The 43,269-nt window shown below is 70.9% G+C and carries 32 protein-coding genes and 1 pseudogene; 17 read left to right on the top strand and 16 right to left on the bottom strand.

The features are described from left to right. Positions 1-134 precede the first annotated feature (134 nt). Positions 135-3,584 (bottom strand): GH92 family glycosyl hydrolase, encoded by a 3,450-nt coding sequence (locus ACWGI6_RS34395; protein ID WP_453271136.1) that lies wholly within the window; start codon positions 3,582-3,584, stop codon positions 135-137. A 435-nt stretch (positions 3,585-4,019) separates the two neighbouring features. Here ACWGI6_RS34395 and ngcE point away from each other — a divergent pair, with 435 nt between their 5' ends. From ngcE to ACWGI6_RS34440, 9 genes are all read left to right on the top strand, one after another. Next, positions 4,020-5,459, top strand: a complete 1,440-nt coding sequence (ngcE, locus tag ACWGI6_RS34400; RefSeq protein ID WP_453271137.1) for an N-acetylglucosamine/diacetylchitobiose ABC transporter substrate-binding protein — start codon at positions 4,020-4,022, stop codon at positions 5,457-5,459. 88 nt (positions 5,460-5,547) lie between these two features. Continuing rightward, entirely contained in the window at positions 5,548-6,471 is a 924-nt protein-coding gene (locus tag ACWGI6_RS34405) for a carbohydrate ABC transporter permease (protein ID WP_453271138.1), read from the top strand. Then, complete coding sequence (locus ACWGI6_RS34410; RefSeq protein ID WP_453271139.1) at positions 6,471-7,436, top strand: carbohydrate ABC transporter permease; 966 nt, start codon at positions 6,471-6,473, stop codon at positions 7,434-7,436. The genes ACWGI6_RS34405 and ACWGI6_RS34410 overlap by 1 nt, the downstream gene beginning before the upstream one ends. 317 nt (positions 7,437-7,753) lie before the next feature. Next, a complete protein-coding gene (locus ACWGI6_RS34415; RefSeq protein ID WP_453271140.1) occupies positions 7,754-8,953 on the top strand; it encodes an ROK family transcriptional regulator in 1,200 nt (399 codons plus the stop codon). 140 nt (positions 8,954-9,093) lie between these two features. Next, positions 9,094-10,188 carry a sugar ABC transporter substrate-binding protein gene (locus tag ACWGI6_RS34420; protein ID WP_393903688.1) on the top strand — a complete coding sequence of 365 codons (1,095 nt, stop codon included), beginning with the start codon at positions 9,094-9,096 and terminating at the stop codon, positions 10,186-10,188. 239 nt (positions 10,189-10,427) lie between these two features. Next, positions 10,428-11,228 carry an ATP-binding cassette domain-containing protein gene (locus ACWGI6_RS34425; protein ID WP_453271141.1) on the top strand — a complete coding sequence of 267 codons (801 nt, stop codon included), beginning with the start codon at positions 10,428-10,430 and terminating at the stop codon, positions 11,226-11,228. Next, positions 11,225-12,532, top strand: a complete 1,308-nt coding sequence (locus tag ACWGI6_RS34430; protein ID WP_393903690.1) for a sugar ABC transporter permease — start codon at positions 11,225-11,227, stop codon at positions 12,530-12,532. The genes ACWGI6_RS34425 and ACWGI6_RS34430 overlap by 4 nt, the downstream gene beginning before the upstream one ends. A 212-nt stretch (positions 12,533-12,744) precedes the next feature. Continuing rightward, positions 12,745-14,730 carry a 1-deoxy-D-xylulose-5-phosphate synthase gene (dxs, locus tag ACWGI6_RS34435; protein WP_453271142.1) on the top strand — a complete coding sequence of 662 codons (1,986 nt, stop codon included), beginning with the start codon at positions 12,745-12,747 and terminating at the stop codon, positions 14,728-14,730. Positions 14,731-14,926: 196 nt separating this feature from the next. Continuing rightward, positions 14,927-16,453, top strand: a complete 1,527-nt coding sequence (locus tag ACWGI6_RS34440) for an amino acid permease (protein ID WP_453271143.1) — start codon at positions 14,927-14,929, stop codon at positions 16,451-16,453. 97 nt (positions 16,454-16,550) lie between these two features. On the opposite strand, the gene ACWGI6_RS34445 is transcribed toward ACWGI6_RS34440, so the two are convergent. From ACWGI6_RS34445 to ACWGI6_RS34455, 3 genes are all read right to left on the bottom strand, one after another. Further along, positions 16,551-16,943, bottom strand: coding sequence for an NTP pyrophosphohydrolase (locus tag ACWGI6_RS34445; protein ID WP_453271144.1), 393 nt, complete (start codon positions 16,941-16,943; stop codon positions 16,551-16,553). A gap of 97 nt (positions 16,944-17,040) precedes the next feature. Continuing rightward, positions 17,041-19,185, bottom strand: coding sequence for a 3-hydroxyacyl-CoA dehydrogenase NAD-binding domain-containing protein (locus ACWGI6_RS34450; protein WP_453271145.1), 2,145 nt, complete (start codon positions 19,183-19,185; stop codon positions 17,041-17,043). After that, positions 19,182-20,408 carry a thiolase family protein gene (locus ACWGI6_RS34455; protein ID WP_393903695.1) on the bottom strand — a complete coding sequence of 409 codons (1,227 nt, stop codon included), beginning with the start codon at positions 20,406-20,408 and terminating at the stop codon, positions 19,182-19,184. The genes ACWGI6_RS34450 and ACWGI6_RS34455 overlap by 4 nt, the downstream gene beginning before the upstream one ends. A gap of 247 nt (positions 20,409-20,655) precedes the next feature. Between ACWGI6_RS34455 and ACWGI6_RS34460 the strand changes: the two genes are divergently transcribed. Continuing rightward, on the top strand, positions 20,656-21,342 hold the full coding sequence (locus ACWGI6_RS34460; RefSeq protein ID WP_453271146.1) for a PepSY domain-containing protein: 687 nt from the start codon (positions 20,656-20,658) through the stop codon (positions 21,340-21,342). A 381-nt stretch (positions 21,343-21,723) separates the two neighbouring features. On the opposite strand, the gene ACWGI6_RS34465 is transcribed toward ACWGI6_RS34460, so the two are convergent. The 3 genes from ACWGI6_RS34465 to ACWGI6_RS34475 all read right to left on the bottom strand — a co-directional run bounded on the left by ACWGI6_RS34465 (position 21,724) and on the right by ACWGI6_RS34475 (position 24,736). Beyond that, positions 21,724-22,998 carry an HRDC domain-containing protein gene (locus ACWGI6_RS34465; RefSeq protein ID WP_453271147.1) on the bottom strand — a complete coding sequence of 425 codons (1,275 nt, stop codon included), beginning with the start codon at positions 22,996-22,998 and terminating at the stop codon, positions 21,724-21,726. Between the two features lie 77 nt (positions 22,999-23,075). Beyond that, on the bottom strand, positions 23,076-23,738 hold the full coding sequence (locus ACWGI6_RS34470; RefSeq protein WP_018536954.1) for a response regulator transcription factor: 663 nt from the start codon (positions 23,736-23,738) through the stop codon (positions 23,076-23,078). Positions 23,739-24,079: 341 nt separating this feature from the next. After that, a complete protein-coding gene (locus tag ACWGI6_RS34475; RefSeq protein ID WP_453271148.1) occupies positions 24,080-24,736 on the bottom strand; it encodes a DUF3000 domain-containing protein in 657 nt (218 codons plus the stop codon). Positions 24,737-24,883: 147 nt separating this feature from the next. Between ACWGI6_RS34475 and hemE the strand changes: the two genes are divergently transcribed. Further along, positions 24,884-25,951 carry a uroporphyrinogen decarboxylase gene (gene hemE / locus ACWGI6_RS34480; RefSeq protein WP_453271149.1) on the top strand — a complete coding sequence of 356 codons (1,068 nt, stop codon included), beginning with the start codon at positions 24,884-24,886 and terminating at the stop codon, positions 25,949-25,951. Between the two features lie 55 nt (positions 25,952-26,006). Here hemE and ACWGI6_RS34485 read toward each other — a convergent pair whose 3' ends face one another. Then, the gene (locus ACWGI6_RS34485) at positions 26,007-27,389 is read right to left on the bottom strand and encodes an FAD-dependent oxidoreductase (RefSeq protein ID WP_453271150.1); all 1,383 of its coding nucleotides are present in this window, start codon (positions 27,387-27,389) and stop codon (positions 26,007-26,009) included. A gap of 210 nt (positions 27,390-27,599) precedes the next feature. Continuing rightward, positions 27,600-28,796, bottom strand: coding sequence for a thiolase family protein (locus ACWGI6_RS34490; RefSeq protein ID WP_453271151.1), 1,197 nt, complete (start codon positions 28,794-28,796; stop codon positions 27,600-27,602). A gap of 193 nt (positions 28,797-28,989) precedes the next feature. On the opposite strand from ACWGI6_RS34490, the gene hemG reads away from it, so the two are divergent. Both hemG and hemQ read left to right on the top strand, forming a co-directional pair. Further along, entirely contained in the window at positions 28,990-30,453 is a 1,464-nt protein-coding gene (hemG, locus tag ACWGI6_RS34495; protein ID WP_453271152.1) for a protoporphyrinogen oxidase, read from the top strand. Between the two features lie 11 nt (positions 30,454-30,464). Further along, positions 30,465-31,217, top strand: a complete 753-nt coding sequence (hemQ, locus tag ACWGI6_RS34500) for a hydrogen peroxide-dependent heme synthase (RefSeq protein WP_453271153.1) — start codon at positions 30,465-30,467, stop codon at positions 31,215-31,217. Between the two features lie 106 nt (positions 31,218-31,323). On the opposite strand, the gene ACWGI6_RS34505 is transcribed toward hemQ, so the two are convergent. The 5 genes and pseudogenes from ACWGI6_RS34505 to ACWGI6_RS34525 all read right to left on the bottom strand — a co-directional run bounded on the left by ACWGI6_RS34505 (position 31,324) and on the right by ACWGI6_RS34525 (position 37,368). Further along, positions 31,324-32,973, bottom strand: coding sequence for an alpha/beta hydrolase (locus tag ACWGI6_RS34505; protein WP_453271163.1), 1,650 nt, complete (start codon positions 32,971-32,973; stop codon positions 31,324-31,326). A 123-nt stretch (positions 32,974-33,096) separates the two neighbouring features. Then, complete coding sequence (locus ACWGI6_RS34510; protein WP_453271154.1) at positions 33,097-33,885, bottom strand: TIGR04222 domain-containing membrane protein; 789 nt, start codon at positions 33,883-33,885, stop codon at positions 33,097-33,099. A gap of 75 nt (positions 33,886-33,960) precedes the next feature. Beyond that, positions 33,961-34,944, bottom strand: coding sequence for a TIGR04222 domain-containing membrane protein (locus ACWGI6_RS34515; protein WP_453271155.1), 984 nt, complete (start codon positions 34,942-34,944; stop codon positions 33,961-33,963). Between the two features lie 5 nt (positions 34,945-34,949). Further along, a pseudogene (locus ACWGI6_RS34520) lies at positions 34,950-36,393 on the bottom strand (DUF692 domain-containing protein). Between the two features lie 222 nt (positions 36,394-36,615). Next, positions 36,616-37,368, bottom strand: coding sequence for an aminoacyl-tRNA hydrolase (locus ACWGI6_RS34525; RefSeq protein WP_453271156.1), 753 nt, complete (start codon positions 37,366-37,368; stop codon positions 36,616-36,618). Between the two features lie 231 nt (positions 37,369-37,599). Here ACWGI6_RS34525 and ACWGI6_RS34530 point away from each other — a divergent pair, with 231 nt between their 5' ends. The 3 genes from ACWGI6_RS34530 to ACWGI6_RS34540 all read left to right on the top strand — a co-directional run bounded on the left by ACWGI6_RS34530 (position 37,600) and on the right by ACWGI6_RS34540 (position 39,842). Further along, positions 37,600-38,646 (top strand): ATP-binding cassette domain-containing protein, encoded by a 1,047-nt coding sequence (locus ACWGI6_RS34530; RefSeq protein WP_453271157.1) that lies wholly within the window; start codon positions 37,600-37,602, stop codon positions 38,644-38,646. Continuing rightward, positions 38,643-39,311, top strand: coding sequence for an ABC transporter (locus tag ACWGI6_RS34535; RefSeq protein ID WP_453271158.1), 669 nt, complete (start codon positions 38,643-38,645; stop codon positions 39,309-39,311). The genes ACWGI6_RS34530 and ACWGI6_RS34535 overlap by 4 nt, the downstream gene beginning before the upstream one ends. Positions 39,312-39,584: 273 nt before the next feature. Then, a complete protein-coding gene (locus ACWGI6_RS34540) occupies positions 39,585-39,842 on the top strand; it encodes a hypothetical protein (protein ID WP_453271159.1) in 258 nt (85 codons plus the stop codon). 39 nt (positions 39,843-39,881) lie between these two features. On the opposite strand, the gene ACWGI6_RS34545 is transcribed toward ACWGI6_RS34540, so the two are convergent. Next, complete coding sequence (locus ACWGI6_RS34545; RefSeq protein ID WP_453271160.1) at positions 39,882-41,258, bottom strand: alkaline phosphatase PhoX; 1,377 nt, start codon at positions 41,256-41,258, stop codon at positions 39,882-39,884. A gap of 92 nt (positions 41,259-41,350) precedes the next feature. Beyond that, a complete protein-coding gene (locus ACWGI6_RS34550) occupies positions 41,351-41,989 on the bottom strand; it encodes a TetR/AcrR family transcriptional regulator (RefSeq protein ID WP_453271161.1) in 639 nt (212 codons plus the stop codon). Positions 41,990-42,043: 54 nt separating this feature from the next. Here ACWGI6_RS34550 and ACWGI6_RS34555 point away from each other — a divergent pair, with 54 nt between their 5' ends. Next, complete coding sequence (locus tag ACWGI6_RS34555) at positions 42,044-43,060, top strand: hypothetical protein (RefSeq protein ID WP_453271162.1); 1,017 nt, start codon at positions 42,044-42,046, stop codon at positions 43,058-43,060. Positions 43,061-43,269 lie beyond the last annotated feature (209 nt).

Raw genomic sequence — 43,269 nt, forward strand, 5'->3', positions numbered from 1 at the left:
GTCTGGTGGGCTCGGTTTTGTTTAAAAGAGACGGGCCCGGCGGTACCGGAGGGGCCGCACTCCCCCTCGGCCGAGGGGGAGTGCGGCCCGTCCGCTTTCGGTAGTTCCACGGAGACTTCACCGGTCAACGGGGTTCAGGGCGTCCCGAGTAGCTCGATCTCGGCGAGCGTGCCCTTGCCGTCGGGCACCAGCCGGTAGTGCCGATAGCTGCCGGGCCGGCTCATGGCGAAGACACGGGTCTGGCGGTCCCAGGTGAAGGACTCGCCCTTGCGGTGGTCCAGTGGCGTCCACCGCTTTCCGTCCTGGGAGCCCTCCAGCGTCCAGCCGGCCGGCGCCGTGGTGCGGTCCGACGAGGTGAGCGTGTACGACGTGACCCGGGTGGGCCGGGTGAGGTCCACCGGGGCGCCGGTCAGTTCGGCCGCGCTGTCGGAGGTGTTGTCGAAGAGCGGACCGCCGTCGGGACCGGTCACATCCCGGGGCGGGGAGGGGATCTTGTCGTCCTGGGTGATCGACGTGGGGGCGGCCTGCGCTCCGGTGCCCCAGGCGGACGGCCGGTCGCCCATGGTGAAGTCCAGGGTGCCGCCGCGGGCGAGGAGCCGGTGTGGCAGGGCGGTGGATTTCCAGGGCTTGCCGTTCACCCGGAGGCCTTGGACATAGACATTGCGCGCGTTGTTGCGCGGGGCCTTGATCGTGAGATCGCGGCCGTTTTCCAGATGGACCGTGGCCTTGGTGAAGAGAGGGGAGCCCACCGCGTATTCGCCCTGGCCCATCACCAGCGGATAGAAGCCGAGTGAGCTGAAGACGTACCACGCGGACATCTCGCCGTTGTCCTCGTCGCCCGGATATCCCTGGCCGATCTCACTGCCGAGGTAGAGCCGGGACATCGCCTCGCGGACCTTTTCCTGGGTCTTCCAGGGCTGCCCGGCCGCGTCGTACAGGTAGCCGATGTGGTGCGAGGGCTGATTGCTGTGCCCGTACATGCCCATACGGGTGTCGCGGGCCTCGGTCATTTCGTGGATCACATCGCCGTAGGAGCCGGCGAATTCCTTGGACGCGGTCTCCGGAGTGGAGAAGTAGGCATCCAGCTTCTTGGCCAGGCCGGAGCGGCCGCCGTAGAGGTTGGCCAGGCCCCGGGTGTCCTGCGGCGCGGTGAAGGCGAAGGTCCAGGCGTTGGTCTCGGTGTAGTCGTTGCCCCAGACCCGGGGGTCGAACGTGCCCGGCGGCAGCCGCCAGTTGCCCTGGGCGTCCTTGCCCTGGAAGAAGCCGACCTTGTCGTCGAAGAGCTTGACGTAGTTCTGGGCGCGGCCCAGGAAATAGGCGGATTCTTCCTTGTAGCGGGGTTTCTTGGTCTTCTCGTACAGCGCCTTGCCCATACGGGCGATGCCGAAGTCGTTGAGATAGCCCTCCAGCGCCCAGGACATGCCCTCGCGGGTGTCGGTGCTCGTGTAGCCCAGGAAGGGCGCGGTGTTCATGCCCTTACGGCCGACGCCGGGGTCCGGCGGGGCGACGGTGGCATTCTTGACGGCCGCGGTGTAGGCCGCCTCGGCGTCGAATTTCACCCCCTTGGCGTAGGCGTCGGCGAAGGCCACATCGGAACTCGTACCGGTCATCAGGTCCGCATAGCCGGGCGAGGACCAGCGGGAGATCCAGCCGCCGTCCTTGAACTGCTGGACGAAGCCGTCGACCATTTTCCCGGCCCGTTTCGGGGTGAGCAGGGAGTAGGCGGGCCAGGTGGTCCGGTAGGTGTCCCAGAAGCCGTTGTTGACGTACACCTCACCGTCGACGATCTTCGAGCCGGTATGGGTCGGGGTGTCCTGCCCGGTCTGCGGCGAGAATGGGCTGGCGTAGCGGCTGCGTGAACCGACCGTCTCGAAGCCGGAGTTGGGGTAGAGGTACAGCCGGTAGAGGTTGGAGTAGAGGGTGGTGAGCTGGTCGCGGCTCGCGCCCTGGACCTCGATCCGGCCCAGGAGGTCGTCCCACTGCGACTGCGCCCGGTCCTGGACGCCGGCGAAGGTCGCGTCGGCCGGGATCTCCCGGGTCAGATTCGCCTTCGCCTGGTCCACGCTGATCAGCGAGGTGGCGATCCGCATGGTCACGGTGCGGTCCGCCCCGGGGTTGAAGCGGAGGTAGCCGGTGACGTCCTTGCCGCCGGTGCAGGCACCGGCTCCACCGGAACGGCTGACGCCGCACCCCCCGCCGTCGAGCTTGCCGCCGCCGGTGACCGGGGCGTCGAAGACGCCGTAGACGAAGAGCCGGGTGGCGCCGACGGACAGGCCGCTCCTGACGTCCGAGAAGCCGGTGACGATCCCGCGCTCGGTGTCCAGGCTCAGCCCGCCCTTGTTGTTGACGTTGTCGAAGATCAGGCTCGCCTGGTCGCCGGGGAAGGTGAAGCGCATCAGCGCGGCGTGGTCGGTCGGGGTGATCTCCGTCTTGAGACCGTTGTCGAAGGTCACGCCGTAGTAGTGCGGCTTCGCGGTCTCGTTGGAGTGGTGGAACGGCAGCGCACGGCCGGTGCGCGAGGCATCCGGGGTGCCGGCCACGGCGGACGGCATGACCTGGAACGTCTGCCGGTCTCCCATCCACGGGCTCGGCTCATGGCTGGCGCTGAAGGCCTGGAGGGTGGGGAGGTTGTCGGCGTTGTTCTTCCGCGCGTACTCGTAGAGCCAGTCCGCGGAGCCCGCGTTGGTGACCGGGGTCCAGAAGTTGAACCCGTTGGGGACGGCCGTGGCGGGGAAGGTGTTGCCGCGCGAGAAGCTGCCGCTGGAGAGCGTGCCGCGGGTGGTGACGGCGTAGTCGGAGAGGTGCGCGAGCGGCTTCTCCGCGGCCTTGGGGCCGAGGGTGAGGTCATCGACCCAGCCGCGGAAGGCCGGTGCGGTCCGCGGCGCCTCGGGCGCGTCGTAGCCGACCAGGATCCGGTCGACGGTCTTGCCGGCGGCGACCGCGCCGATCCGCGACTCCCGGTTGTTCCACTGGTTGACGTAGAGCGTCTTGGAGGCCGCCTGGCCCTGCGGCGTCAGCGGCGCGCCGTGCTGGTCGACGGCGGCCAGATCGCTGAGGTAGGTGCCGTCGGTGAAGGCCAGATCCACGGCGGTGTGGGTCGCCGGGTAGGCCGGGTCGCTCTTCGCCATCTCGGGGAAGAGCTTGTACGAGAGCGAAGTGGCCGCGGTGACGGGGAGATCGACGTCAAAGATCTTGTTGTACGCGTAGCCACGGCCGTCGGCGGTGTGGGTGCCGGAGTAGCGCAGCGCATGGGTGCCGCTGAAGCCGGCGTGCGTCTTGGCGGTGGGGGAGTCGCCGGGGCCGGTGTCGGTCCCGGTATTCATGCCGGGTGCCGCGGGGGCGGTCTGCGGGCTGACGCCGGAGGCCCTGGGTTTTCCGTCGGGGCCGGTGTCGACGCTGTCGGTCCAGTCCGGCTGCGGTTCGCCGGGTTCGAAGGAGGAGCGGAACTCCGTTGCCCCCTGGGGCTTTCGGGGCGGCGCGGCCTGAGCCGGGCCGTGCACGGTGATGACGAGTAGAGCGGCCGCCGCGAGGGCGGCGGGGCGGGCGATCCCCCGCAGTGGACGGTGCCGGTATCTGAGCCGCACGCGAGCCCTCTCAACGAGATTGACATCGTTGTCAGTTACATGACGCCAAGATAAACAGAGATAAGTAAGGTGCGTGGGGACTTTGGTGTCAAGGGTGTTGCTGAGATCGGTGGGCCGCTCGGTCGCCGGGCGGTCCGGCAGAGTGATGTCCGGGCGAATCCCGTGCATGCCGGGGAGGTCTCAACTAGGGAAAGACTGCCGTCCAACCCTGCATTCGATCTTGCCCCTGCGGCCGGAAGTGGACTATACCTGTCGGCGTCCGACCGGCCGTACGACCACGGCCGTGGATCCGGGGGGAAGGCGGGAACGGATGACTGCCCCGCATTTCTCTAGCGCGCCCGGTGCACATCCCGTACAACTCAGCTTCATCTGACCCGCGGTGCCGGGGTGGCTCCGGTACACCGCCTGAGTCCTGAAGAAGGCGAGGACTTGAGCATGGGATCCACCTCTGAATTCAACCGTCGCGATCTGGTCAAGCGAGCCGCGGCCCTGGGGATCATCGCCGTACCGTCCATGGGAGTGCTGTCGGCGTGCGCCGGCGGCGGTGGCGAGGAAGATAACAAGGTCGAAAAAGGCAAGAAGTCGGCCAAGAATCCGCTCGCGGTCAATGAGTCGGCCGGCCTCGATGTGGTCATCTTCGACGGCGGATTCGGCGACAAGTACGCCAAGGACGCACAGGGCGAGTACGTCAAGTCCTTCCCGAAGGCCGATGGCAAGGTCAAACTCTCGTCGACCCAGAAGATCCAGTCGACGCTGCAGCCGCGCTTCAACGGCGGAAACCCCCCGGACCTCGTGGACAACTCGGGTGCGGAACAGATGGATTTCGGCACCCTGGTGGCCAAGGACCAGCTGACCGACCTCACGGCCCTCCTCGACGCCCCCTCCTTCGACGATCCGAACAAGAAGGTGCGCGACACGCTGCGCCCCGGTGTCGTCGAAATGGGCCAGTTCGGCGGCAAGGAAACCTGGATCCTCTACTACGCGTACACGGTCTACGGCGTCTGGTACTCCAAGGGCAATCTGCAGAAGCTGGACGCGGAATACCCGGAGACCTGGGACGACATGCTGGCCCTGTGCGCGAAGGCCAAGAAGAAGGGTGTCGCGGGCTGGACCTACCCGGGCAAATACCCGTACTACTTCCCCTTCAGCCTCTACCCGTTCATCGCCAAGATCGGCGGTGAAGAGGTCCTGCGGAAGATCGACAACCTGGAGCCGAACGCCTGGAAGGACCCGGCGGTCAAGGCGGCCTTCGACGCCTACTACGAGCTCTACAAGAAGGGCTATGTTCTCAAGGGCTCGCCCGGCCTGGACCACCTGCAGTCGCAGAAGGCGTGGGCCGAGGGGAAGGCGCTGTTCATCCCCAACGGTTCCTGGGTGGAGAACGAGTCGGCCAAACAGATCGCGAAGAACCCGCACTTCGATCTCGCGGTCGGCGCCCCGTCCAGCCTGTCCACCTCCGACAAGATGCCGTACGGCACCCTCTGGGCCTCCGGCGGCGAGCCGTACATCGTTCCGCGGAAGGCCCGCAACGCCGAGGGCGGTATGGAGCTGCTGCGCATCATGCTCAGCAAGAAGTCCTCGCAGAACTTCATCAAGCAGGTCTCCTCGCTCACCTCCCTCAATGGCGGCACCGAGGGGCTGACGCTCCCGCCCGGTCTGGCATCGGCGCAGGCCGCACTGCAGAAGGCCGGCCAGAACATCGTCAATCCGCGGTTGCAGGACTGGTATGTGGCGCTCGAGAAGGAGCGGATCGGTGTCGGTGCGCTCGGCGAGATGATGGCCGGCCGGATGACGCCCGACGAGGCCATCAAGAAGATCCAGAAGTACGCGGATGACACCCGCGACGACTCCAGCGTCAAGAAGTACAAGCGCTGACCGACAAGCGTGTGGGGCACCGCCCAGGGGGAGCTGAGGGCGCGTCACCGGCGGCGGCAAACGCAGGGAGAGAACGGGATCGGTAGTCATGAAACACGGTAAGTACCGTTTCATCGCGGGGTTCTTGGTCCTCCCGCTGGCGATTTACGCGATCTTCGTGATCTCGCCGTTCGTGCAGGCCATCTACTACTCCTTCACGGACTGGACCGGACTGAGTCCGGACATGAAGATGGTCGGCTTCGACAACTATGCGCGCCTCTTCACCGACGATGTCTTCTGGTCCGCCGTGGGCAACAGCGTGACGTTGTTGCTGCTCCTGCCGGTGGTGACGCTCTCGCTCGGGCTCTTCTTCGCCTTTATGCTCAACGTCGGTGGCCGCCGCCGGAAGAAGGCGGTCATCGGCGGTGTGCGGGGCTCGGGCACCTACAAAATCCTCTACTTCTTCCCGCAGGTGCTGTCGGTCCCGATCGTCGCGCTGCTGTTCCAGTTCGCCTACAACCCGGAGAGCGGTGCGCTCAACGCCTTCTTCCAGGCGATCGGGCTCGACCACGTGCAGCCGGACTGGCTGGGCGATCCGCAGATCGCGCTGTGGTGCGTCATGGCCGCGATGGTATGGGCCAATGTCGGCTTCTATGTGGTGCTCTTCTCCGCCGGTATGAGCTCCATTCCGAAGGACTTCTACGAGGCCGCGCTGCTGGACGGCGCGAACCGCTTCAACACGTTCTTCCGGATCACCCTGCCGCTGCTGTGGGACACCGTCCAGACCGGCTGGATCTATATGGGCATCCTCGCCCTGGATGTTTCGGCCTTCGCGTTCGTGCAGATCATGAGTGTCGGTCCGGGCGGTCCCGACTATTCGACCGAGGTCCTTCCGCTGTACGTGTACCAGAAGACCTTCCGCGACGGTCAGGCCGGATATGCGACGGCCATCGGCGTTTCCCTGCTGATCGTGACCCTCATCTTCTCGGCCATCGTGATGCGGCTGGGACGACGCGAGCGACTGGAGTTCTGATGAGTGCGCAGACGGATCCCGCGGACCTCCCCGGTGTGACGAAGGAGCAGGAACCGCAGCCGGGTACCTCGCGACTGCCCGGGCCGCGCGGTGGTCAGGGCGGGAAGGGCGGCGCCCGCTCCGGTGGCGGAAGGAGAGAGGGCAAGGTCCTCAACGTCTTCTCGCACGGAGTCCTGGTGATCTGGGGCCTCTTGGTCACCATGCCGCTGCTGTGGGCGGTGGTGAGCTCCTTCAAGGACGACACCGAGATCTTCGGCTCGCCCTGGGGGCTGCCCTCGGTCCTGCACTTCGACAACTGGTCACGCGCCTGGGACAAGGCGAACATGGGCCAGTACTTCCTCAACTCGCTGATCGTCGTGGGCGGTTCGCTGATCGGCACGATGCTGCTGGGGGCGATGGCGGCGTATGTGCTGGCCCGTTTCGACTTCCCGGGCAACCGCTTCGTGTACTTCCTGTTCGTGGGCGGGATGGGCTTCCCGGTCATCCTGGCGCTGGTCCCGCTGTTCTTCGTCATGAAGAACATGGCGCTGCTGGACACCTACCAGGGTCTGATCCTGGTCTATATCGCCTACTCACTGCCGTTCACGGTCTTCTTCCTCAGCGGATTCTTCAGGACGCTGCCCACCTCGGTGGCCGAGGCGGCGCTCATCGACGGCGCCTCGCACACCCGCACCTTCTTCCAGGTGATGCTGCCGATGGCCAAGCCCGGCCTGATCAGCGTCGGGATCTTCAACTTCCTCGGGCAGTGGAATCAGTACCTGCTGCCGACGGTGCTCAACGTCGGGGACCCGGACAAGAAGATGCTGACCCAGGGACTGGTGGCGCTGGCGGTGAGCCAGGGCTACAAGGGGGACTGGTCCGGTCTGTTCGCGGGGCTGACGATCGCGATGCTGCCGGTGCTCGCCGCCTACATCATCTTCCAGCGGCAGGTGGTGGCCGGTCTGACCGCCGGCGCACTGAAGTAGGGGAGTGGGCCGGGGAGCGGTACGCCGCCGACGGGTGGCGATGGATTTGCGCCGGCTTTGCGCACCGCCGGGTGCGCGCTCCGGGGCGGCTCCGCCGCGGCGGAGCCGCCCCCGCGGGCTTCCCTGAGGGGCCGCCCCTGATCATGTGTGGGCTCAACGCCTTGACGGGACTTCCCGGCTGGAGTTCTGCTTAGAGTTCACATGTTGAATCGAGGGCCGTCCCACAAGGGTGTGGGTTCGGCCGGCGGGTGGTCGATGTACCTCCCCCAGTCACCACTGGGAGGTACCCCCGGCCCCAGACGGGAGTGGATGACTCGATGGAGACTCCGGGGTCGCAGTCCTCGTTGCACCGGGCCAATCTGGAGCGGGTCGTACGTGCTGTGCGTATGGCGGGCTCACTCACGCAGGCGGAGATCGCTCGGAGCACGGGGCTGTCCGCGGCCACCGTTTCCAACATCGTTCGTGAGTTGAAGGACGGCGGGACCGTTGAGGTGACCCCGACCTCGGCGGGCGGGCGGCGGGCGCGCAGCGTCTCCCTCTCCGGCGATGCGGGCATCGTCGTAGGGGTCGATTTCGGGCATTCCCATCTGCGGGTGGCGGTCGGCAACCTCGCCCACCAGGTGCTCGCCGAGGAGGCCGAGCCGATCGATGTGGACGCGTCCGCGGCCGAGGGCTTCGACCGGGCGGAAGAGCTGGTCAACCGGCTGATCACGGCCACCGGGCTCGACGCGGGCAAGGTCATCGGCGTCGGCCTGGGCGTACCGGGACCCATCGACGTCGAGTCCGGGACGCTGGGCTCGACGGCGATCCTGCCGGGCTGGTCGGGGACCAACCCCAGCCAGGAGCTGTCCGGGCGTCTCGGCGTGCCCGTCTACGTCGACAACGACGCCAACCTCGGCGCGCTGGGCGAGCTGGTGTGGGGCGGCGGCCGGGGGGCCACCGATCTGGCGTACATCAAGGTCGCCAGCGGTGTCGGCGCCGGCCTGGTGATCAGCGGGCAGATCTACCGGGGGCCGGGCGGCACGGCGGGCGAGATCGGGCACATCACGCTGGACGAGTCCGGCCCGGTGTGCCGCTGCGGCAACCGCGGCTGCCTGGAGACCTTCACCGCGGCCCGCTACGTCCTCCCGCTGCTGCAGCCGAGCCACGGCCCCGATCTGACCATGGCGCGGGTGGTGCAGCTGGCCCGCGAGGGCGACCCGGGCTGCCGGCGGGTGATTGCGGACGTAGGCCGTCATGTCGGGAGTGGTGTGGCGAACCTGTGCAATCTGCTCAATCCCAGCAGGGTGGTGCTCGGCGGTGATCTCGCCGAGGCCGGTGAGCTGGTCCTGGCGCCGATCCGTGAATCGGTGTCGCGGTACGCGATCCCCAGTGCCGCACGGCAGTTGGGGATCGTCCCCGGCACGCTCGGGGGCCGTGCGGAGGTACTGGGCGCGCTGGCGCTGGTGCTGAGCGAGATGGGCGATTCGACCCTGCTCGACGGCGCGCAGCCCGCGGGCGCGCCGGCCCTAGCGTGAAAGCGCTGAGTTCACACAGCTAACGCATGGCACCGTTGTCATCTCGTTAAGGATTTACTCCTTGACGGTCGGCTGGCGGCCGAGTTGACTTCCAGCCACCTCGGCCGCAACGACGCGGCCTCGTCAGGGAGGCAACCCCAATGAACGTTTGGACGCGTCGCGTCGTCATAGGCACTGCCGCCGTCTCGATGGCGCTCTCCGTGGCCGCGTGCGGTAAGGCCGGCGACAACGCCAAGGGTGGCGGTGGCGACAACAAGACCATCGGTCTGCTCCTGCCGGAGAACAAGACCACGCGTTACGAGACCTTCGACCGCCCGCTGATCGAGGCGAAGATCCACAAACTGTGCAGCGACTGCACGGTCAAGTACAACAACGCGGCGCAGGAGACCGAGAACCAGAAGAAGCAGTTCGACGCGCTGATCACCCAGGGCGTCAAGGTGATCATTCTGGACTCCGTCGACTACAAGGCGACCAAGTCCTGGGTGAACCAGGCCGCCAAGAAGGGCGTCAAGGTCGTCGCCTACGACCGGCTGGCCGAGGGCAAGCTCTCCGCCTACGTGTCCTACGACAACGAGAAGATCGGCCGCCTGCAGGGCCAGGCCCTGGTCAAGGCGCTCGGCGGCAAGGCCAAGGACAGCAATGTCGTCATGATCAACGGCTCGCCGACCGACCCGAACATGCCGTTCTTCAAGAAGGGCGCCCACAGCGTCCTCGACAAGCAGGTCAAGAAGGTCGCGTACGAGCAGGACATCCCCGACTGGTCGCCCGACGAGGCCAACAAGAAGATGGGTGCGGCCCTCGACTCGCTCGGCAAGGACGGCTTCCAGGGCGTCTACTCCGGCAACGACGGCATGGCCGGCGGCATCATCACCGCCCTCAAGCAGAAGGGCGTCAAGGTCCCGGTCGGCGGCCAGGACGCCGAGCTCGCGGGTCTGCAGCGGATCCTCAAGGGCGAGCAGGCCTTCACGATCTACAAGCAGATCAAGCCGCAGGCGGACTCCACCGCCGAGATCGCGGTCAAGCTGCTCAAGGGCGGCAAGATCGGCTCCCTGACGGACACCAAGGTCGACAGCCTCAGCGGCGAGGTCAAGGGCATCCCGGCCAAGCTGTACGACGCGCAGATCGTGACCAAGGACAACATCGCCTCCACGATCATCAAGGACAAGGTCTACAAGGCGAGCCAGATCTGCACCGGCGACGTCAAGAAGGCCTGCGAGGCGGCCGGCATCAAGTAGGCCCCGGCCCGTCGGCCACGGCTCCCCGGCCACGGCCACCGGCACACCTCTCCACCCCGGGGCCCTCGGGCCCCGGGCCCCCGGTCAGGCGGGGCCGCGCGGCACCGCCCGCGGCCCCCGACCCGGTCCGTACCCCGCCCGGCCACATCCCGTCCCGGGCGCGGACGCCGGACCGTTCCTCGCAAGCCCCCCCCGCTCCACGCACCACCATCCCCGCCGTTGTGACGGCGGCGAAGGAGATGATTCACGTGTCCGCTACGCCTGTGCTGGCGTTGCGCGGAGTCTCCAAGCGGTTCGGCGCCGTCCAAGCACTCACGGACGTCACCCTGGAGATCCACCCCGGTGAGGTGGTCGCCCTTGTCGGCGACAACGGCGCCGGCAAGTCCACCCTCGTCAAGACCATCTCGGGCGTCCACCCGGTCGACGACGGCGCCATCGAATGGGAGGGCAAGGCGGTACGCATCAACAAGCCGCACGACGCCCAGGAACTCGGCGTCGCCACCGTCTACCAGGACCTCGCGCTCTGCGACAACCTCGATGTCGTCGCCAACCTCTACCTCGGCAACGAGATCCGCACCGCGGGTGTCCTCGACGAGATCGCGATGGAGAAGCGCGCCAAGGAACTGCTGGACACCCTGTCCATCCGCATCCCGAGCGTCCGCATCCCCGTCGCCGCGCTCTCCGGCGGTCAGCGGCAGGTCGTCGCGATCGCCCGCGCGCTGATCGGCGACCCGAAGGTCGTCATCCTCGACGAGCCCACCGCCGCCCTCGGTGTCGAGCAGACCGCCCAGGTCCTCGACCTCGTCGAGCGGCTGCGCGAGCGCGAGCTCGGCGTCATCCTCATCAGCCACAACATGGCCGATGTGCAGGCCGTCGCTGACCGGGTCGCGGTGCTTCGGCTGGGGCGCAACAACGGGGTCTTCGATGTCGAGGGCACCTCCCACGAAGAGATCATCGCCGCCATCACCGGCGCCTCGGACAACGCCGTGACCCGCCGTAAGGCGCGTACGGACCAGGTGAAGAAGGAGGTCGGCGCATGAGTGATCTCACCAAGCAGCCTGCCGCGGGTGAGGACGAGGCGACCGCGGCCGCCCCGGCCGTCGACACCCCCCAGCCGGCCGCCATCGACCCCCGCCTGCTCGTCCGCGAGCAGGGCTTCGCCGGCTACCTCAACGACTTCAAGCGCCGGGTGCGCGGTGGTGAGCTGGGCTCCCTGCCGGTCGTCATCGGCCTGGTCGTCATTGCGGTCGTCTTCCAGCTCAAGAACAGCAGCTTCCTGTCCGCCGACAGCCTCGCGAACATCGGTGTCTACACCTCCGGCCTCGGCATCATGGCCGTCGGCATCGTCTTCGTGCTGCTGCTCGGCGAGATCGATCTGTCCGTCGGCTCGGTGGCGGGCGTCGGCGCGGCCGTATGGGCCGTGCTGAGCGTCACCCACGGTGTCAACGACTGGCTCGCCGTCCTGATCGCCGTCGTGGCCGGTGTGGTCATCGGCGCCCTGCACGGGTTCTTTTTCGCCAAGATCGGTGTGCCGGCCTTCGTCGTCACCCTGGCCGGTTTCCTCGGCTGGAGCGGGCTGCAGATCTGGATGATGGGCAAGGAAGGCTCCATCAACACGCCGAGCGGCAGCGTGGTGGAGAACCTCACCGGTTACTACTTCGAGGACAAGGGCGCGGCCTACGGTCTCGCGCTGATCGCGGTCCTCGCCTACGCCGGATCGCTGCTGCTGGACAGCAAGCGCCGTAAGGCCGCGGCGCTGCCCTCCCGGCCGCTCAGCGAGATCCTGCTGCGCACGGGCGTGGTCGCGGTGATCGCCTTTGTCGTCGCCTATGTCCTGAACGAGCCGGCCGGCGCCCGTGGTCTGCCGCTGGCCCTGGTGCTGTTCCTCGCGGTCCTGGTCATCGCCGACTTCGTGGTGCGCCGCACCCCCTACGGACGGCAGATCTTCGCGGTCGGCGGCAACGCCGAGGCGGCACGCCGGGCCGGCATCAATGTGAACAAGATCCGGATCAGCGTCTTCGCCATCTCCGGCATGCTCGCGGCCTTCGGCGGACTGTTCATCGCCAGCCTCTCCGGTGGTGCCACCAAGAACCTGGGCTCCGGAAACACCCTGATGAACGTCATCGCGGCGGCCGTCATCGGCGGCACCAGCCTCTTCGGCGGCCGTGGCAAGATCTGGTCCGCGCTGCTGGGCATGCTGGTCATCCAGTCGATCCAGCAGGGCCTGAACCTGCTGGGCATGGCGAGTGAGATCCAGTACATGATCACCGGTGCGGTGCTGCTCGCCGCCGTGGTGATCGACTCGGTCTCCCGTCGGACGCAGAAGACAGCCGGACGCACCTGACCGCGCCTGTCGCACGGCGGCACCGGCCCCCACCGGGCATGATCCGGTGGGGGCCGTTCCGCGTGCGGCGCCGCACCCCATGCGGCGCGCCGAAGTCCGTTTCACCCGAGTGACATACATCGCAAGGCCCGGGCGTCGGCGCGGCGGACGCGACATTAGACTCATCTGATCGGCAAGCTCGATCCACGGCAGCAAGCAGCAAGGAGGCAGGGGTGGCGTTGCTTTCCCGTATCAGGGGACCGCGCGATCTGGACCGACTGGGCCCGGAGCAGCTCGAGCAGCTGGCGGGGGAGATCCGTACCTTCCTTGTCGACGCGGTGTCCAAGACCGGTGGCCACCTCGGGCCGAACCTCGGCGTGGTCGAGCTGACCATCGCCCTGCACCGTGTCTTCGACTCCCCGAAGGACAAGGTCCTCTTCGACACCGGGCACCAGTCCTACGTCCACAAGCTGCTCACCGGCCGTCAGGACTTCACCAAGCTCAAGGCGAAGGGCGGCCTGTCCGGCTACCCCTCCCGCGCCGAGTCCGAGCACGACGTCATCGAGAACAGCCACGCCTCCACGGTCCTGGGCTGGGCCGAGGGCATCGCCAAGGCCAACGAGGTGCGCGGATCGGACAACCGGGTCGCCGCGGTCATCGGTGACGGCGCGCTGACCGGTGGCATGGCCTGGGAGGCGCTCAACAACATCGCCGCCGCCAAGGACCGCCCGCTCGTCATCGTCGTCAACGACAACGAGCGCTCCTACGCGCCGACCATCGGCGGCCTCGCCAATCACCTGGCGACGCTGCGCACCACGGACGGCTACGAGCGTTTCCTGGCCCGCGGCAAGGACCTGCTGGAGCGGACGCCGGTCGTCGGCAGGCCGCTCTACGAGACCCTGCACGGCGCCAAGAAGGGCCTGAAGGACTTCATCGCCCCGCAGGGCATGTTCGAGGACCTGGGGCTCAAGTACGTCGGCCCGATCGACGGTCATGACATCGAGGCGCTGGAATCGGCCCTGACGCGCGCCAAGCGCTTCGGCGGTCCGGTCATCGTCCACTGCCTCACCGAGAAGGGCCGCGGCTACCAGCCCGCCCTCCAGGACGAGGCGGACCGCTTCCACGCCGTCGGCAAGATCCACCCCGACACCGGCCTGCCCATCTCTTCGGGCGGCAAGGACTGGACGTCCGTCTTCGGCGACGAGATGGTCGAGCTCGGCAAGGAGCGGGGGGACATCGTCGCCATCACGGCGGCCATGCTCCAGCCCGTCGGACTGGAGAAGTTCGCCAAGGCCTTCCCCGACCGCGTCTACGACGTCGGCATCGCCGAGCAGCACGGCGCGGTCTCCGCGGCGGGCATGGCCACCGGCGGCCTGCACCCGGTCTTCGCGGTCTACGCCACCTTCCTCAACCGGGCCTTCGACCAGGTGCTGATGGATGTGGCGCTGCACAAGTGCGGCGTCACCTTCGTGCTGGACCGGGCCGGTGTCACCGGCACCGACGGCGCCTCGCACAACGGCATGTGGGACATGTCGATCCTGCAGGTCGTCCCCGGTCTGCGGATCGCCGCGCCGCGCGACGCCGACCAGGTACGCGCCCAGCTGCGCGAGGCCGTCGAGGTCGATGACGCGCCCACCGTGGTGCGTTACTCCAAGGGCGCGGTCGGCCCGGCCGTCGAGGCCATCGGCCGGGTGGGCGGCATGGACGTGCTGCGCAAGCCCGCCGAGGCGGTCAAGCGCCCGGATGTCCTGCTGGTCTCCGTGGGCGCGCTCGCCCCGATGTGCCTGGAGATCGCCGACCTCCTCGACAAGCAGGGCATCTCCACCACCGTCGTCGACCCGCGCTGGGTCAAGCCGGTCGACGAGGCGCTGCCGGGACTCGCCGCCCGGCACCGGGTCGTGGTCACCGTCGAGGACAACGTCCGCTCCGGCGGCGTCGGTTCGGCCGTCGCCCAGGCCATGCGGGACGCCGGTGTGGACGTCCCGCTGCGCGACTTCGGCATCCCCGAGCGGTTCCTCGACCACGCCTCCCGCAAGGAGGTCATGGCGGAGATCGGGCTCACCGCGCCGGACATCGCCCGCCAGGTGACCGGTCTGGTCTCCAAGATTGACGGCCTCCCCCAGTCTCAGCTGCGTGCGAGCGGGGAGACCTCCATCGACGACGCCGGGTCCGCGGGGGCCAACGGCATGGCCGAGCGGGCCGAGGCCGCCCGCGACTGATTCCGCAGCCGCCAGCGATGGGCCGGCCGGTCATCCGTACGGATGTTCCGCCCGGCCCATCGGCATGGTCTCAGTAACACTCCATCGGGTGAATCCCGGCCGTCCGGGGGCCCGCCGAAGCTGACTGCTTCCCGTCATTGCGGAGACTCGGTCAGTTCAGGAGAGTTGCGAGGGTCGTCCAGGCGGAGGTTCGCCCATGAGCACACAGCACGGCACACCACATGATTCGCGCCGCAATCGCGGCATGTTCCGGACGAAGACTGTAGAGCAGTCGATCCTGGACACCGAGGAGCCGGAGCACACGCTCAAAAAGTCCCTGTCGGCGCTCGATCTGACCGTCTTCGGTGTCGGTGTCGTCATCGGCACCGGCATTTTCGTCCTGACCGGAAAAATCGCCAAGGAGCAGGCCGGACCCTCCGTGGCACTGTCTTTTGTCGTCGCGGGCGTGGTCTGTGCGCTGGCTGCGCTGTGTTACGCGGAGTTCGCCTCCACCGTGCCGGTCGCCGGCTCGGCCTACACCTTCTCCTACGCCTCACTCGGCGAGCTGCCGGCCTGGATCATCGGCTGGGACCTGATCCTGGAACTCGCCCTGGGCTGTGCGGTGGTCGCCGTCGGCTGGTCCGGCTATGTGCGCTCCCTGCTGGACAGCGTCGGACTGCATCTGCCGCGGGGGCTCTCCGGCACCCATGAGGGGCGCTTCGGCTTCGATCTGCTCGCCACGATTCTCGTGCTGGTGCTGACCGGCATCCTGGTGCTCGGAATGAAGCTGTCCTCGCGGGTGACGGCGGTGGTCGTCGGGATCAAGGTCACCGTCGTCCTGCTGGTCATCATCGCCGGAGCCTTCCTCATCAGCGGCGCCAACTACACGCCGTTCATCCCGCCCAGCAAGCCCAGCGAGACCGGCGTCGGACTGGGCGAGCCGCTGTCGCAGCTGCTGTTCGGATTCGCCCCGTCCAACTTCGGGGTGATGGGCATCTTCGCCGGGGCGGCCGTGGTCTTCTTCGCCTTCATCGGCTTCGACATCGTGGCCACCGCCGCGGAGGAGACCCGCCACCCGCAGCGCGACGTGCCCCGCGGCATCCTCGGCTCGCTGGCCATCTGCACGGTCCTCTACGTGGCCGTGTCGGTCGTCGTCACCGGCATGGAGAAGTACAGCAAGCTCTCCACCGACGCCCCGCTCGCCGATGCCTTCAAGGACCTCGGGCACCCCTTCTTCGCCGACGTGATCAGCTTCGGCGCCGCCGTGGGCCTGACCTCGGTCAGCATGATCCTGCTGCTCGGCCAGAGCCGGGTGTTCTTCGCGATGAGCCGGGACGGGCTGCTGCCGCGGGTCTTCTCCCTGGCCCACCCCCGCTTCGGTACCCCCTACCGGGCCACCATCCTGCTGGGCGTCGTCGTCGCCGTCGTCTCCGGCTTCACCTCGATCGACGAACTCGCCGAACTGGTCAACATCGGCACCCTGTTCGCGTTCGTCGTGGTCGCCGTCGGCGTCGTCCTGCTCCGCCGCTCCCGGCCCGATCTGCACCGCTCCTTCCGTACCCCGTGGGTGCCGGTGCTGCCGATGCTGTCGGTGCTCGCCTCGCTGTGGCTGATGCTCAATCTGCCCGCGGAGACCTGGGTCCGGTTCGCGTTCTGGATGGTCGTCGGGTTCGGCGTCTACTTCCTGTACGGGCGGTCGCACAGCCGCCTCGGCATCCGCAACCGGCAGTCCGGCAAGGGCTGACGCCCGGCCGCACGTCCGCCCCGGTCCGGGCCGACAGCCCCGTATGCCGCCTCGCCGCGGTGTACGGGGCTTGTCCTTGTCGCCGCGGACCCGGGGGCTATGCCTCGCCGCGTCCCCGGCCCCGCACCGCCCGCGGCCCCGTCACCCGGGCCCCCAGTGCCTGGACCCGTTCGCGCAGCTCGCGGTCCGCGGTGACCACCAGGCAGTCCCGGTCGCCGCACTCCTCGGCCACCAGCTGCACGATCCGGTCGTCGCCGCTGCCGCTCGCCGACACCACCCGTACGCCCTCGATGGGCTCGACCCCGCGCGCCGCGCCCTCCACCACCAGGACCAGCTCCACGGGCGGCTCGACCAGCCCCGGCAGCCCCTTGTCGGTGTACTCGGAAAGGGCGTCGCGCAGCCGCTCCGCCGCACCGTGCCGGTCCCGCCACCAGCCGTCGGGCACCGAGCCGACGACATTGGCGGCATCGACAATGACCATGGAGTCCATGCCGCCACTGTCCCACGGACGGGACGGCTCCCGGCACACGAAGGCGCGAGCCGGCTCCGCCGAGCCGGCCCGCGCCTCCCCTATCAGTGGTGCACCCTTACACGGGCACGCTCGCGGTGCCCGGAGCCAGGAACTTCTTGCCGGTCACCCGCTCGGAGACACCCGCACGGTCCAGGTACGGCGTGATGCCGCCCAGGTGGAAGGGCCAGCCGGCGCCGGTGATCAGGCACAGGTCGATGTCCTGCGCCTCGGCGACCACACCCTCGTCCAGCATCAGGCCGATCTCCTGCGCCACCGCGTCCAGGACGCGGTCGCGGACCTGCTCCTCCGTCAGCACCGAGTCGCCCTGCTTGAGGAGCGCGGCGACCTCGGGGTCCAGCTCCGGCTTGGCTGGATTCTCGGCGGGGTAGACGTAGAAGCCGCGCTTCCCGGCCTCGACGACGGCCTTGAGGTTGGGGGAGACCGTGAAGCGCTCCGGGAAGGAGCGGTTGAGCGTCTCGGAGACGTGCAGACCGATCGCCGGGCCTACCAGCTCCAGCAGCACCAGCGGCGACATCGGCAGACCGAGCGGCTCGATGGCCTTCTCGGCGGTCTCGACCGGGGTGCCCTCGTCGATGACGTTCTGGATCTCGCCCATGAAGCGGGTCAGGATGCGGTTGACGACGAACGCCGGGGCGTCCTTCACCAGCACCGCGGTCTTCTTCAGCTTCTTGGCGACACCGAAGGCCGTGGCCAGCGAGGCGTCGTCGGTCTTCTCGCCGCGGACGATCTCCAGCAGCGGCAGGATCGCGACCGGGTTGAAGAAGTGGAAGCCGACGACCCGCTCGGGGTGCTTGAGCTTCGACGCCATCTCGGAGACGGACAGCGAGGAGGTGTTGGTGGCGAGGATCGCGTGCGCCGGAGCCACGGCCTCCACCTCCGCGAACACCTGCTGCTTGACGCCGATCTCCTCGAAGACGGCCTCGATGATGAAGTCGGCGTCGGAGAAGCCCTCGGCCTTGTCGAGGACACCGGAAACCAGGGCCTTGAGGCGGTTGGCCTTGTCCTGGTTGATCCGGCCCTTGCCGAGCAGCTTGTCGATCTCGGCCTGGACGTAGCCCACACCCTTGTCGACGCGCTCCTGGTCGATGTCGGTCAGCACGACCGGCACCTCCAGACGGCGCAGGAACAGCAGAGCCAGCTGCGAGGCCATCAGACCGGCGCCGACGACGCCGACCTTGCTGACCGGACGCGCCAGGTTCTTGTCCGGCGCACCGGCGGGCCGCTTGGCACGCTTCTGCACCAGGTTGAACGAGTAGATGCCGGCGCGGAGCTCGCCGCCCATGATCAGGTCGGCGAGGGCCTGGTCCTCGGCGTCGAAACCGGCCTGCAGGTCGCCGCTCTTGGCCGCGGCGATGATGTCCAGCGCCCGGTAGGCGGCCGGGGCGGCGCCGTGCACCTTGCCGTCGGCGATGAACTTGCCCTTGGCGACGGCCTGGTCCCAGGCCTCACCGCGGTCGATCTCGGCGCGCTCGACGGTGACGTCGCCCTTGAGGACGTTCGCGGTCCAGATCAGCGACTGCTCCAGGAAGTCCGCGCCCTCGAAGATCGCGTCCGCGATGCCGAGGTCGAAGACCTGCTTGCCCTTGAGCTGCTTGTTCTGGTTGAGCGAGTTCTCGATGATGACCGAGACGGCCTTGTCCGCGCCGATGAGGTTCGGCAGCAGCGCACAGCCGCCCCAGCCCGGGACGAGACCGAGGAAGACCTCGGGCAGCGAGAAGGCCGGGAGCGCCTTGGAGACGGTGCGGTAGGAGCAGTGCAGACCGACCTCGACGCCACCGCCCATCGCGGCACCGTTGTAGTACGCGAAGGTCGGTACGGCGAGCTCCGAGAGCCGCTTGAAGACCTCGTGGCCGCCCTTGCCGATGGCCAGCGCGTCCTCGTGCTGCTTGAGCAGCTCGACGCCCTTGAGGTCGGCGCCGACGGCGAAGATGAACGGCTTGCCGGTGATACCGACGCCGACGATGCCGCCGTCCGCGGCCTCCTTCTCGACCTGGTCGATCGCGGCGTTGAGATTCGCGAGCGAGCCGGGGCCGAAGGTGGTCGGCTTGGTGTGGTCGAAGCCGTTGTCCAGCGTGATCAGCGCGAACTTGCCCGCGCCGTACGGCAGATCGAGGTGGCGGACGTGCGCCTGGGTGACGACCTCGTCCGGGAACAGCTCGGCCGCACCCTTCAGAAGCTCGGCGGTGGTGGTGGTGCTCACTTGCTGCCTCCGTCGGACTCGAAGTGCGGGTTCTCCCAGATGACCGTCGCGCCCATGCCGAAGCCGACGCACATGGTGGTCAGGCCGTAGCGGACCTGCGGCTGCTCCTCGAACTGCCGGGCCAGCTGGGTCATCAGCCGGACGCCGGAGGAGGCCAGCGGGTGGCCGAAGGCGATGGCGCCGCCGTACTGGTTGACGCGCGCGTCGTCGTCGGCGATGCCGTAGTGGTCGAGGAAGGCGAGCACCTGCACGGCGAACGCCTCGTTGACCTCGAACAGGTCGATGTCACCGATGCCGAGGCCCGCCTTGGCGAGGGCCTTCTCGGTGGCCGGGATCGGGCCGTAACCCATGACCTCGGGCTCGACGCCCGCGAAGGCGTAGGAGACCAGGCGCATCTTGACCGGGAGGTCGTGCTCCCGGGCGAAGTCCTCGGAGGCGATGAGCGAGGCGGTGGCGCCGTCGTTGAGCCCCGCGGCGTTGCCGGCGGTGACGCGGCCGTGCGTACGGAACGGCGTCTTCAGGCCGGCGAGGCTCTCCAGGGTCGTCCCCGGGCGCATCGGCTCGTCGGCGGTCACCAGGCCCCAGCCGGTCTCGCCGACCTCCGCGTTGGTGTTGCGCACCGAGATCGGCACCAGGTCCTGCTGGATCTTGCCGTTCGCGTACGCCTTCGCCGCCTTCTCCTGCGAGCGCACGGCGTACTCGTCGGCGCGCTGCTTGGTGATGTGCGGGTAGCGGTCGTGCAGGTTCTCCGCGGTCATGCCCATGAACAGGGCGGACTCGTCGACGAGCTTCTCGCTCACGAACCGCGGGTTGGGGTCGACGGCCTCGCCCATGGGGTGGCGCCCCATGTGCTCGACACCGCCGGCGATGACGGCGTCGTACGCACCGAAGGCGATGGAGCCGGCGGTGGCGGTCACGGCGGTCAGCGCACCGGCGCACATGCGGTCGATGGAGTAACCCGGCACGGACTGCGGGAGGCCGGCGAGGATGCCGGCGGTCCGGCCGAGGGTCAGACCCTGGTCACCGATCTGGGTGGTGGCGGCGATGGCGACCTCGTCGATCTTCGCGGGGTCCAGGGCCGGGTTGCGGCGCAGCAGCTCCCGGATGGCCTTCACGACGAGATCGTCGGCGCGGGTCTCGTGGTAGATGCCCTTCGGGCCCGCCTTGCCGAACGGGGTGCGGACGCCGTCGACGAAGACGACGTCCCTAGCGGTACGAGGCACGTTGGCTCTCCTCCAGGTGCGGGATGGCACTGCTGCGGGGCGCCCCGGGGGACGCTTCACACCGACATGCTACTTACGGGTAACCAAGCTGCACACCCCCACCGCCCGGAGCGGTGAACGTCACACCGGGCGGAGGGGTCGCTCCCCGGGCGACTGCCCGGCAAGCGAAGGAAACAGCGGATCGAAAACGACCGAATGCCGTCGGGTCTTGGCGCAATTCATCCCATCACACACATAAAGTGCCCATATGGATACGAACAGGAGTGGTGTCGTGACCCGGTGCGGGCGTCCGGCGGGGCCGCGCGCGATCGGTCTGGTCTGCGCCGTCGCCGCCGCGGGTGCGCTGTTGTCGGGCTGCGGGAACAGCGACACGGCCGGCGCCCAGAAGAAGAGCCCCCCGCGGGCGGTGCCCGCCTCCGCCCCCGCCTCCCCGAGCAGCTCGCTCAGCGCTGACCAGGCCCAGCGAAAGGCCCTGATCCCCAAGGCCAAGGTGGGCTATGAGCAGGCGCTGAAGGCGGCGGTCGCGGCCGTGCCCTCCTCCGAGGCGATCGCCGCGGAGCTCAAGGGCTCACCCGACAGCCCCTACTGGAACACCGCGGTCGCCACGTCCGACGGGACGGTGCATTCCGTCCGCGTCGACGCGGTCTCCGGAAAGGCGGAGCAGCCGCGCACCGAGTCGGACGACCCCAACGACAAACAGGAGCTGGCCGCCCGGCTGTCCAAGGCCAAGGTCACGGCCCAGCAGGCCGCGCAGACGGCCACCGACAAGACGAAGGGCACCGTCACCACCATCGGACTGGGCAACGCCGACCACGCGGGCGACACGGTGGCCTGGACCGTGGGCGTCGTGACCACCGACAACTGGCAACAGACGCTGTACGAGATCGACGCGACCAACCGCAAGATCCTTTGGATGCACGTCAGTCAGGGCTGATCCACAAGACGCGCCCTGGAGCCCGTCTTACGGGCCGTCCCGGCCGTCCACCCCCGGGCAGCACCGCTCCGTGCCCTGCCCGTGCCGCGCCGTGGGGGGGGGGAAAACCACCCCCCCCCCCCGCGGGGGGGGGGCGCGGGCCCGGGGCGGCGCCGGGGCGGCCGCGGGGGGCGCGGGGGGCGGGACCCCCGCCCCCGGGGACCCCTCATCCGGCCCCGCCCCGCCCCCCCCCCCCGGGCCACCCCGGCGCGGGCCCCGCCCGGCCCCCCCCGGGGGGGCCGGCAACACCCCCCCGCCCCCCCGGCGGTCGGTTGCCGCGGCACGGGTGCGCCGAGGGGACGGCGGCGGGCGGCGCGGAGTGCGGAACCCGCGCCGCCGGTGTCAGCCGGCGTCGGTCCGCAGCGCCTCGGTGAGGATCGGCGCGACCTGCTCGATCTGCCAGGGGCGGGCGCCGTGACCCGTCAGCACCTCGGCGACCGACTCCCGGGTCGGCTCGGCCAGCGGCTCCCAGCACAGCCGGCGCACCGTGTCCGGGGTGATCAAGTTCTCCTGCGGGAGATTCAGGTTCTCGGCGAGCGCGGTGACCGCCGCGCGGGCGGCCGACAGCCGGGCCGCGGCGTCCGGGTCCTTGTCGGCCCAAGCGCGGGGCGGCGGCGGGCCGTTGAGCGGCTGGCCGGGCTGCGGCAGCTCGCTCTCGGCCAGCGTGCGGGCGCGGTCGACGGCGGCCTGCCACTGCTCCAGCTGCCGACGGCCCATGCGGTGGCCGAAGCCGGGCAGCGCGGCCAGTGCGTGGCTGTTCTGCGGCAGATTCAGCGCCGCTTCCACGATCGCGGCGTCACCCAGCACCTTGCCGGGTGACACATCGCGCCGCTGGGCCACCTGGTCACGGGCCGTCCACAGCTCCCGTACGACCGCCATCTGACGGCGCCGGCGGACCTTGTGCATGCCGGAGGTACGGCGCCAGGGGTCCTTGCGGGGCGGCGGCGGGGGAGCGGCGGCGATCGCCGCGAACTCCTGCCGGGCCCACTCCAGCTTTCCCTGCTGCTCCAGCTCCTCCTCCAGCGCATCGCGCAGATCCACCAGCAGCTCGACATCGAGCGCGGCGTAGCGCAGCCAGGGCTCGGGCAGCGGGCGGGTGGACCAGTCGACGGCGGAGTGTCCCTTCTCCAGGGCGAAGCCGAGGACGTTCTCGACCATGGCGCCCAGGCCGACCCGGGCGAAGCCGGCCAGCCTTCCTGCCAGCTCGGTGTCGAACAGGCGGGTGGGGAGCATCCCTATGTCACGCAGGCACGGCAGGTCCTGGGTGGCGGCGTGCAGTACCCACTCGGCGTCGCCGATCGCCTCCCCCAGCGCCGCCAGGTCGGGGCAGCCGACCGGGTCGATCAGCACGCTGCCGGCGCCTTCGCGGCGCAGCTGTACGAGGTAGGCGCGCTGGCCGTAGCGGTAGCCCGACGCCCGCTCGGCGTCGACGGCCACCGGGCCCGTGCCGGCCGCGAAGGTGGCCACGACCTCGGCGAGTGCCTCGTCCGTGGCGGTCACCGGGGGGATGCCCTCGCGGGGCTCCAGGAGAGGGACCGGCGCCGGTCGGGAATCCGGAGGCGAGTCTCCGGCTGCTCGCAGTGTCGTGTCTGCTGCGGTCTTTTGGGCGTCGGTCACCAGTCAAGGGTATCTGTGTATGCACGTCGCCCGTCGAGGGAACGTTCCCTCGACGGGCGAGCCGGTCGGATGGACGGTCAGTGAATGATGCCGGTGCGCAGGGCGACCGCCACCATTCCGGCCCGGTCGCCGGTGCCGAGCTTGCGGGCGATGCGGGCCAGATGGCTCTTCACGGTCAGTGCCGACAGCCCCATCGAGACGCCGATGGCCTTGTTGGACTGACCCTCCGCCACGAGCCGCAACACCTCGACCTCGCGGCCGGACAGCTCGCGGTAGCCGCCGGGGTGGCCGGGGGCGCCCGGAGGACGGCGCTGCATACGGGCCGCGTTGGCGCCGATGGGCGAGGTGCCCGGACGGCCGGGAAGGCCCAGGTTGGTACGGGTGCCGGTGACGACATAGCCCTTGACGCCGCCGGCCAGGGCGTTGCGTACGGCGCCGATGTCGTCGGCCGCGGACAGTGCGAGGCCATTGGGCCAGCCGGCTGCCCGGGTCTCGGACAGGAGCGTGAGGCCGGAGCCGTCGGGAAGGTGGACGTCGGCAACGCAGATGTCGCGCGGGTTGCCGACGCGGGGACGGGCCTCCGCGATGGACGACGCCTCGATCACGTCACGCACTCCGAGGGCCCACAGGTGGCGGGTGACGGTGGAGCGAACGCGAGGGTCGGCCACGACGACCATGGCCGTCGGCTTGTTCGGGCGGTAGGCGACCAGGCTCGAAGGTTGCTCGAGGAGAACAGACACCGGGCCTCCTGGGGGGAGTGGCGGGGACGGAACCCGACTTGGGGGAGCCGGAATAATCCGTGTTTGAAGGGTCACTGACCTCTTCGGCAGCAATCCAGCAGGACTTTAGACTTTGATCACGATTTAGTTAGGGGCAATTCGGGCAAATCGGATGCGTGATCGATCAGAGGTGAGCATCCGATGCGCACCGAGATGATCAAAGCCGTACGTAAAGGGCCCCCGTACTCCTTGCAGGAGGGGGCGGCACGGTGATCACGACGTCGGCCGGGTGCCTGTGAATTTCGGGACCGGCTCTGCGCAAACGTGATCACCGCGGCCGGGTCGCACAGGAAAGGCGCAGCTCAGCGGGGCTGTGCGCCGCGGCGCTGCGGCAGCGGGACGATTCCGCCGCGCGGCGTCATGTCGAGCGTGGCCGGCGGCAGGCCCGCCACCTGGCACAGCAGATCGCACCAGGCCGACAGATGCACCGCCAGCTCCGGCACCCCGCCGGGGCCCTCGGCCGGAGTCCAGGACGCCCGGATCTCGATCTGCGTGGCGGGCTCGCGCGCCGCGAGCCCCCCGAAGTAGTGCGAGCCGGCTCGGGTCACCGTCCCGCTCGGTGCGCCGTAGCGCACCCCGCGCGCGTCCAGCGCGCCGGTGAGCCACGACCAGGACACCTCCGGCAGCAGCGGATCGGCGCCCATCTCCGGCTCCAACTCCGCCCGCGCCAGCGTCACCACCCGGAAGGTGCCCTGCCAGGTGTCGTCCCCGGCCGGGTTGTGCAGCACCACCAGGCGGCCGTCCGCCAGATCCTTGTCCTCGCCGCCCGGACCCGATCCGCGCTCGACGACCGCCGCCTCCAGCGCGTACGCATAGGGGGCGAGCCGTTTCGGAGCGGGTGTCGGGTCGATCTCGATCTCCGGCCGCAGTCGTGCCGCGCGGAGCGCTTCGACCGCCTGACGGAAGGGGATCGGGGCTTCGTCCGCGCCGTCCGCGAGGTGTTCGTGAGCCGCAGCCATGCCCGGAAGATTAGGCGGAACCGAGCCCGCATACGGGGAGGACACCCGGTGCGCGCGTCGCCCATTCGGAGGCGCCCCCGGGCGCATGCGGAGATATCGGCCACCTGGCCAATTCGACGGGTGCTCCGGCGTGCGAAGATTTGGGGCGTGAGCGCCAACGATTGCCCCACGGGCCAGCAGCAGACCGGTACACACGACTCGGCTTTCCTCAAGGCATGCCGCCGTGAGCCGGTGCCGCACACCCCGGTGTGGTTCATGCGTCAGGCCGGGCGCTCACTGCCCGAGTACCGCAAGGTCCGTGAGGGCATCGCGATGCTCGACTCCTGCATGCGGCCCGAGCTGGTCACCGAGATCACGCTGCAGCCCGTGCGCCGCCACAACGTCGACGCCGCCATCTACTTCAGCGACATCGTCGTCCCCCTCAAGGCCATCGGCATCGACCTCGACATCAAGCCCGGCGTCGGCCCGGTCGTCGAGAACCCGATCCGTACCCGCGCCGACCTGGAGCAGCTGCGCGCCCTGGAGCCCGGCGACGTCTCGTATGTCACCGAGGCCATCGGCATGCTCGTCCGCGAGCTGGGCGGCACGCCGCTGATCGGCTTCGCCGGCGCGCCCTTCACGCTCGCCAGCTACCTCGTCGAGGGCGGTCCGTCCCGTAACCACGAGCGCACCAAGGCCCTCATGTACGGCGACCCGCAGCTGTGGGCCGACCTGCTGGACCGGCTCGCCGACATCACCGCCGCCTTCCTCAAGGTCCAGATCGAGGCCGGGGCGAGCGCCGTCCAGCTCTTCGACTCCTGGGTGGGTGCGCTCTCGCCGGCCGACTACCGCCGCTCCGTGATGCCCGCCTCCGCCAAGGTCTTCCAGGCGGTCGAGGGCCATGGCGTCCCGCGTATCCACTTCGGCGTCGGCACCGGCGAACTCCTCGGCCTGCTGGGCGAGGCGGGCGCGGATGTCGTCGGCGTCGACTGGCGGGTTCCGCTGGACGAGGCGGCCCGCCGCGTCGGCGCCGGCAAGGCGCTGCAGGGCAATATCGACCCGGCCGTGCTCTTCGCGCCCCGCGAGGCCGTCGAGAACAAGGCCCGCGAGGTCCTCGACGCGGCCGCCGGCCTCGAAGGCCACATCTTCAACCTCGGCCACGGTGTCCTGCCCACCACCGACCCGGACGCACTGACCCGCCTCGTCGAGTACGTCCACACCCGGACGGCGCGCTGAGCGGAACGCGGCGGACGACGACGGAACCGGCACCGGCGGGCCTGCGCCCGAGGTGTCAGGCCCCGGCGTCCCGTACGGCGGCGGTGGCCTTGCGCGCCGCCACCAGGACGGGGTCCCAGACCGGGGAGAACGGCGGGGCATAGCCGAGGTCGAGCGCGGTCATCCGGTCCACCGTCATTCCGGCCGTCAGCGCGACCGCCGCGATGTCCACCCGCTTGCCGGCCCCCTCACGGCCGACGATCTGCACACCCAGCAGCCGGCCCGTACGGCGCTCGGCGAGCATCTTGACGTGCATCGGGCGGGCGCCGGGGTAGTAGCCGGCGCGGTTGGTGGCCTCGACGGTCGCCGTGACGAAGCGCAGGCCGGCGGCGCGTGCCTGGCGTTCCAGCAGCCCCGTCCGGGCGATCTCCAGATCGCATACCTTGCTGACGGCCGTGCCGACGACACCGGGGAAGGTCGCATAGCCGCCCCCCACATTGGCGCCGATCACCTGCCCGTGCTTGTTGGCGTGGGTGCCCAGCGCGATATGGCGCAGCTGCCCGGAGACCAGGTCCAGCACCTCGACGCAGTCGCCGCCCGCCCAGATGTGCTCATGGCCGCGGACCCGCATCGCGAGGTCGGTGAGCAGCCCGCCGGACTCGCCCAGCGGCAGCCCGGCCGCGGCGGCGAGGGAGGTCTCGGGGCGGACGCCCAGGCCCAGCACGACCACATCCGCCGGATACTCGGCGTCCTCGGTGGTGACCGCGCGGGCGCGCCCGTCCGCATCGGTCAGCACCCCGGTGACGGTCGCCCCGCGCACCGTCTCGATGCCCATCGCGCACATCGCCTCATGGACGAGCGCGCCCATGTCCGGGTCGAGGGTGGACATCGGCTGCGCGCTCTGCTCCAGGACGGTGACCTCGTAGCCGCGGCGGATCAGCGCCTCGGCCATCTCCACACCGATATAGCCGGCGCCCACGACGACCGCCCGCCGGCCCGGCGAGGCGTCGAGGGTGTCCAGCAGGGCCTGGCCGTCGTCCAGGGTCTGCACACCGTGCACACCGGGCGCGTCGATCCCCGGCAGGCCGGGTCGGCGCGGACGCGCGCCGGTCGCCAGCACCAGCTGGTCGAAGCCGGTCCATGACTCCCGGCCGCCGTTGTCCAGCTCCCGGGTACGCACCCGGCCGCGGTCCAGGTCGAGTTCGGTGACCTCGCAGCGCATCCGCAGATCGATGGCCCGGGCGCGGTGCTCCTCGGCGGTCCTGGCGATCAGCGCGTCCGGACCGTCGACCTCGCCGCCCACCCAGTAGGGGATGCCGCAGGCGGAGTACGAGGTGAAGTGGCTGCGCTCGAACGCGGTGATCGCCAGCTCGTCCGGCTTCCGCAGCCGGCGTGCCTGCGATGCGGCGGACATCCCCGCCGCATCGCCCCCGACGATCACCAGCTGCTCCGCCGCCATGCCGTGTGCCCCTTCGTCGTGTACGGGCTCCGCCGCGCCGCTTCCGCGCGGTTTCGCCCGCTTCGTGCGCTACGTTACGGGCCGGCCGGTGCGCGTGCGGCGGCGTGCGGCCGGCGTACGCGGGGGAGCCGGCCGCCGGGCGGACGCGCTCGGCACGGCCGCCGGGGCGCGCTCCGCTCGTCGCGGACGGTCCCGGCCGGTTCCGGGGCCTCAGCGCTCCAGGACCAGCGCGAGCCCCTGCCCCACACCGATGCACAGCGCGGCGAGCCCCGTACCCGAGCCCAGCGCGGCGAGCTGATGAGCCACCGAGCCCGCGAGACGGGCACCGGAGGCACCCAGCGGGTGGCCGATGGCGATGGCGCCGCCGCGCGGATTCACCACGGCGGGGTCCAGCTCCGGCCACTGCCCGATGCAGCCCAACGCCTGGGCCGCGAACGCCTCGTTGAGCTCGAACGTGTCCACCTCGCCGAAGCCGCGACCGGACCGCTCCAGCGCACGCCGTACCGCCTCCACCGGGCCCAGTCCGAACAGCTGCGGCTCGACGCCGGTCACCGCGCTGCCACGGATCCGGGCCAGCGGTTCGCGCCCGGTGGCCCGCAAGCCCTCCTCGTCCACCAGCAGCAGCGCGGCCGCACCGTCGTTGAGCGGCGAGGAGTTCCCGGCGGTGACCGTGCCGCCGGCCGTACGGAACACCGGCTTCAGCTTGGACAGCGACTCCAGGGAGGACGCCTCCCGGATCGTCTCGTCCCGCAACAGGTCCACGTCCGGCAGCGGCACGACCTCCCCGTCGTAGGCGCCCTCCTGCCAGGCACGCACCGCCTTTTGGTGGCTGGCCAGCGCGAAGACGTCCTGCTGCTCACGGGTGATGCCGTGCTGGTCGGCGATCAGCTCGGCGCCCTCGCCCAGCGCGACCGTCCACTCCGGGCGCATCCGCGGATTGACCATCCGCCAGCCCAGCGTCGAGGAGAACATCTCCTGATGGCCTGCCGGGAAGGCGCGTTCGGGCTTGCGCAGCACATAGGGCGCACGGCTCATCGACTCCACACCGCCCGCCACCGCGATATGCGCATCGCCGTGCGCAACGGCGCGGGCCGCCTGGATGACCGCCTCCAGACCGGACCCGCACAGCCGGTTCACGGTCACCCCGGGGACGGTCACCGGCAGCCCGGCCAGCAGTACCGCCATCCGCGCCACATTGCGGTTGTCCTCGCCCGCGCCGTTCGCATCGCCGAAACAGACGTCGTCGATCCGCGCCGGGTCGAGGTCCGGTGTGCGGTCCACCAGGGCCTTGACCACATGGGCGGCGAGATCGTCCGGCCGGACGGCGGCGAGCGCGCCGCCGTACTTGCCGACGGGGGTCCGTACGGCGTCGACGATGTACACATCCCGTACGCGTGGGTCGGTCATCAGGCCCTGTCCTCGCTGTCCCGGCTCGACTGTCGGCGGGCGGTACGAAGATCGCCACCCGCCGACCCCGAGTCTTTGCCCGCCGCTGCCCGCTGTCAACGGGGCTCCCGGTCACCTTGCCCGCCCGCCGCGGACGCGGTGCGGGTCATGATCCGGTCCCGGTCCTGTCGGTGCGCTCTGAGAGAGTGGGGACATGAGCGCAGCGCACACCCGTACGGGCCGCGGGCCCGGCAGCACCGGTCATGTGGTCGTCATCGGTGGAGGCATCTCCGGGCTGGCGGCGGCGCACCGTCTGCTCGAAGGCGGCGCCCGGGTAACCGTCCTGGAGGCGACGGACCGGCTCGGCGGCAAGCTGTACGCGGGTGAGATCGAGGGCGTACCGGTCGATCTGGGTGCCGAATCGATGCTGGCCAGGCGGCCGGAGGCGGTGGATCTCGCGCGCGCCGTCGGGATCGGCGACCGGCTGCAGCCGCCCACCACGGCCGGCGCGTCCCTGTGGACGCGCGGCGCGCTGCGCCCGATGCCCAAGGGCCATGTCATGGGCGTCCCCGGGGACCTCGGTCCGCTGGCCGCCTCCGGTGTGCTCTCCCCGGAGGGGCTCGCCCGTATCGACGAGGACGCTCAGCTGCCGCGCACCGACGTCGGCGAGGACGTGGCCGTCGGCGCCTATGTCGCCCGGCGGCTGGGCCGCGAGGTCGTCGACCGGCTCGTGGAGCCCCTGCTCGGCGGGGTGTACGCGGGCGATGCATACCGGATCTCGATGCGCGCCGCCGTTCCTCAGCTGTTCGAGGCCGCACGGACGAACCGCTCGCTGCTCGACGGAGTACGGGGCATCCAGGCCCGGTCCGCCGAGACCGCCCACCAGCCCGGGGCCGCCGCGACCGGCCCCGTCTTCATGGGCATCGAGGGCGGCATCGGGACACTGCCGGGGGCGGTGGCCGATGCCGTACGGGCCAAGGGCGGCGTAATCCGTACGGGCACGGCGGTCGCCGGGGTGCGGCGGTCCGCGGACGGCTGGCAGCTCGACCTCGACGGTGCCGGGCTCACCGCCGACGCCGTCGTCCTCGCCACTCCCGCGCAGGCCACGGCCCGCCTCCTCGCCCCCGTCTGCCGGCCCGCCGCCGCCGAGCTGAACTCCGTCGAATACGCCTCCATGGCCCTGGTGACCATGGCCTTCCGCCGCGCCGACATCCAGGAGCGGCTGACCGGCAGCGGCTTCCTCGTACCGCCCGTGGACGGCCGCAAGATCAAGGCGTCCACCTTCTCCGGCAACAAGTGGGGCTGGACCGGCCGGTTCGACCCGGACCTGTTCGTGCTGCGCACCTCGATCGGCCGCTACGGCGACGAGGAGGATCTGGCGCGCGAGGACTCCGAACTGGTCGGCTTCTCGCGGGCGGACCTGCGGGAGGCGGTCGGGCTGACCGCCGCGCCGGTCGCCTCGCGGGTCACCCGCTGGGACGGCGGACTGCCCCAGTACCCGGTCGGCCACCTGGAGCGGGTCACCCGCATCCGTGACGCCGTGGCGCAGCTGCCGGGCCTTCGGGTGTGCGGTGCGCTCTACACGGGCGTCGGCATCCCGGCCTGTATCGCCTCGGGCCGTACGGCCGCCGACGACATCCTGGGCACCCTGCGCCCGGACTCCGTCCCCGCCGAGTGAGAATGGACGGCATGACAGACGCTTCCACTCCCGCTTCCGCACCGCAGGCGCCCGCGGCGCCCGAGAAGGTTCCGCACGCCGGCAAGAAGGCCAAGGACCTCAACGAGATCATCCGCTACACCCTCTGGTCGGTGTTCAAGCTGCGCGAGGTCCTCCCGGAGGACCGCAGCGGCTACGCCGAGGAGGTCGAGGAGCTGTTCGCGCAGCTCGCGGCCAAGGACGTGGTGGTGCGCGGCACCTACGACGTGTCCGGCCTGCGTGCCGACGCCGACGTGATGATCTGGTGGCACTCGGAGAGCTCGGACGCCCTCCAGGAGGCGTACAACCTCTTCCGCCGCACCCGCCTGGGCCGGGCGCTGGAGCCGGTGTGGTCGAACATGGCGCTGCACCGCCCCGCCGAGTTCAACAAGTCGCACATCCCGGCCTTCCTGGCCGACGAGCAGGCGCGCGCCTATGTGAGCGTCTACCCCTTCGTGCGCTCCTACGAGTGGTACCTCCTCCCCGACGAGGACCGCCGCCGGATGCTGGCCGACCACGGCAAGATGGCCCGCGGCTTCCCGGACGTGCGCGCCAACACCGTGCCGTCGTTCTCGCTCGGTGACTACGAGTGGGTGCTCGCGTTCGAGGCCGACGAGCTCTACCGCATCGTCGATCTGATGCGTCATCTGCGTGGCTCCGAGGCGCGGATGCACGTCCGCGAGGAGATCCCGTTCTACACCGGGCGCCGTAAGCCGGTCTCCGAGCTGGTCGCGGGTCTGGCGTAGCCGGAAGGGCGGTGCGTCCGGCCGGGGTTCCCGGGCGGAAGCAGCCGCACACACAGCACCACGGGCCGCCCCCTCGGGGACGGCCCGTGGTGCTGTGTGCGGACCGCTACTTGCCCGGCAGCGCGTGCTGCGCGCGGGTCGCCTGCTGGCCCGGCGCCGGCTCCGCCCGCGGCCTGCAGTACACCTTGTGCGCCGGGATCTTCCCGTGCAGCAGATATGCCTCGGTGTACTGGTTCACACAGGCGTTGTCGCCGAACGCGATGCCGTGCGTGCCGGCCCCGTTCTCGGTGACCAGCGAGGAACCGGGCAGCCGCCGCTGCAGCTCCAGCGCACCCCGGTACGGCGTCGCCGCGTCCCGCTCGGCCGCCAGCAGCAGCACCGGCGGCAGCGCGCCGGGCTCCGTGTGGATGTCGAGTGGACCGCGCCGCCCGTGGAGCGCCTCGTCGAACTCGGTCGAGGCCGCATGACCGGCCGCGTCGGCCAGGTCCTGTCCGCCGGAGTGGCCGGCCACCCGGCGCGCGGCGGTGTCGAGCTCGGCACGGGCCGTCTCCGACCGGTCGGGCCAGAAGGCGCAGGGCAGATTCATCCAGGCGTTGTCCCAGGTCTCGAACGGTGCGATACGGGCGGTCTCGGTGTTGTCCCGGTTCCAGGTCCGCCAGTCGTGCGGCCAGCGCGCGTCATTGCACTCCACGGCGGTGTAGACGGCGTTGCCGTTCTCCTCGTCCTTGGCACCGGTGGACCGCGGGAGGGCCTGGGCGATCAGCGGCTTGGGGTCGCCGTGCAGGTACCCCGAGAGCGCCTCGGCGCGCATCGGCCAGAAGGCGTCGTTGTAGCCGGTCTTGAGGAAGGCCGACTGCAGCTGGCCGGCGCCGATCTTCCCGTTGAGCGGATGGCGGCGCAGCTTCTTCGCGGCCGTGTCGTAGGAGTGCTGTACCGCTCTCCTGGTCGTGCCGAGGTGGTAGTCGGCATGGTGCCCGGCGGCCCAGCGCAGCCAGTCGTTCCAGCGGCGCTGGAAGGCGACGTCCTGGTCGAGGTTGTTGCGGTACCAGATCTGGCGGGGCGCGGGGTTGACGACGCTGTCGAAGAGCATCCGCCGGACGTGGCCGGGGAAGAGCGTCGCATAGACCGCGGCGAAGTACGTCCCGTACGAGGCGCCCATGAACGTCAGCTTCTTCTCGCCGAGCGCGGCCCGCAGCATGTCCAGGTCACGGGCGTTGTTGACGGAGTTGTAGTACGGCAGGTCCCCGCCGGCCCGGCGGACGCAGCCGCGCGCGTACGCCCTGGCCTCGGCCACCTTCCGGCGCTTGAAGGCCGCATCGGGGTGCGTACGGCTGTCGCTGGGCGCCTTGGCGAACTTCTTGGGGTCCTGGCACGACAGCGGCGCCGAGCGGCCCACACCGCGCGGCGCATAGCCCACGAAGTCGTAGGCGCGGGCCAGCTTGCTCCATTTGGGGAGCCCGCCGTAGAGCGGGAACTCCATGCTGGATGCGCCGGGGCCGCCGGGGTTGAAGACCAGGGAGCCCTGCCGCTCGCCGCGCGCGGTGGCCCGGGCCCGGCTGACGGTGAGGCTGATCTTCTTGCCGTCGGGGCGCGCGTAGTCGAGGGGAACGGTGAGTTTGCCGCACTCGACGGACGACGGCAGATGCTCCACCGGCGCGCAGCGGCCGAAGTCGATGCGGTGCGCAACGGGGGCGGGTGGCGCGGCGGCGGCCCCCGTGGCGCCGCCTGCCGGGGCAGTGGCGAGGGCGGTCACCATCAGCGACCCGATGGTGCCGTACAACGCAAGTGCTCTCACTGGCCGTCCCTTCGTGTGTGCATACAAAAGGGATAGTTGGGGCGCTGAATGTCGATGTAAAGCACCTGGCACCGGTGTCGGAGGCTATGCCCCGGAAGAGTGGAGCGCGGCGCGCAAGGTGGGGTCGGTGAGGACGGTGGGGCCGCGGAGAGCGAACGAGGTGAGGGAGGAAGAGGTGGCGGGGGAGCCGGAAGTACGGGGCAGTTGCTGCTCGCCCGCGTCGGTGGCCCAGTCGCTGTACGGGTGGAGCTCGAAGCGGGCCACGGCCCAGGTGCCGAGGGTGAGGATCAGCGGGAGCGCGAACCAGACCAGGAGTGGCCCGTTGTCCGTGTCCGACGGCGCCATCCAGGAGAAGGCGGCGGCGGACAGCGTCACCAGGAGCGCGGTGCCCTGTACCAGGCGGACGGCCGTGGCGATGCCCGGCCGGGCCGCGGCGGGCATCGCCAGCCCGTCCGTCACCAGCCGGTCGGCCACCTCCCGCACCGCGTCATCCCCGGCGAGGGCGTCCCGTATCGCCGGTATGCGGCACTGCCCTCCGGGGCCTATGGCGGTCAGGGTGGCGCGCTCGACAGCGTCGTTGCCGACCGGGTCGACGACGGTGGCCCAGCCGGTGTCGGCGAGCAGCAGCCGTCGTTGCTGGGCCATCAGCACCAGGACCAGGTCGGCGAGCCGGTGCGGGCCGCCGGAGAGGTAGGCCATCTCGTAGAGGGTCAGACCGGGGCGGTGGCCCGCGGCGGCCGGATCCGGGACGGTCCCGGGCGCCGGGCGCGGGGCCGGCCGGGCGGTGCGCGCGGCGGCGACCGCGGCACGGCAGAGAAGCGCACAGGACAGCACCGCAGCAGCCGAGGCGAGGAGGAAGAAGAGGAGCCACATGGCCGTGTTTCTACGGGATGAGTACAAATACCGCCACAAATTTTCTCATCATGCGGGCGACAGCGGGGCCGGGCCTCAGCTGCCGCCGCCGCAGCCCCCGCCCCCGCAGCCCCCGCCCCCACAGCTCGAACCGCCCCCGCACGACGAGCCGCTGCCGCAGGACGAGCCGCTGCTGCCGCAGCCCGACCCGGAGCCGCCGTCGGAGGAGCCGCACCAGGAGCCGCCGTCGCTCCCCGAGCCGCCCCCGGCGTCACCGGACGAGGAGCCGCCGGATCCGCCGCCCGGTGCGGCGGCGGCCGTGGCACGCTGCGCCTCGTCGAACTGCTGCCGCAGCAGTTCGTCCGCGATCAGCGCCGTACCGCCGACTGCCACCACCAGCGCGGCGGGCTGCCAGGCGCCGCCCACGCCAACTCCTTGGGGGTGGGCCGCCCGCGCGGAGCGCAGGGCTGCGGACCCCGCCTTGGTGATCCGGCGGGTGAACACCTTCTTGCACAGCGATCCCACCACGATCCCACCGATCAGCGCGGGCATCGTCGGACTGACCGGCGGCGGGCCGTCCCCGCCGCTCCCGGCGAAGGAGAGCAGCACCGCGAGGAAGAAGAGGACCACACAGGCCGTCATCTGGGCGCTCGCCAACCGGCGCCACCCCCGGCCGAGCTCCGGACTGCGCAGCAGACCGCGGGCCGCCAGCCGGTCGCCGACCTCTTGCACCGCCGGGCTGCGCATCGCCGTGGCGCGCAGCACGGCCAGCGCACCGCCAGGCGTCCGGGCAATCGCGTCCAGTACGGCCGCCTCGACCGCGTCGTGCGCGAAGGCCTGGCGTACGGTCACCACTCCCGGACCGCCCACGGCCAGCCGGCCGTCCTCGTGCATTCCGGCGATCGCGGCGTCCACCACCCGCCCGGGGCCGCCGGCGAGGAATGCCGTCTCCCACACCTCGTGGGCCAGAGCGTCCGCCCGGCGGACGGACGGCGTCCGCAGACGCACCAGGACCGTGCCGAAGAGGAGCGCCAGCGACGAGGCGCCGATTCCCAGGAAGACCCAAGGGACGAAGGACATCGCCGTCACCTCCGGTCCAGGGCGCGCCGCACGGCGCGCACCAGCCGGGCCAGGGGCCGGGCGGACGGCGGCTTCGGGCCCGCGCGGTCCCGCCACCAGTGCGTCAACTGCTGCCGCGCGGCCAGGTCTTCGGGACGTCCCCGGGCCAGCAGATGCGCCGCGAAGTCCAGCGCGTCCTGGCGGTAGCCGCCGCTCATGGGCCGGTGCCGCGCATAGCCGACGAACGCGGTCCGGTAGTCCGCGCCGAGGATCTCGGGCAGCTCGGGCGCGACCTTGGCGACGACCGCGGCCCGCTTGGCGGTCAGCGCCCGGCTCTGCACCTGCAGCCGCACACCGTCGAAGCCCTCGGGGGTCGGCGTCCCGGCGATCAGCGCGGACAGCAGCGCGGTCTGCGCCAGCGCCAGCCGCTGCCGCGCCGCGTCGGTGCCCGCGCCCAGGCCGCTGTCCTTGCCGCTGCCGGTGCCGCCGCCCGTTCGCACGCCGGGCGTCGTTTCCGCGTCGGCCGTCGCTTCCGCGCCGGGAGTCGTGCCGGCGTCGGGAGTCGCGTCTGCCTCGGGCCTCGCCTCCGGCAGGGTGCGGGCGTCCGGTGCGGGCACCGGCATCGGGTCACGCCGCACGGACATGGCCGGCCTCCTTCAGCACGGTGCGTATCGCATCGAGTTCACCGGCCAGCTCCCCGCCCTCGGGGAAGTCCTCGTCCCGCTCCAGCAGCACACCGGGCGGGGTGATCCGGGCACACAACTCGGCGAGGACGTCCAGCACGGGCCGGGTCACCGGGTGGGCATGGCTGTCGTGCCACACCCCGTCCCGCTCCACACCGCCCGCGACATGGACGTACGCGAGGGCCTCCACCGGCAGTTCGTCCAGGGCGACCGCCGGGTCCTCGCCCCGGTTGATGTGGTTGGTGTGGAGGTTGGCGACATCGATGAGCAGTCGCACCCCGGTCCGCTCGACGAGTTCGGTCAGGAACTGCCCCTCGGTCAGCTCCTCGCCCGGCCAGTTGACGAGCGCGGCGATGTTCTCCAGCGCCAGCGGCACCGGCAGGGCGTCCTGGGCGATGCGCACGTTCTCGCACAGCACGTCCAGCGCGTCACGGGTGCGCGGTACGGGCAGCAGATGCCCGGCCTCCATGCGCGGGGAGGCGGTGAGCGGACCGCCGGCCCGTACGAAGGCGATGTGCTCGGTGACCAGCGGTGCGCCCAGCGCCTCGGCGCGTTCGGCGAGCGCGGTCAGCCGGCCGGCGTCCGGACGGTCGGCGCCGCCGAGGCCGAGGGAGACCCCGTGCGGGACGACGGTCGTGCCGCGCTCGCGCAATTCCTGCAGGGCGTGGGGCAGATGGCCGGGGCAGATGTTCTCCGCCACCACCTCGACCCAGTCCACCCCCGGCAGCTCCGCTATCTCCGTGGCGATTTCCGGCCGCCAGCCGATTCCCGTTCCGAGGCGCTCCATGGCTCCCCCTCTCGCTCCGTGGTGTGGGTACTCATGGCCGCGGCACGACGCACCGAACCCTGCAGCGGCCGAGTTCAGAGGTTGATTTGAGCTTCCTCCGCGACGGCGCAGGGCCCGTCGTGGCCCCGGCACGGCGGTCGTCGCGACCCACCGGGCCCCGGGCGCGTAGAACCCCGCCGGTGGCCCGATCCGGCCCGGGGCCGGCCCGGCACCACCCCTCCCTCAACGGGTGCGCGGCAGCGCCCTGCGCAGCGCGGGGTGGTCGGCGACGACCGTGCAGGAGCCCGGTGCGATCTCGGTGAACCCGGCATCGCGCACCACGGGCAGACCGCTGCGGGTCAACTCCGCCCAGTCCGCGCCCCGGGCCGACCGTACGGACAGCGGGAACCCGGCCGCGCGCCAGGCCGCCCGCTCCTCCTCGGACAGCTCCCACCACGCCAGCTGTGCGCCGTGTCCGGCCTGCGCCATCTCCTTGCCCGCCGACATCTCCAGCTCGGGGCTGAGCCACAGCACCGGCGCGGCAGCGGCGGGCGCCCCGGGCGGCTCGGGATCGTCCAGCTCCGTGCCCGAGACCTGCAGACGCGCCAGGTCCTTCGGCCAGCCGTCCAGCGGCACCGGCGGGAAGACGCGCACCTCGGCGTGGTGGCCGGTGACCGTGATGCCGGGCAGTGCCTCGGCCCGCCGCCACTCCGCGCCGCGCGCCCGCCGCACCACCTTCCGGATCCGGGCGTCCTGCCAGTCCCGCACCGCCGCGGCCCACTCACCGTCCCCGGCCGACCGCTCGTCCGACAGCAGCACCAGCACCGCCCGCGCCGCGGTCTCCAGCGCGTCCGTACGCGCCGGCGGCTCGGCCCGCTCCATCCGTGCGACGAGCGGCAGCACGAACTGCGGTGCCGCGTCCCGGTCGGTCTCTTCGTGGCGCACGGGGCTGCCGGAGTCGTTGCCGGGCTGTCCGGCGGTCTCTGGGCTGGTCACCCGCCCAGTCTGCCAGCCGCCACCGACAGCGCCCCCGCCCCGGCCGCCGCCCTGCCCGCCGGGAGCCCACCGGCCGACGGCGGTGAGGCCAACGCCGCCTGCCCGGCGCCCGGTTGCCGGACGCACGGGGCTCACCGCGGCCTCGGGCAGGCACCGGTCAGCGGGTCCGGCTACCGTCGGGGACGGCGGAACGGACGGGGCCGCCGCGAGGCAGTGGAGGTGCCGGAACGCATGAGGCTGGACGGGGTAGGGCGGCGCTACGGGGTGCGGGGCCCCTGGGTGCTGCGGGACGTACATCTCGACGTGCCCGAAGGCGCGCTGCTGCGTATCGAGGGGACCAACGGCAGCGGCAAGTCCACCCTGCTGCGGCTGCTGGCCGGGATCGACCGGCCCAGTACCGGACGTATCACCGGCCGCCCGCGCAGCGCCTACGTGCCCGAACGGTTCCCGGCCGCGCTGCCCTTCACCGCCGTCGGCTACCTCACCCACCTCGGCCGCATCCACGGTCTGCGCGGCCCCGAACCGGCCCGCCGCGCCACCGAGTGGCTCGGACGCTTCGGGGCGGCCGAGCATGAACGTACCCGGCTGGCCGAGCTGTCCAAGGGGACGAGCCAGAAGGTCGCGGTCGCCCAGGCGTTGCTCGCGGACCCCGAACTCCTGGTCCTGGACGAGGCCTGGACCGGTCTGGACCAGGGCGCGCGGGAGGTGCTCGACCGTGCGGTGGCCGAGCGGGTCGCGGACGGCGGCACCGTCGTCTTCGTCGACCATGACCCGCAGCGGCTGGCGGGCGCGGCCGACGCCCGCTACCAGGTCGCGGACGGGCGGCTGCTGGCCCACGAGGAGCGCGGCCCGGCGGGGGATGCGGGGTCCGTGCCCGGCCCCAGAGTGATCATCGAGGCCGAGGGCGCACCGGGAGCGGCGCTGCCCGGCGGGCCGGAGCGTACGCCCGCCGGAGCACCACGGCTGCCCGGCGGGCCGGAGATCGTTCCGCGACCGGACGGTGCGACCCGGCTGACGGTCCCCGCCGTCCACTCCGACGCCTTGCTGCGCACCTTGCTCACCGCACATCCGCCCTGGCACATCCGCTCGGTCACCGCCGTCGGGCCACGGCGGGATGACGTGCCAGGCACCGGAGCCGGCGCCGAGACCGGTTCCGGAAGCGGCAGCGACAGCGACAGCGACACTGAAGCTGAAGCCGACGACGGCACCGACACCAACACCGAAACCGACAACGCCCCCGTACCCGCTCCCGTACCCGACGAGGCTCCGCTCCCGTGATCGCTCTCCTCCGCTATCAGGCGGCGCTGCTCGTCGGCTCGCACCGCTGGCTGCCGCCGGTGATCCTCTATGCCGCCTGGCTGGCCATCGGCATCCGGAGCGGTGGCCCGATCCTCGACGGGTTCGGCTATGCCGCCGGCGGCCTGCTGCCGGCCGCCGCATGGCTGACCCGGGTCTGTGTCACCAACGAGCCGCCGGCCGCCCGCAATTGCACCGCGACGGCCGCCGGGCCCGGCCGGGCCCACCTCGCCGGTGTGCTGACCGCGGTCTGCACCGCGCTGCTGCTCGGACTCCTCGGTACCGCACTGGTCACGCTGCTGTCCGATCCGCACTCCACCGACCACCAGGTGGCCGTCCCGGTCCTGCCCGCGGTGCTCGCCGGGTTGCTCGCCGCGCTGGCGTGCCTGTTGATGGGCACCGCGATCGGCGCGCTGAGCAACTGGCCGGTGCTGCGCAGTCCCGGCTGGAGCATCCCGGTGGGCATGCTCGCCGCCCTGCTGCTGCTCGTGCTGAGCGCCTCGCCCGCCAACGCCGCCCTTTCGGGCCTGGTCACCGGCTCCCTCCACGGCACGATCACTACCCCGTGGCTGCCGCTCGCCGCCACCATCCTGATCGCGACCGCCGCCACCGCCGTCGCCTGCGCCCTCAGCTCACGTCGGGGTTGAGGGTCTGGCTCGTGTCGGGGTAGAGGCGTTGGCTCCTGCTGGGGTTGAGGGTCTGGCTCCTGCCGGGTTGAGGCGTTTGCTCGCGTCGGGGTTGAGGCGCTGGCTCCTGCCGGGAGGGGCTGGGCGGACGGGTGGGGGTATGGCGCCGGGGTACTGCGGTCCGGCCGGGACCGGGCTCGGGTTTCTCCCCCGCCCCCTCCCCCTCTCCCCCTTCGGGGGAGGGGGCGGGGGGTGGGTTCGGGGGTGGGGGGAGTCAGGCGTACGCTCGAAACCATGCCGGGCACCGCCGACCACCCCACCACCCCACCCGCGGGTTTGACTGCTCACACGGGTTCCACTGCCCAGGCGGGCACTACCCTTCCCGCGGGTTCCACTGCCCACACGGGCACCGCCCCTCCCGCAGGCACCACCCCCCACGCCGACTGTCTGCAATGCGGCCGGCCGACCGAGTACCCCGTCGACCGGCCCGGGATCGTGCTCTGTCCGGTCTGCGAATGGCAGGAGGCCCAGCGGTCCGCCTGCTCCGGCTGACGGGCCCCTGCGGGGTCAGTGCTGAGGGCCCCCGTGGGGTCAGTGGTGCCAGGGCCCCGTCACCGCGAACGTCGTCCCCGGCGTATAGCAGTTGACGTACATCGTCCGGTGGTCGGGCGAGAAGGTCACCCCGGCGAACTCGCCCCACTCCGGCTTCTCCGGGGTGCCGATGTTCTGCCGGCCGCGCGCCATCGCGTAGACCTCGCCGCGCCGGGTGAGGCCGAAGACGTGCTGGGCGCCCTCGCCGTCCTCGCAGACCATCAGGCCGCCGCTGGGCGCGAGGCAGATGTTGTCGGGGGACTCGCCGGGCAGCTGGAGGTCGCTGTCCGGGCCGAAGACGACGACCTGGGTCAGCTGCCGCTTCTTCGGGTCGTACTTCCACACCTGCCCGTAGTGGTCGGCCGCCGAGCCGGCGGCGCGGTGCGCGAAGCTGGAGATGAAGTAGACACAGGAGCCGCCCCAGTAGCAGCCCTCCAGCTTCTGGGCGTGGGTGATGCCGCCGGGGCCGAAGTCCTGGAAGCGGATCGGGGTCTCGCGGGCGAGCGGGTCGGGCACATCCACCCAGCTGACGTGGTCGAAGGTGGCGCCGGGCTCCTGGATGGTGGAGAGGTCGGGCACCCCGGGGACCCGCAGCGCCTGGAGGCGCCCGCCGGCCCGGAGCGAACCGCGGCCGCCCATCGGCTTCTTGGGCAGAAAGCGGTAGAACAGCCCGAACGGCTTGTCGAAGGCGTCCTCGGTCTCGTAGACCGTGCCGGTACGGGGGTCCACGGCGATCGCCTCGTGCTGAAAGCGTCCCATCGCCGTCAGCGGCACGGCCCCGGTACGCCTCGGGTCGTACGGATCGACCTCGAAGATGAAGCCATGGTCCTTGGTGTAGTTCTCCTCGCCGGCCCGGAGCTCGGTCTCCTCACAGGTCAGCCAGGTGTTCCACGGGGTGTGGCCGCCCGCGCAGTTGGTGGAGGTGCCGGCGATGGCGACCCGCTCCGAGCGCACCGCGTTGTCCGGGCCGAGTTCCAGGGCCGTACAGCCGCCCTCGCCTCCGGGGTCGTAGGTCAGATCGCGGACCCGGGGGACGGCCGAGCGGGAGCCCGTACGGTTCTCGTGGTTACGGACGAGGCACGTGCCGCCGCGGCCGCCGGGAGAACCGGGGAAGGCAGCCATCCCGTCGCAGTTGCTGGGCACCTTGCCCTCGCCTGAGGGCAGTGGGTCGCCCTCCCGGGAGAGGACCTTGTAACGGAAGCCCTGGGGAAGGTCGAGCAGGCCGTCCGGGTCGGGGACCAGCGGGCCGTAGCCACGCTGTCCCATGCTCTGGGCGGCCGCGGTCCCCGTGAAGAGCTCCGTGAGGCTTCCGGAGAAGGCGATTCCCGCCCCCAACGCACCGGTTCTTGCCAGGATCTGACGTCGTGTCGCAGGCATGGGCAACTCCCTGTTGGCGGACAGGTGACGTGACCCGCCTGTGTGTACCACGCACCCGCGCCGCCGGGAACCAGGCGGCGCGCCGTGGGCGGTCAGCGGTCCCCGTCCGCCTGGCCGTCGGGCCCGCCGTGATGGGCGATCAGTGGCAGGAAGATGTCGTCGACGACCCCGGTGACGTCGGCCTTTGTGGGTGCCTGATGGGTGATCAGCACCTGGGTGGCCACGAGGGCGACCGGGAGCGTGGCGACCCGGGCGGGAATGCGGGCGGGATCGAGTTCACCGCGCCGGGCCGCGCGGTCGAGCAGCTCCGCCATCGCACCCCCGCCGTCCTGGCGTGCGCGTTCCGCCATGAAGTCGCTGAGGTCGCTGCCCCGCGTCCGGCCGTCGGTGAGCACCTGCAGGACGGGCGCGATCTCCGTCAGACGGGTGGTGACCTGCTCCAGCAGGGCGAGGACGTCGGTGCGCAGCGCGCCGGTGTCGGGCGGGGGCGGGGGCAGCGGCGGCGTCTGGTGGCGCAGCGCGGCCAGGACCAGGTCGCGGCGCTGGGGCCAGCGGCGGTAGAGCACCGTCCGGCTGGTGTGGGCGCGGGCCGCCACGGCCTCGTACGTCAGGTCCTGATAGCCGACGGCGAGGAGCTCTTCCCAGGTGGCCTGGAGGAGCGCGGCCTCCAGTACGGCGCCCCTGCGCCGGCGTCCCGAGGGCTGTGGTTCACCCTTTGCTTCTTTAGGCACGCCGTGTATCTTACCTGGCAGATAAGATACGCGACAAACCTTAAGGGGTGTGCCATGCGGGGCAAGGGCGTGCAGTACGACACCGGGACGTATCCCAACGGCGAGACCACGAACCCGGCGTTCACCCCGGATCTCGCGGCACGCGACATGCGGATCATCGCCGGGGACCTGCACTGCAACACCGTGCGCATCACCGGCGGTGACCCCGCACGGATCAGCGCGGCGGCCGAGGCCGCCGCGGAGGCCGGGCTCGCGGTCTGGTACTCGCCGTTCCCCTGCGAAATGACGGAGGAACAGCTCCTGCCGTACTTCGTCGACTGCGCGGACCGCGCCGAGGAGCTGCGCCGCGCCGGGGCCGATGTCGTGCTGGCCACCGGCTGCGAGATCAGCATCTTCAACCGCGGCTATCTGCCCGGCGAGACGTTCAACGACCGGATGGAGACGCTGCGCGCGGCACCGGAAGTGCGTGAGCAGGCGCTCGCCGTGATCCCGGAACGGCTCAACGCGTTCCTCGCCGAGGTCGCCGAGGCCGTCCGGCCGCGGTTCGGCGGTCCGCTCAGTTACGCGTCGGTCCCCATCGAGCACATCGACTGGACGCCCTTCGACCTCGTCGGCGTCGACGCGTACCGCAGCACCCACAACGCCACCACCTATCGCGAGGACCTGCGGGAGTACTTCGCGCACGGCAAGCCGGTCGTGGTCACCGAGGCCGGCTGCTGCACCTACCGCGGGGCCGGCGACATGGGCGCGGCCGGCTGGCTCGTCGTCGGGGCGGACGGCACGGTCACGCCCGGGACCGTACGGGACCAGGGTGAACAGGTCCGCTACATGGGCGACTTGCTGCCGGTCTTCGAGGAGGAGGGGGTCGACACGGCCTTCTGGTTCAGCTTCGTGTGCTACGCGCTGCCGCACCGGAAGGATCCGCTCAGGGACGTGGACCTGGGCTCGTACGGGATCGTCAAGGTGCTGGACGGGGAGCGCGGCACCACGTACCCCGATATGCCCTGGGAACCGAAGGAAGCGTTCCACGCCCTGGCCCGGCACTACGGGGGTGCCGGGCGGACGGGGTGAACGGGGCCGGACCGAGGAGTCCGGGCGGGACCGAGGAGTGCGGGCCGGACCGGCCCTAGGTGTGCTGTCCCGGCACGTTGGTGACGGGTGACACGCCATGGCTGGTGCTTGAACGGGTGAGGGCCTTCTGGGATCGGTGTGGATTGCGACATCTCCACCGGTTCTCAGGAGGCCCTCGTGTCCCACCGTAATGCCCCGCTGACCCCGAC

It is taken from the genome of Streptomyces sp. NPDC054786 (genome assembly GCF_053611685.1).

What these genes read in the sequence shown, in the direction of transcription:
- ngcE (WP_453271137.1), top strand. Translation starts at nt 4,020, where the DNA reads ATGGGATCCACCTCTGAATTCAACCGTCGCGATCTGGTCAAGCGAGCC.
- ACWGI6_RS34405 (WP_453271138.1), top strand. Translation starts at nt 5,548, where the DNA reads ATGAAACACGGTAAGTACCGTTTCATCGCGGGGTTCTTGGTCCTCCCG.
- ACWGI6_RS34410 (WP_453271139.1), top strand. Translation starts at nt 6,471, where the DNA reads ATGAGTGCGCAGACGGATCCCGCGGACCTCCCCGGTGTGACGAAGGAG.
- ACWGI6_RS34415 (WP_453271140.1), top strand. Translation starts at nt 7,754, where the DNA reads ATGGAGACTCCGGGGTCGCAGTCCTCGTTGCACCGGGCCAATCTGGAG.
- ACWGI6_RS34420 (WP_393903688.1), top strand. Translation starts at nt 9,094, where the DNA reads ATGAACGTTTGGACGCGTCGCGTCGTCATAGGCACTGCCGCCGTCTCG.
- ACWGI6_RS34425 (WP_453271141.1), top strand. Translation starts at nt 10,428, where the DNA reads ATGATTCACGTGTCCGCTACGCCTGTGCTGGCGTTGCGCGGAGTCTCC.
- ACWGI6_RS34430 (WP_393903690.1), top strand. Translation starts at nt 11,225, where the DNA reads ATGAGTGATCTCACCAAGCAGCCTGCCGCGGGTGAGGACGAGGCGACC.
- ACWGI6_RS34440 (WP_453271143.1), top strand. Translation starts at nt 14,927, where the DNA reads ATGAGCACACAGCACGGCACACCACATGATTCGCGCCGCAATCGCGGC.
- ACWGI6_RS34445 (WP_453271144.1), bottom strand. Translation starts at nt 16,943, where the DNA reads ATGGACTCCATGGTCATTGTCGATGCCGCCAATGTCGTCGGCTCGGTG.
- ACWGI6_RS34460 (WP_453271146.1), top strand. Translation starts at nt 20,656, where the DNA reads ATGGATACGAACAGGAGTGGTGTCGTGACCCGGTGCGGGCGTCCGGCG.
- ACWGI6_RS34475 (WP_453271148.1), bottom strand. Translation starts at nt 24,736, where the DNA reads ATGGCTGCGGCTCACGAACACCTCGCGGACGGCGCGGACGAAGCCCCG.
- ACWGI6_RS34485 (WP_453271150.1), bottom strand. Translation starts at nt 27,389, where the DNA reads ATGGCGGCGGAGCAGCTGGTGATCGTCGGGGGCGATGCGGCGGGGATG.
- ACWGI6_RS34490 (WP_453271151.1), bottom strand. Translation starts at nt 28,796, where the DNA reads ATGACCGACCCACGCGTACGGGATGTGTACATCGTCGACGCCGTACGG.
- hemG (WP_453271152.1), top strand. Translation starts at nt 28,990, where the DNA reads ATGAGCGCAGCGCACACCCGTACGGGCCGCGGGCCCGGCAGCACCGGT.
- hemQ (WP_453271153.1), top strand. Translation starts at nt 30,465, where the DNA reads ATGACAGACGCTTCCACTCCCGCTTCCGCACCGCAGGCGCCCGCGGCG.
- ACWGI6_RS34505 (WP_453271163.1), bottom strand. Translation starts at nt 32,973, where the DNA reads ATGGTGACCGCCCTCGCCACTGCCCCGGCAGGCGGCGCCACGGGGGCC.
- ACWGI6_RS34510 (WP_453271154.1), bottom strand. Translation starts at nt 33,885, where the DNA reads ATGTGGCTCCTCTTCTTCCTCCTCGCCTCGGCTGCTGCGGTGCTGTCC.
- ACWGI6_RS34515 (WP_453271155.1), bottom strand. Translation starts at nt 34,944, where the DNA reads ATGTCCTTCGTCCCTTGGGTCTTCCTGGGAATCGGCGCCTCGTCGCTG.
- ACWGI6_RS34530 (WP_453271157.1), top strand. Translation starts at nt 37,600, where the DNA reads ATGAGGCTGGACGGGGTAGGGCGGCGCTACGGGGTGCGGGGCCCCTGG.
- ACWGI6_RS34540 (WP_453271159.1), top strand. Translation starts at nt 39,585, where the DNA reads ATGCCGGGCACCGCCGACCACCCCACCACCCCACCCGCGGGTTTGACT.
- ACWGI6_RS34545 (WP_453271160.1), bottom strand. Translation starts at nt 41,258, where the DNA reads ATGCCTGCGACACGACGTCAGATCCTGGCAAGAACCGGTGCGTTGGGG.
- ACWGI6_RS34555 (WP_453271162.1), top strand. Translation starts at nt 42,044, where the DNA reads ATGCGGGGCAAGGGCGTGCAGTACGACACCGGGACGTATCCCAACGGC.